This window comes from Pseudomonas sp. QL9, from assembly GCF_041409665.1.
Taxonomy (GTDB): domain Bacteria; phylum Pseudomonadota; class Gammaproteobacteria; order Pseudomonadales; family Pseudomonadaceae; genus Pseudomonas; species Pseudomonas knackmussii.
Map to the genome: position 1 here is coordinate 5715934 of NZ_CP166971.1, position 56482 is coordinate 5772415.

Annotated in this window: 52 protein-coding genes and 1 pseudogene (2 of these 53 running past the window's edge); 17 read left to right on the plus strand and 36 right to left on the minus strand. The window is 64.2% G+C overall.

Annotated elements, in window-relative coordinates; genetic code table 11:
* Positions 1-847: the 5' portion of a DMT family transporter gene (locus tag ACA097_RS26565; protein ID WP_371367180.1), read on the minus strand. The gene continues 41 nt to the left of window position 1, outside the view; 847 of the gene's 888 nt are visible here — the first part of the coding sequence; its start codon is at positions 845-847; its stop codon lies off the left edge, out of view.
* Between the two features lie 93 nt (positions 848-940).
* Between ACA097_RS26565 and ACA097_RS26570 the strand changes: the two genes are divergently transcribed.
* A complete protein-coding gene (locus ACA097_RS26570) occupies positions 941-1753 on the plus strand; it encodes a helix-turn-helix transcriptional regulator (protein WP_371367182.1) in 813 nt (270 codons plus the stop codon).
* On the opposite strand, the gene ACA097_RS26575 is transcribed toward ACA097_RS26570, so the two are convergent.
* Together ACA097_RS26575 and ACA097_RS26580 are read right to left on the minus strand one after the other, a co-directional pair.
* Positions 1737-1943 (minus strand): 4-oxalocrotonate tautomerase family protein, encoded by a 207-nt coding sequence (locus ACA097_RS26575; RefSeq protein ID WP_043252587.1) that lies wholly within the window; start codon positions 1941-1943, stop codon positions 1737-1739. The genes ACA097_RS26570 and ACA097_RS26575 overlap by 17 nt on opposite strands.
* A 59-nt stretch (positions 1944-2002) precedes the next feature.
* Complete coding sequence (locus ACA097_RS26580) at positions 2003-2737, minus strand: SDR family NAD(P)-dependent oxidoreductase (protein WP_371367184.1); 735 nt, start codon at positions 2735-2737, stop codon at positions 2003-2005.
* A 122-nt stretch (positions 2738-2859) separates the two neighbouring features.
* On the opposite strand from ACA097_RS26580, the gene ACA097_RS26585 reads away from it, so the two are divergent.
* The gene (locus tag ACA097_RS26585) at positions 2860-3780 is read left to right on the plus strand and encodes a LysR family transcriptional regulator (protein WP_371367186.1); all 921 of its coding nucleotides are present in this window, start codon (positions 2860-2862) and stop codon (positions 3778-3780) included.
* Positions 3781-4043: 263 nt separating this feature from the next.
* Here ACA097_RS26585 and ACA097_RS26590 read toward each other — a convergent pair whose 3' ends face one another.
* Both ACA097_RS26590 and ACA097_RS26595 read right to left on the minus strand, forming a co-directional pair.
* Entirely contained in the window at positions 4044-4226 is a 183-nt protein-coding gene (locus ACA097_RS26590; protein WP_043252580.1) for a hypothetical protein, read from the minus strand.
* A 146-nt stretch (positions 4227-4372) separates the two neighbouring features.
* On the minus strand, positions 4373-4813 hold the full coding sequence (locus ACA097_RS26595; protein ID WP_371367188.1) for a hypothetical protein: 441 nt from the start codon (positions 4811-4813) through the stop codon (positions 4373-4375).
* 282 nt (positions 4814-5095) lie between these two features.
* On the opposite strand from ACA097_RS26595, the gene ACA097_RS26600 reads away from it, so the two are divergent.
* Entirely contained in the window at positions 5096-6625 is a 1530-nt protein-coding gene (locus ACA097_RS26600) for a GGDEF domain-containing protein (protein ID WP_236658300.1), read from the plus strand.
* On the opposite strand, the gene ACA097_RS26605 is transcribed toward ACA097_RS26600, so the two are convergent.
* Positions 6619-8145, minus strand: a complete 1527-nt coding sequence (locus tag ACA097_RS26605; RefSeq protein WP_160287235.1) for a DHA2 family efflux MFS transporter permease subunit — start codon at positions 8143-8145, stop codon at positions 6619-6621. The two genes, ACA097_RS26600 and ACA097_RS26605, sit on opposite strands and share 7 nt — an antisense overlap.
* 300 nt (positions 8146-8445) lie before the next feature.
* Here ACA097_RS26605 and ACA097_RS26610 point away from each other — a divergent pair, with 300 nt between their 5' ends.
* Entirely contained in the window at positions 8446-8916 is a 471-nt protein-coding gene (locus ACA097_RS26610; RefSeq protein ID WP_043252574.1) for a MarR family winged helix-turn-helix transcriptional regulator, read from the plus strand.
* Positions 8917-9225: 309 nt separating this feature from the next.
* Here the strand turns inward: ACA097_RS26610 and ACA097_RS26615 are convergent, their stop codons facing one another.
* From ACA097_RS26615 to ACA097_RS26625, 3 genes are all read right to left on the minus strand, one after another.
* Positions 9226-10353, minus strand: coding sequence for a glycerophosphodiester phosphodiesterase (locus ACA097_RS26615; protein WP_371367191.1), 1128 nt, complete (start codon positions 10351-10353; stop codon positions 9226-9228).
* A 187-nt stretch (positions 10354-10540) separates the two neighbouring features.
* On the minus strand, positions 10541-12028 hold the full coding sequence (gene arcD, locus ACA097_RS26620; protein WP_371367193.1) for an arginine-ornithine antiporter: 1488 nt from the start codon (positions 12026-12028) through the stop codon (positions 10541-10543).
* A 185-nt stretch (positions 12029-12213) separates the two neighbouring features.
* Positions 12214-13035, minus strand: coding sequence for a CHAD domain-containing protein (locus ACA097_RS26625; RefSeq protein WP_371367195.1), 822 nt, complete (start codon positions 13033-13035; stop codon positions 12214-12216).
* A 146-nt stretch (positions 13036-13181) separates the two neighbouring features.
* On the opposite strand from ACA097_RS26625, the gene ACA097_RS26630 reads away from it, so the two are divergent.
* Both ACA097_RS26630 and ACA097_RS26635 read left to right on the plus strand, forming a co-directional pair.
* Positions 13182-13442 (plus strand): hypothetical protein, encoded by a 261-nt coding sequence (locus tag ACA097_RS26630; RefSeq protein WP_371367197.1) that lies wholly within the window; start codon positions 13182-13184, stop codon positions 13440-13442.
* A 122-nt stretch (positions 13443-13564) separates the two neighbouring features.
* The gene (locus ACA097_RS26635) at positions 13565-14764 is read left to right on the plus strand and encodes an MFS transporter (protein ID WP_043252567.1); all 1200 of its coding nucleotides are present in this window, start codon (positions 13565-13567) and stop codon (positions 14762-14764) included.
* On the opposite strand, the gene ACA097_RS26640 is transcribed toward ACA097_RS26635, so the two are convergent.
* Both ACA097_RS26640 and ACA097_RS26645 read right to left on the minus strand, forming a co-directional pair.
* Positions 14751-16166 carry a sensor histidine kinase gene (locus ACA097_RS26640; protein WP_371367200.1) on the minus strand — a complete coding sequence of 472 codons (1416 nt, stop codon included), beginning with the start codon at positions 16164-16166 and terminating at the stop codon, positions 14751-14753. The genes ACA097_RS26635 and ACA097_RS26640 overlap by 14 nt on opposite strands.
* On the minus strand, positions 16156-16821 hold the full coding sequence (locus tag ACA097_RS26645; protein ID WP_043252562.1) for a response regulator transcription factor: 666 nt from the start codon (positions 16819-16821) through the stop codon (positions 16156-16158). The genes ACA097_RS26640 and ACA097_RS26645 overlap by 11 nt, the downstream gene beginning before the upstream one ends.
* Before the next feature lie 199 nt (positions 16822-17020).
* On the opposite strand from ACA097_RS26645, the gene arnT reads away from it, so the two are divergent.
* On the plus strand, positions 17021-18712 hold the full coding sequence (gene arnT, locus ACA097_RS26650) for a lipid IV(A) 4-amino-4-deoxy-L-arabinosyltransferase (RefSeq protein WP_371367203.1): 1692 nt from the start codon (positions 17021-17023) through the stop codon (positions 18710-18712).
* Positions 18713-18764: 52 nt separating this feature from the next.
* Here arnT and ACA097_RS26655 read toward each other — a convergent pair whose 3' ends face one another.
* Positions 18765-19673, minus strand: coding sequence for a GlxA family transcriptional regulator (locus ACA097_RS26655; RefSeq protein ID WP_371367205.1), 909 nt, complete (start codon positions 19671-19673; stop codon positions 18765-18767).
* Positions 19674-19905: 232 nt separating this feature from the next.
* Between ACA097_RS26655 and ACA097_RS26660 the strand changes: the two are divergent.
* From ACA097_RS26660 to ACA097_RS26675, 4 genes and pseudogenes are all read left to right on the plus strand, one after another.
* Positions 19906-20489: pseudogene (locus tag ACA097_RS26660) on the plus strand (histidine phosphatase family protein).
* Between the two features lie 896 nt (positions 20490-21385).
* Complete coding sequence (locus ACA097_RS26665) at positions 21386-22678, plus strand: site-specific integrase (protein ID WP_197539257.1); 1293 nt, start codon at positions 21386-21388, stop codon at positions 22676-22678.
* 109 nt (positions 22679-22787) lie between these two features.
* Complete coding sequence (locus ACA097_RS26670; protein WP_371367207.1) at positions 22788-23438, plus strand: hypothetical protein; 651 nt, start codon at positions 22788-22790, stop codon at positions 23436-23438.
* A gap of 4 nt (positions 23439-23442) precedes the next feature.
* Positions 23443-24057: a metalloregulator ArsR/SmtB family transcription factor gene (locus ACA097_RS26675; protein ID WP_043252558.1), complete on the plus strand. Its 615-nt coding sequence runs from the start codon at positions 23443-23445 to the stop codon at positions 24055-24057.
* Between the two features lie 232 nt (positions 24058-24289).
* Here ACA097_RS26675 and ACA097_RS26680 read toward each other — a convergent pair whose 3' ends face one another.
* Both ACA097_RS26680 and ACA097_RS26685 read right to left on the minus strand, forming a co-directional pair.
* On the minus strand, positions 24290-25048 hold the full coding sequence (locus ACA097_RS26680) for an SDR family NAD(P)-dependent oxidoreductase (protein ID WP_371367210.1): 759 nt from the start codon (positions 25046-25048) through the stop codon (positions 24290-24292).
* A 14-nt stretch (positions 25049-25062) separates the two neighbouring features.
* Positions 25063-25842, minus strand: coding sequence for an SDR family NAD(P)-dependent oxidoreductase (locus tag ACA097_RS26685; RefSeq protein WP_371367212.1), 780 nt, complete (start codon positions 25840-25842; stop codon positions 25063-25065).
* 92 nt (positions 25843-25934) lie between these two features.
* Between ACA097_RS26685 and ACA097_RS26690 the strand changes: the two genes are divergently transcribed.
* The 6 genes from ACA097_RS26690 to arsJ all read left to right on the plus strand — a co-directional run bounded on the left by ACA097_RS26690 (position 25935) and on the right by arsJ (position 31284).
* Positions 25935-26837 (plus strand): LysR family transcriptional regulator, encoded by a 903-nt coding sequence (locus ACA097_RS26690; RefSeq protein ID WP_371367214.1) that lies wholly within the window; start codon positions 25935-25937, stop codon positions 26835-26837.
* A 161-nt stretch (positions 26838-26998) separates the two neighbouring features.
* A complete protein-coding gene (locus tag ACA097_RS26695) occupies positions 26999-27355 on the plus strand; it encodes a metalloregulator ArsR/SmtB family transcription factor (RefSeq protein ID WP_371367216.1) in 357 nt (118 codons plus the stop codon).
* 19 nt (positions 27356-27374) lie between these two features.
* A complete protein-coding gene (locus tag ACA097_RS26700) occupies positions 27375-27845 on the plus strand; it encodes an arsenate reductase ArsC (protein ID WP_043252546.1) in 471 nt (156 codons plus the stop codon).
* 17 nt (positions 27846-27862) lie between these two features.
* Positions 27863-28924, plus strand: a complete 1062-nt coding sequence (gene arsB, locus ACA097_RS26705; RefSeq protein ID WP_371367218.1) for an ACR3 family arsenite efflux transporter — start codon at positions 27863-27865, stop codon at positions 28922-28924.
* Between the two features lie 105 nt (positions 28925-29029).
* Complete coding sequence (locus tag ACA097_RS26710) at positions 29030-30034, plus strand: ArsJ-associated glyceraldehyde-3-phosphate dehydrogenase (RefSeq protein ID WP_371367220.1); 1005 nt, start codon at positions 29030-29032, stop codon at positions 30032-30034.
* A 17-nt stretch (positions 30035-30051) separates the two neighbouring features.
* Positions 30052-31284 (plus strand): organoarsenical effux MFS transporter ArsJ, encoded by a 1233-nt coding sequence (gene arsJ / locus ACA097_RS26715; protein WP_371367222.1) that lies wholly within the window; start codon positions 30052-30054, stop codon positions 31282-31284.
* A 55-nt stretch (positions 31285-31339) separates the two neighbouring features.
* Here the strand turns inward: arsJ and ACA097_RS26720 are convergent, their stop codons facing one another.
* The 22 genes from ACA097_RS26720 to ACA097_RS26825 form a co-directional block, all read right to left on the minus strand.
* Entirely contained in the window at positions 31340-31729 is a 390-nt protein-coding gene (locus ACA097_RS26720) for a DUF1801 domain-containing protein (RefSeq protein ID WP_371367224.1), read from the minus strand.
* An 81-nt stretch (positions 31730-31810) separates the two neighbouring features.
* Positions 31811-32554 (minus strand): type VI secretion system ImpA family N-terminal domain-containing protein, encoded by a 744-nt coding sequence (locus ACA097_RS26725; RefSeq protein WP_371367226.1) that lies wholly within the window; start codon positions 32552-32554, stop codon positions 31811-31813.
* A 34-nt stretch (positions 32555-32588) separates the two neighbouring features.
* Entirely contained in the window at positions 32589-33026 is a 438-nt protein-coding gene (gene tssE / locus ACA097_RS26730; RefSeq protein WP_043252538.1) for a type VI secretion system baseplate subunit TssE, read from the minus strand.
* A gap of 5 nt (positions 33027-33031) precedes the next feature.
* A complete protein-coding gene (tssJ, locus tag ACA097_RS26735) occupies positions 33032-33571 on the minus strand; it encodes a type VI secretion system lipoprotein TssJ (RefSeq protein ID WP_371367228.1) in 540 nt (179 codons plus the stop codon).
* Positions 33552-34643, minus strand: coding sequence for a type VI secretion system baseplate subunit TssG (gene tssG, locus ACA097_RS26740; RefSeq protein WP_043252536.1), 1092 nt, complete (start codon positions 34641-34643; stop codon positions 33552-33554). Before tssG ends, tssJ begins: the two co-directional genes overlap by 20 nt.
* Positions 34607-36376, minus strand: a complete 1770-nt coding sequence (tssF, locus tag ACA097_RS26745; protein WP_371367230.1) for a type VI secretion system baseplate subunit TssF — start codon at positions 36374-36376, stop codon at positions 34607-34609. The genes tssG and tssF overlap by 37 nt, the downstream gene beginning before the upstream one ends.
* A 26-nt stretch (positions 36377-36402) precedes the next feature.
* On the minus strand, positions 36403-37986 hold the full coding sequence (gene tssA / locus ACA097_RS26750; RefSeq protein ID WP_371367232.1) for a type VI secretion system protein TssA: 1584 nt from the start codon (positions 37984-37986) through the stop codon (positions 36403-36405).
* On the minus strand, positions 37983-41345 hold the full coding sequence (locus ACA097_RS26755) for an ImcF-related family protein (RefSeq protein WP_371367234.1): 3363 nt from the start codon (positions 41343-41345) through the stop codon (positions 37983-37985). Before ACA097_RS26755 ends, tssA begins: the two co-directional genes overlap by 4 nt.
* Complete coding sequence (locus ACA097_RS26760; RefSeq protein WP_371367236.1) at positions 41342-42499, minus strand: hypothetical protein; 1158 nt, start codon at positions 42497-42499, stop codon at positions 41342-41344. The genes ACA097_RS26755 and ACA097_RS26760 overlap by 4 nt, the downstream gene beginning before the upstream one ends.
* A 3-nt stretch (positions 42500-42502) precedes the next feature.
* Positions 42503-42769 (minus strand): PAAR domain-containing protein, encoded by a 267-nt coding sequence (locus ACA097_RS26765; protein ID WP_371367238.1) that lies wholly within the window; start codon positions 42767-42769, stop codon positions 42503-42505.
* A gap of 208 nt (positions 42770-42977) precedes the next feature.
* A complete protein-coding gene (locus ACA097_RS26770; RefSeq protein ID WP_371367240.1) occupies positions 42978-43466 on the minus strand; it encodes a hypothetical protein in 489 nt (162 codons plus the stop codon).
* A 169-nt stretch (positions 43467-43635) separates the two neighbouring features.
* The gene (locus ACA097_RS26775) at positions 43636-44412 is read right to left on the minus strand and encodes a hypothetical protein (RefSeq protein WP_371367242.1); all 777 of its coding nucleotides are present in this window, start codon (positions 44410-44412) and stop codon (positions 43636-43638) included.
* A complete protein-coding gene (locus ACA097_RS26780; RefSeq protein ID WP_371367244.1) occupies positions 44409-45203 on the minus strand; it encodes a hypothetical protein in 795 nt (264 codons plus the stop codon). Before ACA097_RS26780 ends, ACA097_RS26775 begins: the two co-directional genes overlap by 4 nt.
* Positions 45200-45994, minus strand: a complete 795-nt coding sequence (locus ACA097_RS26785; protein ID WP_371367246.1) for a hypothetical protein — start codon at positions 45992-45994, stop codon at positions 45200-45202. The genes ACA097_RS26780 and ACA097_RS26785 overlap by 4 nt, the downstream gene beginning before the upstream one ends.
* A complete protein-coding gene (locus ACA097_RS26790) occupies positions 45991-48147 on the minus strand; it encodes a lipase family protein (protein ID WP_371367248.1) in 2157 nt (718 codons plus the stop codon). Before ACA097_RS26790 ends, ACA097_RS26785 begins: the two co-directional genes overlap by 4 nt.
* A 137-nt stretch (positions 48148-48284) precedes the next feature.
* On the minus strand, positions 48285-48806 hold the full coding sequence (locus tag ACA097_RS26795; protein ID WP_371367250.1) for a hypothetical protein: 522 nt from the start codon (positions 48804-48806) through the stop codon (positions 48285-48287).
* Between the two features lie 354 nt (positions 48807-49160).
* Entirely contained in the window at positions 49161-49526 is a 366-nt protein-coding gene (locus ACA097_RS26800; protein ID WP_371367252.1) for a hypothetical protein, read from the minus strand.
* A 51-nt stretch (positions 49527-49577) separates the two neighbouring features.
* Positions 49578-50351 carry a hypothetical protein gene (locus tag ACA097_RS26805; protein WP_371367254.1) on the minus strand — a complete coding sequence of 258 codons (774 nt, stop codon included), beginning with the start codon at positions 50349-50351 and terminating at the stop codon, positions 49578-49580.
* Positions 50352-50354: 3 nt separating this feature from the next.
* Entirely contained in the window at positions 50355-53084 is a 2730-nt protein-coding gene (locus ACA097_RS26810) for a type VI secretion system Vgr family protein (RefSeq protein ID WP_371367256.1), read from the minus strand.
* 2 nt (positions 53085-53086) lie between these two features.
* Positions 53087-55738 carry a type VI secretion system ATPase TssH gene (gene tssH, locus ACA097_RS26815; protein ID WP_371367258.1) on the minus strand — a complete coding sequence of 884 codons (2652 nt, stop codon included), beginning with the start codon at positions 55736-55738 and terminating at the stop codon, positions 53087-53089.
* Positions 55739-55849: 111 nt separating this feature from the next.
* Positions 55850-56341 (minus strand): Hcp family type VI secretion system effector, encoded by a 492-nt coding sequence (locus ACA097_RS26820; protein WP_160287193.1) that lies wholly within the window; start codon positions 56339-56341, stop codon positions 55850-55852.
* A 15-nt stretch (positions 56342-56356) separates the two neighbouring features.
* Positions 56357-56482, minus strand: partial view of an OmpA family protein gene (locus ACA097_RS26825; protein WP_371367260.1) — the final stretch only. It continues 1611 nt past the right edge of the window; 126 of the gene's 1737 nt are visible here — the last part of the coding sequence; its start codon lies beyond the right edge, outside the window; the stop codon is at positions 56357-56359.

Here is a 56482-nt window from a genome sequence, read left to right on the forward strand (position 1 = left end):
GTTCGGCGATGACCACGCCGGCGATGATCAGCGCGCCGCCGAGCAGGTGGTACATCCCCAGGCGCTCGTCCAATACCAGCGAAGCGATGGCCGCCGTGGCGACCGGCGACAGGTTGACGAACTGCGCCATGCGGTTTGGGCCCATCTCCTGCACGCCGCGCATCCAAGCCAGGGGCGCGGCAATCGAGGCCATCAACCCGGCATAGGCCACCAGCGGCAAGTTGCCGGCGTTCAGGCCCTGGTGCGGCGAAAGCAGGTACAGCGGGAAGAGCGCGATGATCGCCACCAGCACCTGCAGGTAGAGGAATTGCAGGGCTGGCAGGCGGATCTGCCACTTCTTCAGCAGCACGCCATAGAGCGCGTAGGCCAGGGTGGCGACCAGCATCATGCCGTCGCCCAGGCCGACGCCCTGGTGCAGCAGGCTGCGCAGGTCGCCATGGGCGATCACCAGCAGCACGCCGAACAGCGACAGCAGCGAACCAGCCACTGCACCGATATGCAGGCGCTGGCCGAGGAGGGCGCTGGCCAGGCCGATGGACATCAGCGGCATCAGGGCGAGGATCATGCCCATGTTGGTTGCCGTGGTCTTGGACGCGGCGTAGTAGGCCAGGCACTGGTACACGGCCATGCCCAGCAGGCCGAGGACGACGATGCGGCCGACTTGCGGCGCAAGCTCGCGGCGCCGCGCGAGGATCGGCCGCAAGACCAACGGGGTGAGCAGGACGCCGACCAGCGCCCAGCGGAAGAAGCCGATCTCGGCAGGCGCGATCTGGCCCACGGCAAGTTTGTTGACGACGGTGTTGCCGGCCCAGACGAGCACGGCGAAGAGCGGGAAGAAGTAGGGCATGGAAGTCTTTCGGGAATGCGGTGACGGCCATTCTCCCGCAGTCCGTTTCGGCGCTTATACTTCGTTTCGGACAACTTGCCACGCCATCCGGACATGCCTGCGAAAACCTACCTGTCACTTCCGTTGCACGACCTTGAGCAACTACCGGCGCCGCTGTACTTCCGCTACGACGAGTTCGGCGCCGAGACCCATTCGGCGCCCCACAGCCACCCCTGGGGCCAGCTCAACTATGCCGCCCACGGGGTGATGCAACTGGATGTCGGCGGCCAGCGCTTTCTCTCGCCACCGCAGTACGCGGTGTGGATGCCGCCGGGAGTCGTGCACGGTTGCTACAACCGCGAAGCCATCGTCTACCGCTCGCTCTATGTCAGTGCCGAGCTGTCACGGACGCTGCCGGCTACGCCTTGCACGCTGCAGATCAGCGACATTCTCAAGGCGATCCTGTCGGACTTCGCTGCGCGCGAAGTGAACATCCCGCAGACCTCGGCTGACCGGCGTCTCGCGCGGGTCGTGATGGATCAGTTGCAGAGCGCACCGATCCGCGAAGACTACCTGCCGTTCGCCCAGAGCCCGCTGCTGACCGAACTGCTTGCTGCGCTGCATGCCGATCCGGCCGACAACCGCTCCCTGGCGCAATGGGCGTTGCAGGTGCACAGCACCGAGCGAACCCTGGCGCGCTGCTGCCAGCGCGAGCTGGGCATGACCTTCGGCGAATGGCGCCAACGCCTGCGTTTTCTCGCCGCCATCGAAGCGCTAGAAGCCGGCAGGGGCGTGCAGCAGATCGCCTTCGATCTGGGCTATAGCACCCCGTCGGCCTTCATCGCCATGTTCCGTCGCCAGGCCGGCACCACACCGGAGCAATACCGCCTGGCGAACCGCGCCCAGGGTGTCAGCCGGGGTTCTTAGCGCGGTATTCGGTGGTGGTGATCCCGGCGTAGCCCCAGTTGTCGGTATCGACTTCCTCGATGACGATGTGGGTCAGCTCGGGCTTCTTGTTCAGCACGCGTTGCAGGGTCTCGGTGATCTCGCGGATCACTTGGGCCTTCTGCTCGCGGGTAACGCCATCACGGGTAATACGCACATTGACGAAAGGCATGGTCGTTCTCCTTCACGGGTGGGTTGGGGCGGCGGGCTTGGCGCCCGCCGCCTGGGGGATTACCACTTGCCGACGCTCATGCCGCCATCGACCGGCAGTACCGCGCCGGTGGTGAAGTCGGCTTCGCTCAGGTAGATCACGGCCTCGGCGATTTCCTCGATGCGACCGATGCGACCGGCCGGCTGCAAGCCATTGAGGAAAGCACGGCTCGCCGGGTCGTGCATCGGGGTGTCGACGATGCCGGGGGCCACGGCGTTGACCTGGATGTTGTGCGGCGAGAATTCCAGCGCCAGCGCGCGGGTCAGCTGGTTCAGGCCACCCTTGATCACCACCGGCAGCGCAGCCGGCACGCTGATGTTCGGCTGCAGGGCGATGCTCGCGGTGATGTTGACGATGTGCCCGTTGCCCTGCTGGATCATGCGCGCGGCGGCGGCTTGCGACGGGAACAGCGTGCCCTTGAGGTTGGTATCGATCATCGCGTCGACCTCGGCTGGGGTGTACTCGATGAAGGGCTTGGGCAGGAAGAAGCCGGCGTTGTTGACCAGCACGTCGACGCGGCCAAAGCGCTCGATTGCGGCGTCCACCAGGCGCTGTGCGGTCTGTGGGTCGGCGACGTCGCCGGCGACGGTATGCAAGTTGGCCGGCTCGCCCAGTTGGGCGCGTGCCTTGGCCAGGCTTTCCGCGGAGCGGCCGTTGCCGACCACGTTGTAACCGCGGTCCAGGAAGGCCTTGGCCAGGCCCAGGCCGATACCGCTGGAAGCGCCGGTGATGATGACGGTCTTGGTGTTGCTCATGGCTGGAGTCCTCGACTCAGGGACCGGCGGAGTGCCGGTGCTGTGGGAGTGACTTTATTTGTGCGCAGCCATCTGATAAATCAGCCTTCAATCACTTCACTTGATACATGGTGTAATCAATCATGCGCCGTCAGTTCGATGACCTGCAGCTCGGCAGCCTGGAACTCTTCTGCCTGGCCGCCGAATCCGGTGGCTTCAGTGCCGCTGCGCTGGCGGCTGGCGTCACCCCGGCGGCGGTGAGCCGCGCGGTGGCTCGGCTGGAAGAACGCCTGGGCATCCGCCTGTTCGTCCGCACCACGCGCAGCATCCGGCTTACCGAAGGCGGACGCGGCTACTACGAGCAATGCCGCCAGGCCCTGGGCCAATTGGTGGAGGCCGAGCGCGAGGCGATGGGGCAGCAGCTGCAGCCCTCCGGCACCCTGCGCATCAGCATGCCGGTGTCCTACGGCCACCTGCGCATCCTGCCGTTGCTGCCAGCATTCCGGCAGCGCTATCCGCAGGTGCAGGTCGACGTGCACCTGAGCAATCGCAATATCGATTTCGTCGGCGAGGGCTACGACGCAGCCATCCGCGTCCGCGCGCTGCCGGATTCCAGCCTGGTGGCGCGCCCGCTGGAAGACGCCCGCCTGGCCCTGGTAGCCGCGCCGGTCTACCTGGCGCGACAAGGCACGCCGCAGTCCCTGGAGGATCTGCAGCGCCACGAATGCATCCAGTTCCTGTTGCCCAGCAGCGGCCGTGCGATTTCCTGGTTGTTCCGCGTCGATGGCGCGGACCAGGAGGTCTTCACCCAGGGCAACTACAGCTGTTCGGACGATCTCTATGGCGGGGTGGTGTTGGCGAAACAGGGCGCCGGGCTGATCCAGACCTACAGGTACTTGTTCGAGCGGGAACTGGCCGAAGGTTCGTTGGTGGAAGTGCTGCCGCAGTTCGCCGGCTGCTCGCGCCCGCACAGCCTGCTGTATCCCTCGGGACGCCACGTGCCGTTGCGCTTGCGCGCCTTCGTCGACTTCCTCATGGAGCAGCGCAAGCACTGGCCACGCTGAACCCGGCGCGACTCAATCGCCCTGGTCCGAGATCACACCTTCTTGCTTGGCCGCGGACAGGTGCGGCTCCTGCTGGCTGTCGGCTGGATCGAGCTCGACCAGCTCCTCGAGGTTGTCGGCCTCGTTGGTCACCACGGGATCGGGGTGGGGGTATCCATGGGCGTCTTCATGTTGCAGCTCCGCGCGGGCTCGCCTGGCGACGGAACCCATTGTCCTCCCATCGGCGAACTTGCGTCGGATGGGCGACGGACGTGCGCGTCGCCTTACCAGTTCCAGGGCAGGAGAGGGGTCAGATAGAGAATGAGCAGGCGATGCGGATGCCGCACCGGGTAGCACGCCTGCAGCCTTGCATGGGCTTCGGAAGCGGACATCTGCCTGGCGAAAGTGCAGAGAACCGTCTTGCCACGGTACTGATCGTCCTGGAAATGCACGAGAAAAGTGTTCATCGAGTGCGCCGTAGCCGGTGGGCGGAAACAGCAGGACCCGCGCCTTGCTTGCGGTCCGGTTCAGCCAAGCATAGCCGCGCCGAACCGGCCCCAGCGGCCCGTCGGGCAGGCGGCAAGACGAGCGGAAGACGGGCAGGGCGCGGCCATCAACCGTAAGCGCGCCGCGCAGGATGCGCGCTGGCCTGGCCTAGGTGCATGCCGAAGGCTTGCATGAAGAATTCCGCCAGTTGCTTGTCCAGCACGCTGCTGTCGATGGATGCCAGATGGGCCGGCAGGCGCCGGGTATATTCGCCGTGGACGGCGTACTGCTCGTGCACCAGTCCCTGGTTCTCGGTGTCGGCGACTATGCGGTAGCTGCTGTGCCGTTGGCCACCGCCCAGGCGGGCGAGCAGGCAGAGTTCGGGATGACCGTCCGCGTCGGTCAGCAGCTCGACCTGGCAATCCAGGCCGCGGTCGCGGGCGTAGCGGCTGGCTTCCTCGAAGGCCGGCAAGGCCTTCCAGAGGACATGGGTTTCGAACGCGAAGAGGAAGGCTTCCTCGTCTGCGTAGTCGGCGGTAGCGGCGGGGCGTTGGGTCGGGTCGTACATGCCGGCGGCTCCAGAGTGGGGGGGAACGCGCGATCGGACAAGGTTGAAACCGGCGCGTGCCTCCTGGCTCGCCGGACGACAACGCCCATCACACTTGGACGGCCACGGTCTGTCAACGAATTAGCTGGCATATGCAGGGAGCGGCCAATAACCGCCGGTTCCAGAGGCTACAGCCCAGGCTCGGCGGGCGCGGAGCAGGGGATGTCGGTTAACGGCAGCACCATTGCCCGCTGGCACGGCTATAATCGCCCGCTTCGTCGACCTGCCGTAATGGACTTCCGGTTGAAACGCGATCTTCGTCTGGCAACCCTGTTCATCTGGCTGGGTTGCGCTTCCGTGGTGTTGCTGACCGCATGGCAGATCTGGACGATCCGCCAGGAAAGCCTGCGCCATACGGAAATCAACACGCTCAACCTGGCGCGCGCGCTCAACACGCACACCGAGGGCGTCTTCAAGCAGTGCGAACTCCTCCTGCTCGATCTGGGCAACGAGGTCGAGGCCGACGGCACCGGCCCGGCCCAGTTGCAGCACCTGAGCAAGTTGATGGCGCTGCAGAAGGAGGCGCTACCCCAGGTCAATTCGATCGCCCTTTACGACGAGCGCGGCGACTGGCTGCTGTCTTCGCAGGGGCGAGTTCCCGCCGGCACCGAAGGCGCCGATCGCGACTTCTTCAGCTATCACCGCGAACATCCGGGCCGTAGCATCTATATTGGCGAGCCGATCCGCAGCCGCACCACCGGCGACTGGGTGATCTCGGTCAGCCAGCGCCTGGAGCGCCCGGACGGCAGTTTCGCCGGCGTGGTGGCGGTGGGGGTCAGCCTGCAGTACTTCCTCGGTCTGTACCGCGACATCGAGATCGGCAAGACCGGCGCCATCGGCCTGACCACCAGCACGGGGCGCCTGCTGGTGCGCTATCCGTTCGACGAGAAGGATATCGGCCTCGACCTGTCGGGCTCGCCGCTGATCAGCCAGGCCCTGAAGGATGCGCCATACGCCACGGCCAGCTACAGCTCCAAGCGGGACGGCACGCCGCGCATCTATGCCTTCGTCCGCAGCGACCGCTACGCACTGGTCACCGGCGTGGCCATGGGCCGGGATGAAGCCTTGCAGAGCTGGCAGCGCCAGGCCCTCCAGACGATCGTGGTCGTCGCGCTGCTTCTGGCCATCCTCGGCTTGCTCGGTCGCCGCCTGGTCCGCTCGATTCGCCAGCGCATCCGCAGCGAGCGCCAGTTGCGCGACACGCAGGAACGCCTGCTGGAGCTGAACCAGGAACTGGAGGCCCTGGCGAGCCAGGACTCGCTGACCGGCCTGGCCAACCGCCGGCACTTCGACGAGTACCTGGAAAAAGAACTGTTGCGCAGCCGTCGCGATGGGAGCGCACTTTCGTTGCTGCTGGTCGATGTCGATTACTTCAAGGCCTACAACGACCACTACGGCCATCCGGCCGGCGACCGCTGCCTGCAGCAGATCGCCGATATCCTGCGCGGCAGTGCGCGGCGCCCGGCGGACCTCGTGGCGCGCTACGGCGGCGAGGAACTGGCGCTGGTGTTGCCGGAGACCGACGCGGAGGGCGCCCGGCATTTTGCCGAGCAATTGCTGGTACGCCTGCGCCGCGCGCAAATACCCCACGCGGGCAGCCCGTTCCGCATCGTCACCGCGAGTTTCGGTGTGGCCACCGTCCACGCCGACAGCGAGCGGCCAACCAGCCTGCAGCTGATCGACGAAGCGGACCGCTGCCTGTACCAGGCCAAGCAGGACGGGCGCAACCGCTGGGTAATGGCACATGCCCAGGTGTCTGCCAGGACTCAGTGATCGGCTGTGACAGCCGCGCCCTTGCCGGCGAACGGCGGGCGGGTCAGCCAGATCACGCTCATGAGGATCAGGAAGATCCAGCCCAGCACATGGAATAACTCGTTGAAGCCGATCTGGTACGCCTGCTGGGTGATCATCCGGTCCAGCAGGCTGGCGCCCAGTTGCAGGTTGCCCTGGCCGAGCTGTTCCAGGCTGCTGCGGCTGGCCGTGTCATAGACGGTGATGCTCTCGCCGAGCTGGGCGTGGTGCAGCACGGCGCGGCGCTCCCAGAGGAAGGTGGTGAGCGAGGCGGAGAAGCTGCCGCTGAGCGTGCGCAGGAAGGTCGACAGGCCGGAGCCGGCGGCGATCTCGTGGGGCTCCAGGTCCGACAGCAGGATCACCGTGGTCGGCATGAAGAACAGCGCCACGCCGAAGCCCATCAGCAACTGCATCAACGCCACGTGGTGGAAGTCGATGTCGACGGTGAAATTCGAGCGCAGGAAGCAGGTGGTCCCCATCACCACGAAGGACAGCGATGCGACCAGCCGCAGGTCGAAACGCGCGGCATAACGCCCGACCGGCATACTCAGCAACAGCGGCGCGATGCCCAGCGGCGCCGCCGCCAGGCCCGCCCAGGTCGCCGTGTAGCCAAGGTTGCGCTGCAGCCACTGCGGCAGCAGCAGGTTGATCGCGAAGTAGGCCGAGAACGACAGCACCAGGGCGAGGGTGCCGTAGCGGAAGTTGTGGTGACGGAACAGCCGCAGGTCGACCACCGGCTCCTTCTCGGTCAGCTCCCAGATCAGGAACACCGCCAGGCTGATTGACGCGACCACGGCGCAGCCGATGATGAAGGGCGAGCTGAACCAGTCCTCGTCGTTGCCCTTGTCGAGCAGCACCTGCAGCGTGCCGACGCCGACGATCAGGGTGAGCAGGCCAACGTAGTCGACTCGCGTCTTCTGCCGGAGCAGCGGGCGGCCACGCATCTGCCGAGCGACAACGAACGCGGCAAAGGCACCGATCGGCAGGTTGATGAGGAAGATCCAGGGCCAGGAATAGTTGTCGGTGATCCAGCCGCCGAGGATCGGCCCGGCGATGGGCGCAACTACCGCCACCATCGCCAGCAGGGCCAGCGCCGTGCCGCGCTTGTGCGCCGGGTAGATGCCGATCAGCAGGCTCTGGGTGATCGGGTACATGGGCCCGGCGACCGCGCCCTGCAGGGTGCGGAACAGGATCAGCATCGGCATGTCCTGGGCGATGCCGCATAGGAAGGAAGCGAGGATGAACAGCAGCGTGCAACCGATGAACAGCGGCACCTCGCCGAAGCGCTTGGACAGGAAGCCGGTCAGCGGCAGCGAAATCGCCTGGCTCACGGCGAACGAGGTGATTACCCAGGTGCCCTGGTTGGTGCTGGCCGCGAGGTTGCCGGCGATGGTCGGCAGGGCGACGTTGGCAATGGTGCTGTCGAGCACCTGCATGAAGATGGCGAGCGCCAGGCCGAGCGTGGTTAGGGCCAGATTGGGCGGGCGGAAATCGGTGTTCATGGGGCGAACCTGGATCGACTGCGCCCCGGAGCAGGGCAGCGGATTTTCCGCACGCCGCTCTATCGCTGTCAATGCAATCGTTGACTTTGCACAGATATAGTCATCGCCCTTTACCCGTTCCGGAAAACTGCGTAGGAGCGGACCTTGTCCGCGAAATCGCGGGCATGGCCCGCTCCTACAGGGGGACACCAAATCGGGGCATCGCGGATAAGATCCGCTCCTACGGCAACCTCAACGGCCTTTGAGGCCGGAGCATCGCGCCGTATCATCGCCGCCACGCCGCCATCGACCGAAACCGCCATGCCAGACTCTTCACCTGATCTCCTGTTCGCCCTGACCAACTCGCTGCAACCGGCACGCCGCGCCTGGCAGATGCTCGCCAGCCGTGCGCTGGGCGCAAGCGGCCTGTCGCTGGCGGTGGCTACGCCGGTGCTGCTGGTCTCGCGGATGGGCGACGGGGTGCTGCAGAACGTCCTCGCCGAGCGCATCGGCGTGCACCCGGCGGCGCTGGTCCGCACCCTCGACCAGGCCGAGGCCGCCGGACTGCTTGAGCGGCGCATGGTGCCAGGCAACCGCCGGCTGCGGGCGATCCACCTGCTGGACGAGGGGCGCCGCCTGGCGCAGCGGATGGAGAAGGAACTGACGGCGCTACGCGCCGAGGTGTTCGGCGGCATTCCCGGCGCCGATGTCGAGACGGCTATCCGGGTGCTGCAACTGATGGAAGAGCGCGCCCGCGAATTCACCGCGCAATGGCCGGGCGGCGGCGACTGAGGCTTAGCCGACGCCGATCATCCAGGTGATGAAGGCGGCGTGATCACCAGCGCGACTCGCAGCAGGTTGGCCATGTACGTCATCGGCTGCTTGTGTCGGGTGCGCTGCCCCGGGACGCGTGGTCGGCTCTTTCTTCTCGTTCTCCTGGCGGGGGAACTCAGCTCTGGAGTGATTGCGCGCAGTGGCGAAGAGGATTTCCGGCCAGAGCAGGGGCCAGGAAAACCAGGCATCGGAGCGCAGGATGGGAGGCCCGATATCTATCAGCCCCCCAACGCCTTGATAGTCGCCGCCTCGTCGGACCGAGGTGGCTCAGTAGCCGTTTCGCCGCAGAAGCGCGTCAATGCCCACTGGCGATGGCCGATTGTAGAGGCTCAGAAGCAGGTCGGCGCGGTTGGTGAAGAAGCCGTCAACGCCACGCTTGGCCAGCGACTCGAAGTCCTTGGCGGAGTTAACCGTATAGGCATGGATGAACAGCCCACGGTCATGGGTCATGCGGTTCATCCACGGCTTGACCAGGTCCATGTAGCTCTGCGGATCGGGTTCCCGGCTGAGTATCGAGGGGCCGGTGCCCAGCGCTCCGTGGGCCTTGGCCCAGTCAGTCCAGGCGGCGAACTCCGCCTCTGACTTGACCTCCTGGCGCGCGTAGAACGCAGCCTCGTCGGTTTCGCCGGACGCTTCGAAGCTCACTGCAGAACGCATCGCCATGTAGCCATCGCCGAACGACAGCAGAAGGATCTTCGGCACGTCTGGCATGCTTTGTTGCAACAGCTCCAGGCTGCCGCGGGAGAAGGTCTGCAGCACCACGCGGCCTCGGCCACTAGCCACATCGACGGCGCCGGACGGCGCGTGCGGACGCGGATCGAGCCAGCCGCGCCGCTCGAGCACCCGCTGCAAGTCCGTCTCGATGCCGGGGAACAACTCCGGGCGCTTCGTCTCCAGATACAGCCCCGGCCGGTTCACGCCGCCTTCGGCGATATCGATCAGCTCGTCGAGGGTAAGGATCGGCAGCCCGGAGAAGGCCGGGCGGGCGCGCTGGGGATAGGCCTTGTTGAACCATGAGCCGGCGTCCAGGCGCTTGAGCTCTGCCAGGGTGAAGGCACTCAACGGCTCGCGGGCACGATCAGGATAGAGTTCACGGACATTGGTGGTGCGTTCCAGGGTGGTGTCGTGGAAGGCTACCAGCACACCGTCCCGCGTACGCTGGAGGTCCGCCTCCAAATAATCCGCGCCGACATCGCGGGCCAGCCGGAAGGCCGCAGCGGTTTCTTCCGGCGCGTCGTACGAGGCACCACGATGGGCGATGACCGCTGGCCAGGGTATTCCGGCCGCCTCGCTCAATACCCGTCCGGGGGACTGGCCGGCGTGGCTGGACTGGATGAGACAGGTCGCCAGCAGAAAGCCAATGACACGGAAGGTGTTGGATGCTCCTTGGCGCATGGGTGCGCTCCTTCGTTTCAGGGTGAGCGACCACGATGGCAGGTGCGTATGACCAGTTGGCGACAGCTCTATCTCGCGGATTCTGGCGAGGCGGGATGGTCCCGGAGGACCTTCGGGAAGAGGCGAAGCACAGCGCGAAAGAAAGCGGGGCGGGAGCCGATGCGCTCCCGCCCCGCATTGCCAGCATTCAGAGGCTGAGGAAGCCCTTGTACAGACCGACAGCGGCGACCACTGCGCCGATCAGCACGACGGCGAAGATGATCTTCTCGACATTGGTGAACACCGGCTGGCCGAGTTCACGCTTGGCCTTGGCGAAGAGGATCGCCCCCGGTGCGTAGAGCAGCGCGGAAAGCAGCAGGTACTGGATGCCGGCGGCATACACCAGCCATACCGCGTAGAGCACGGCTATTGCCGAGATCACTATGTCCTTGCTGCGTGCGCCAGGATCCTGCTCGTAGGTCTCGCCGCGGAAGCTCAGCAGCAGCGCGTAGGCGGCGGACCAGAAGTAGGGCACCAGGATCATCGAGGTCGCCAGGTACAGCAGGCTCAGGTAGGTCGAGCTGTTGAACAGGGTGATGATCAGGAACAGCTGGATCAGCCCGTTGGATAGCCACAGCGCGTTGGCCGGCACCTGGTTGGCGTTCTCCTTGCGCAGGAACTCCGGCATGGTGTGGTCGCGCGCGCTGGCGAAGAGGATTTCCGCGCAGAGCAGGGTCCAGGACAGCAGCGCACCGGCCAGCGAGACGGTCAAACCGACACTGATGAGCACGGCCCCCCAGTGGCCGACCACGCTTTCCAGTACGCCCGCCATCGAGGGGTTCTTCAGCCCGGCCAGTTCGGCCTGGTGAAGGATGCCCTGGGACAGCACGTTGACCAGCACCAGCAGCAGGAGCACGGCGTAGAAGCCGATCACGGTCGCCTTGCCGACATCGCTGCGTTTCTCGGCGCGTGCCGAGAAGATGCTCGCGCCTTCGATGCCGATGAACACCCAGACGGTGACCAGCATCATCTTGCGCACCTGCTCCATCACGCCGCCCAGCTCAGTGTTGCCGGCCCCCCAGAAGTCACTGGTGAACACGCCCATCTTGAAGGACACCGCGGCGATGGCGATGAACACCGCCAGCGGCACCATCTTGGCGATGGTGGTGATGACGTTGACGAAGGCGGCTTCCTTGATCCCGCGCAGCACCAGGAAGTGCAGCACCCAGAGCAGGGCGGAGGCGCAGAGGATCGACTCCAGGGTGTTGCCCTCGCCGAACACCGGGAAGAAGAAGCCCAGGGTGCTGAACAGCAGCACCATGTAGCTGACGTTGCCGATCCAGGCGCTGATCCAGTAGCCCCAGGCCGAGGAGAAGCCCATGTAGTCGCCGAACCCGGCCTTGGCGTAGGCGTACACCCCGCCGTCGAGCTTGGGCTTGCGGTTGGCCAGGGTCTGGAACACGAAGGCCAGCATGAGCATGCCGACGCCGGTGATCAGCCAGCCGATCAGGGTCGCCCCGGCACTGGCGCTCGCCGCCACGTTCTGCGGCAGCGAGAAGATCCCGCCGCCGACCATGGAGCCGATCACCAGTGCGGTGAGTGCACCCAGTTTGAGTTTGTCGCTGGCCGCGCCCGTCTGCGCGGCGGGCGTCGTCTGGGAGGGATTGGACGGATCGAGCTTGGCGGTGTCGACCATGGGAATCTCCTTGCCTGTCAGGCATTCCGGACCACTTGGGATGGCCGCGAAGGCCTCCGAAAGGAGACGACGCCGTTCGCGTACAGCGTTCTGAAAGTGTAACTGTCTATTTATTGAAGCAGTGTTTCAGCGCCAGGCAATATCAACTGAATTTGTATGGTTAAAGAAAACGCTGTTGGGGGAACCTAGGCGGGTGCGAGGAACGCCCCTGACGCAGGCTCGGCCTCGACGTCCAGCAGGCGCAGGAACAGCGTCAGCTCTCCGGCCAGATCGGTGATGTCCTGCTCGGCCGCGACCAAAGCGCTTTGCTCGGCTTCGCGCCAGGCGCACACCAGTGGCTTGAGATCGTCCTCGCTGACGGCTTTCAGGCACCACTGGTGATGGTCGTGCCAACTGCCCAGGGACGACTGCAGGCGCTTCAGCCGCGCCGCCAGGTCGAACGGCAATGGCAGCAACTGCGGATAGGCCTCCTGGGCATAGCGTGCGCGTTTGACCAGCAGGCGGATGGAGTGACGGTCGTGATCCGGATCGTTCAGCGCCGCATCGAGCCGCTCGAACTGCCGACGCAGGCGCTGCGCAGTGCGCCGCCGCAGATTGCCGGAAGCGCTATCGGCGATGCTTTCGCGGAAGGTTCTCGGCCAATCGTCGAGAGCGGCCACCAGGCGCTCGACCGCAACATGGTCGGCGCTTGCGCGATACCAGACCGACACCGCATCACGCCGGCGCTGCGCGGCCTGGGCGAAGCCGCGCTGCTGCAGTTCCTCGGCCATCACTTCAAGGTCGCGTATCGGGGTCGTGAGCCGGCCGACCTCGGCGGAATTCGCCTCCAGGCCAGCGGCCACCTCGCCGAGCGCCAGGGGCTTGAGCAGGCTGCGCAAGCGCCGAACGCAAATGCGCAGGTCGTGCAGCGCCTCGTTGTCGGACTCCTCGCGCAGGCGCGCGAAGGCATGCACGACCTCTACCTCAAGGCTGACGATCGAAATGACCACTGCATCGGCAAAGCTCATTCGTCTGTTCTCCCCTGGCTGACAAGTCAATGAAATGTAGCTGTAACTTTCACTTGCTAGGACTTTCGTACTGCGACAAATTCACTCGCCGTGGGCAGGACGTCCACCGGCCACCACTCGACAACCGCATCGGAAAGGAACCCGACATGCACCAGACCTTCCTCCAAGCTCAGCAAACCCTCGAATCGGCCCTGCGCGAGTTCGACGCCCGCTGCTTCCTCGACCACCTGGACGGCACATTGGGCGTGCGCATGAAGCTGGCCGACATCGAGGTCAAGGTGCACGGCATCGAGCGCGCCCGCTGGGTCGGGCTGCCGGCCGCGAGCCACCTGGCCGGCGAACTGCGCCAGTACCTCAGCGAACTCGACCTGGCCACCTGCGCAGCCTCGCGCCTTAGCGCCGCCTGAGCCCTCATTCATATGCCGGCTCGCGAGCGCCGGCAGCAGCGGATATCTGCGATTCATCGGCTGCGGCTGGGCTTTTGTCCCGCTGCTGAGAAGAATTCGCTCCGGGCAACGGGAGCGAACGCATGTCTGCCATTTCGACGCTGCATGGCACCTTGCGGCGAATTCCGGGAGGTGTCTGGAAACTGGGCTTCGTCAGCCTGCTGATGGACGTCTCCTCGGAGATGATCCATAGCCTGCTGCCGCTGTTCATGGTCAGCGTATTGGGCGCCAACTTCGTCCAGGTCGGGCTGATCGAGGGCATCGCCGAATCCGTCACCCTGCTGATCAAGGTGTTCTCCGGCGCCTTCAGCGACTACCTCGGGCGGCGCAAGGGCCTGGCAGTGTTCGGCTACGGCCTGTCGGCGTTGGCCAAGCCGCTTTTCGCCCTGGCTGGCGGGCTGGGCATGGTCTTCGCCGCGCGCTGCATCGACCGGGTCGGCAAGGGCATCCGTGGCGCGCCGCGCGACGCCATGCTCGCCGACCTCACCCCGGCGGAGCTGCGTGGCGCCGCCTACGGCCTGCGCCAGGCGCTGGACACCCTCGGCGCCTTCCTCGGTCCGCTGCTGGCGGTAGCGCTGGTGGTGCTGTGGGCCGACGACTTCCGTTCGATCTTCTGGATGGCGGCGATTCCGGCGATGCTTGCCGTATTCCTCCTGCAAGTCGGCATCGAGGAGCAGGGCGCTCCAGCCGCGCTCCGGGCCAATCCGCTCGCTCGCGCAAGGCTGCGCCAGTTGCCGGCGGGTTTCTGGTGGGTGGTGGGAACCGGTGCTCTGTTCACCCTGGCGCGTTTCAGCGAGGCGTTCCTGATCCTGCGGGTGAATCAGTTCGGCCTGCCGCTGAAACTGATTCCCCTCGTTCTGGTGCTGATGAACCTGGTCTACGCACTCAGCGCCTACCCCTTCGGCTGGCTGTCGGATCGCATGGACCACCGGCTGCTGCTCGCCTTGGGCATGGCCGCGCTGATCCTGGCCGACCTGCTGCTCGGCACGGCCAGCCACCTTTCCATCGCGCTGCTCGGCGTGGCCCTGTGGGGCCTGCACATGGGCATGACCCAGGGATTGCTGGCGAGCATGGTCGCGGCCACTTCGCCGGCGAACCTGCGTGGCACGGCGTTCGGCCTGTTCAACCTGGTCAGCGGCGTGGCCATGCTGATCGCCAGCGCCGGCGCGGGCTTCGCCTGGCAGCTCTGGGGCGCGGCGACGGCCTTCTACATCGCCGCCGGCTTCAGCGCGGCGGGGCTGCTGGCGTTGTTGCTCTCGACCCTGCGCGTCAGTCCGCGCTGAGCCGCGGAATCCGCAAGCTGACGCGCGTGCCCCGGCCCTCTGCGCTTTGCACGCCGAGACGGGCCCCGAGCTGCTCGGCGATGCGCTTGGCATGGGCGAAGCCGAGGCCGAAGGAGCTGGATGTCGAGCGCGCGGCATCGGCGCGATAGAACACCTGGCCGAGGTTCGCGACTTGCTCGGCGGACATGCCGATGCCGTGGTCGATCACCTCCAGCAGCACCTCATTCGGGCTGTCCATGCGCAGCGCCAGGCTGACTTCGGCGCCGTCCGGCGAATACTTGATGGCGTTGTCCAGCAGGTTGCCGAGGATCACTTCCCATTGCTCGGCGTCGCCGGCGACCGGGCAGGGGGCTTCGATCTGAAGATCCTTGCGCAAGACGATGCCGCGCGGCATAGCCACGCGTTGCCAGCGCTCGACGGCGGCCTCGGCGGCACCTACCAGTTCGGCGCTGCCGCTGCCATCGACCGTGGCGTCGAGCCGCGCCAGATCGAGCAAGGCGATGGACAGCCGCTTGAGCGTCTGCATTTCGGCGAGCACGTCCTCGCAGGTGGCGACGTAGTCGGCTACCGGGCGCGGCCGCGAGAGCACCACCTGCAGCGCCGAGGTAACGGCGGCGATGGGCGTCTTTAGCTCATGCGAAGCGTTGGCGATAAACAGCCGCTGGCTATCCATCGCCTTGCGGACTTCCTCTTCCATCTGCGTGTAGCTGTCGAACAGCAGCTTCTCCTCCAGGCTGCGCGGTTCCAGGGCCGGGCGGCCAAGAAAGCTCGGCGGCTTGAGCGAGCGCAACTGGTGGGCGAACAGGCGCAGGTTGCGCGTGCTCAGCGAGACGATCATGAAACCGCCCAGCGCGGTCAGCAGCAGCAGTGCGACACCGACCAGGGCGAGCGTGCGCTTGAGCTCCGTCACCGAATTGAGCACCGGCTGCGCGTTGATCGCCACGCGCACATCGACCCGCACGCTGCGCCCGTCGAGATCGCGGTTGATGTGCCCGGACTGCAGTAGCCAGGCGTGCCGGTCGACGCGGATCAGGCGCGCTTCCTCGGGCGTCAGCTGCAGCGTCGAGAGTTGCGTCTGCAAGGCCTGCCGATGCTTCTGCTCGGGGCCTTCGGAGTCGAACAGCAACTTGCCCTGGTCGTCATACACGGCGAAGTAGAGGTCGCGCTCATGCTCCAGCTCGGCGGCGAATTCACCGCTGCGCTGGTAAGCCAGGCGGCCGTTCTCCACCACGATCAGCGACTCGATGACGTCGGACTGGGTGTCCAGGCGTTCGCCCAGCTCGTCCATGCGCGCGCGCTCGATCCAGCCCTCCAGCCAGAACAGGCCGCCACCCAATACCAGCGCCTGCATGAGAAACAGGATCAGGGCGATCTTGATGTTCAGCGGCCACTTAGACGACATGCAGGATGAACCCCTTGCCGCGCACGGTTTCGATCTCGACGCCGGAGCCGGCGAGTTTGCGCCGCAGGCGGGCGAGCAGCACGTCGAGGCTGTTGCTGTCCGGTTCCATGTCGAAGGGGTAGAGCAGGCCGAGCAGTGCGCTGCGGGTCAGCAGCTGTTCCGGCTTGGCGGCCAGCGCGGCGAGCAGGTCGTATTCCTTGCCGGTCAGCTCCAGCGCCTGGCCGTCGCGGGACACGCGGGCAGCGGCGAGATCCAGGCTCAGCTCGCCCAGCTGCAGGGTCGGCGAACCACGGCCGGCGGCACGCCGGTAGAGCGCGTTCACCCGGGCGATCAGCTCGGCCATCTCGAAGGGCTTCACCAGGTAGTCGTCGGCGCCGCGCTCCAGTCCCTCGACACGGTCGGCCAACTCGCCGCGCGCGGTCAGCATCAGCACCGGCAACTCGCTGCCGGTGGCGCGCAGGTGGCGCACCAGGTCCAGCCCGGAGCGCTTGGGTAGCATCCAGTCGAACAGCGCCACGTCGTATTCGCTCGACTGCAGCAGGTACAGCGCTTCCTCTCCGTCGATGGCCAGGTCGACGATCCAGCCGGCCTCCTGCAGCCCGCGTTGCACGCTCTTGCCCAGCAGGGCGTTGTCCTCGACCAGCAGCGCCTTCATACCCACCTCGGCAACGGAAAGTGCGCAGACAGTAGCGCAAGGATCAGCCCCGGCAAAGCGCGAAGGCGATCCTGAACGGCGCGTTCATGAGTCATTCATTCGCACTTCCATAGGCTTGCGCCATCGGAGTTGCGCCTGCCCGGCGAAGCGCTCCATTCGCCTGCCGGCAACCACGCCGGCCAATGAGGAAGTCCTCCCCATGTCTTCGATCACCTCGATCAAAACCGCAGCGGCGGCCAGGCGGCCCGCCACGGTGGCGACCAGCACGCTCCCGGCGTTCGCCTATCCGGCGCTGTTCATCGCCTTCGCGCTGTTCTTCATCCTGCCGCTGGGTTTCCACGGCCTCTGGGTGCCGGACGAAACGCGCTACGCCCAGGCCGCCCAGGAAATGCTCAACAGCGGCAACTGGGTGGCGCCGCACTTCATGGGCCTGCGCTACTTCGAGAAGCCTATCGGCGGTTATTGGCTGATCGCGCTCGGCCAGGCGCTGTTCGGCGACAACCTGTTCGGCGCGCGCATTGCCTCGGCGCTGACCACCGGGGCTACCGTCCTGCTGGTGCATCTGCTGGCCCGTCGGCTGTGGAACGACCCCCTCAAGAGCTGGGCCGCCAGCCTGCTGTACATGACCTTCGGCCTCGCGGCAGGGCAGGCCGGTTACTCCAACATCGACCCGCAACTGGCGCTGTGGACCACCCTCAGCCTGGTCGGCGCCTGGTATGGCCTGGAAGGCCGCAGCCTGCGCGAGCGTGGCTTCGGCTGGCTGGCACTGGGCGTGGCCTGCGCCATCGGCTTCATGACCAAGGGCTTCCTCGCCTGGCTGCTGCCGGTGATCGTGGTCGCACCCTATGCGGTGCTGCAGGGCCGTTGGCGCGAGCTGCTCAAGGGCGGCCCGCTGGCGGTGCTGGTGGCCGTGCTGGTCAGCCTGCCGTGGGTGCTGGCGGTCAACCAGCAGGAGCCGGACTTCTGGAATTTCTTCTTCTGGAACGAGCACATCCGCCGCTTTGCCAGCAGCAATGCGCAACACGCGGCGCCGATCTGGTTCTTCATCCCGATCCTGTTTGCCGGCAGCCTGCCGTGGACCCTGCTGGTGGTGCCCGCGCTCAAGCGCACCTGGGCCGAGCGCCGCGAGCGGCACACCGCGTTCCTCGCGCTCTGGTTCGCCCTGCCGTTCCTGTTCTTCAGCCTGAGCAAAGGCAAGCTGCCGACCTACATCCTGCCGTGCTTCGCGCCGCTCGCCCTGCTGATGGCCAATACCCTGGTGGACAAGCTGCGCCAGCACGACCTGCGCCTGGTGCGCGGCAATGGCCTGCTCAACATGATTCTCGGCGTGCTGTCGCTGCTGGCGTTGATCGGCCTGGAAGTGGCTCACCCGGTGTTCCGCGACCATCCCGCACGCCTGTTCGGGGCGGCTCTGGTCTGCCTGGTCTGGGCGCTGTGCGGCGCCGTCCAGTGGAAGCGCGCAGGTCAGCACTGGTACGCGCCAGCGCTGGCGATCTGGGTGCTGATCGCCGTGCTGCCGGCGTCCATGCCGCAGGTGATCGTCGATAACAAGATGCCGGACCAGTTCATCGCCCAGCACATGGATCAGCTCAAAGGCGCCCACAGCCTGCTGAGCAACGACCTGGGCGCGGCCTCGGCGCTGGCCTGGCGCACCCACCGCAGCGACGTGACCCTGCTCGATGTGGACGGCGAACTGCGCTACGGGCTGAGCTACGCCGACGCCAAGGACCGCAAGATCAATGGCGACCAGCTCACCGCATGGATCGCCGAAAAGCGCAAGGCCGGCCCGGTTGCGCTGGTGCTGCAGGTACCCAAGAACATGCCTTACGAGCTGCCGAAGGACGCCGAGGTGATACGCGAGAACAACATTGTCATGGCGGTACTGAAGTAGGGCTTTCTGGTAGCCAGGTAGTAGAGAAGGGGAGTGACAGGTGCTCGCCCGGTCAGCCCGGCACCCGGCGGGCATCCCGGCGCACCGCCTGCGGGGGCACGCCGAAGCCGCGCATGAAGGCTTCGCGCAGGTGCCGGCGGTCGCGGAAGCCGACTTCGCGGGCCACCACCTCGAGGGAGTGGCGGCTCTGTTCGATCATCAGCCGCGCCGCTTCCAGGCGCAGGCCCTCGATGGCCTTGGCTGGGGATTGCCCGGTTTCGGCGGTGAATACCCGGGTGAACTGGCGCGGGCTCAAATGCACGAAATCCGCCAGCTCCTCGACGCTGATCGGTCGGTTCAGGTGGCTGCGGGCATAGTTCAAGGCGCTCTGGATGCGGTCCGACTTGGGCGCGAGGTCGAGCATTTCCGAGTGCTGCGACTGCCCGCCGGAGCGGTGCTGGTGCATCACCAGCTTGTGCGCCACCGAACGCGCCACGTCGGCGCCCAGGTCCTTCTCCACCATGCCGACCGCGAGGTCGAGCGCGGCGGTCATGCCCGCCGAGGTCCAGATCGAGCCATCGACGATGTAGATGCGGTCGTCTTCCACGGCGATGTCCGCATAGCGCTGCTGCATGTCCTTGGCGTACGCCCAGTGGGTCGTCGCGCGGCGGCCCGCCAGTAGTCCGGCCTCGGCCAGGACGAATCCGCCGGTGCACAGCCCCACGGTGCGCCGCGCCTGGGCGCAGGCCTGGCGCACGAACTCGAGGACATCGGGCGGGGTTTCGGACACCCGCGGGTCGTTGACCCCGATGATGATCCAGGTGTCCGCCAGGCGAGGTGCTTCGAGCGGGCGGGTATCAACCGCAAAGCCCAGCGAAGAACGCACCAGGCCGCCGGCCGGCGAGAAGTTCTCGATGCTGTAGAAGGGCTCCAGAGCGACGAGGTTGGCGTACGAGCCCGCTCGCCAGCGGCTGCTGCCCAATCTGTCGCTGAGCGTGCCGGCTGCTCGCTATCGGAGTTGATTCACTCGGGTTAATCAACGGGGCGAGGGGCCAAGGGGCCCTCGCCTGGTTCGCAGCGCAGCGAACCCGTGGGAAGGAAAAGGAGGAGGGCGGTCCCGTGAAGGACTGGGGCAGGGCATTTAGAGCTCAGGAGACTCACGAGGCCTGACATGACCCGAATCATCCTCGCCCGCCACGGACACGTCGACTGGATTGCCCCGGAACGATTCCGCGGCCGCGCCGAATTCGCCTAGTCTCCGCTCGGTCAGCAGCCAGGCTGCAGCCCTGGCTCGACGAATCGCCGGTAGCTGGCAGCCGCAGGCGATCTACACGAGTCCGCGGTCTCGCTGTGTCGATACCGGTGAGGCCATTGCTAGCGCCACCCAGGCCAATGCTCAGAAGTTGGATGCACTGATGGATATCGACTACGGCCAATGGCAGGGCCTGACGCATGGCGAGGCCGGTGGACGCTGGCCGGCCGAATTGAAGCCTGGCTGGAAACACCGGATCTGGCGGCGATACCCGGCGGCGAAAGCCTGTCCATGGTGCTGGTGCGTGCAACCGACGTACTGCGTACGGTTTTGCAAAGGCATCCGCAACAGACTGTGGTTTTGATCGGCCACTACAGCATCAATCGCGTAATCCTGTTGCATTGCCTGGGCCTGCCATTGGCGAATTACTGGCGACTCAAGCAGGAGCCGTGCTGCATCAACGAGATCGACTTCGACGCGGGCACCAACGGGATTGGAAGGATCAATGAAGTCGGGCACCTGGCAGAAGTCGTCGCCAGCGCCTGACGCAGACGGTCGAGTTGAAACGGCGGAACGGAAGTGGAGCGCAAACGAGAGATTGCCGACGAGACGGCCAAGGGTTCATGCATTACCTAATATAGGATTTAACATAATATACATTATGCGAACTCAAGGGCGATGCGGGCTTGGTCGAGTGCTTCGCATTGCAACGGCTGGAATCCTGCCAAATGCCTTCCTTTATAGATGGCTGCTTTCCAAGCTGCTCGTTTCCTTTTCGGATCAATCCGTTTCGCCCACGGCGGCTTTTGTCTTTCGCCTGATCATCACCATTTTGCTTGTGCTTGCTCCATGGCTTTGCGTTTCGCCAGCGGCAAACGCCTACGCTCGCAGCGCACTCGGCAACCTTGTCAGCGCGTCTCGTTATGCGTGTTGGCTACGTGCGCTGTGTTGAAATCTGTGGAAATGGCTGCACGGATCTACTGCAGATTTCACGTACGCACATTGCGCGCACAGTGAACGCCTGCCATGGAGTCCTTGGGTGCCTTATATAGGGCTGCAACGGATTACGGCCATCCGCACGCCAGATGGCCGGTTCTGGCCGCAGCGGCTAATCAGCGACCGCCAATCGTGGACAAGGTCCGCTTTACGGAAGCCATGGCCTGGCGGCGCTGGACGCCTCGGATGGTGTGACTTTCGCGCATTTGGAACGCCTGCAGCGGACTGGCAGGCCGCCTATCCAGCTACCCCCAAGAAGCAGGTCTTCAGCCACTGAAGCACGGCCTGGATAACGCTGAAACACCCATTCCAGAGCCATCCAAAGTGGTGGTCGCTCCTGGAAGCCCCTCTCGAGAGTCCCCTGGAAACTGATGCAATATCCGATAACAGTCAGACCCGGATATTGCATATACTCCGTTCCCGAATCCCCGTCGCCAGGCTCTAGCATGCCGCTTCAACCGCAACCGCTGTTCGAAACCTTCGAACGCTTCCATGAGCTGAACTTCCTCCAGCTCAATGCCGAACTCCCCGTGGTGCGCGATTACCTGCACGACTTCGCCGAAGACTGCCGCGCCGTCGAGGGCTATTTCGCCATTCGCGGCTTTCTCAAGTCCTACGCCGGCAACGAGGCCACCTACAGCTCCTATCGCACCCATGTCGAACGGCTGCTGCTGTGGGCCCTGCTGATCGCCCGCAAGCCGCTACTCGACCTGCGCCGCAAGGATGCCGAGGCCTTCATGGAGTTCTGCCTCAATCCCCCCGCCGAGTGGATCGGCCCGGTGATCAAGTCGCGCTTCGTGCGTGTCGGCGGGCGCAAGAAACTGGAGTCTGACAGCTATGTCGTGAACCCCGACTGGCGCCCCTTCTCCACCACCCTGGCCAAGCGCGAACGCAAGCTAGCCGCCGAGACGCTGAGCGAGTTGCCCGAGCGCCCTTATCGCATGTCCCAGGGCTCGGTGGCTCAGGTTTTCGCGGTATGTGGCAGCTTCTTCCAGCACGCGATGGACGAAGGCCTGACCGAGGTGAATCCGTTCCGCGCGGTCAAGCAGAAGTCCATCTATAAACAGCGCAACACCTTGGATGTCGCCTCGCGCTCGCTCACCCAGCTGCAATGGAGCTTCGTCATCGAAACCGCAGAACAGATGGCGGCCGAAGATCCACAGCACGAGCGCACGCTGTTCATCGTCGCCACGTTGTTCTCCATGTACCTGCGCATCTCGGACCTGGTCGGCCGCGACAACTGGGAGCCGACCATGGGCGACTTCCGCCGCGATAGCACCGGCAACTGGTGGTTCCACGTGGTCGGCAAGGGCAACAAGGCGGCGAAGATCAGCGTGCGCGACGACTACGTGCAGGACTACCTGGTGCGCTACCGCCGCCACCTGCAGCTGCCTCCCCTGCCCTCGCCCCAGGAAAAGACCGCGCTCATCACCACCCTCAAGGGCCGCGCCGGCCTTTCCGATCGCCATGTCCGATTGCTTCTACAACAGGTCTTCGACCGCTCGCTCAAGCGCATGGCCGACGAAGGCTGGAGCGACGACGAAATCGACCAGCTGCGTTCGGCCTCGCTGCACTGGCTACGCCACACCGCAGCAACCTTCGACGCGCCGCACCGCGACATGAAGGACCTGCAGGCCGACCTGCGCCACAACAGCCTCAGCACCACGCAGAACACCTACTACAACTCGCTCGATGAGCAGCGGGCGCACTCGATCAAGGGGCTCAAGGTGAAGCGCTGAGCTCCTTCTCACGCAAGAAGGCATGGCCTCCTGTCGGGAAAATCAATTACGGCATTTAAATATGCCTTAATTGATTTTGTAGTGTCATCCGCCCCGAGAGGCCACTGCCATGAACATCGGATCATCGATTTTCCTCGCCGTCGTAACCCTCTGCGCCACCAGCATCACCGGCATCCCCTCGGATGCCCAAGCCGCCACACCCTCCGCCGCCGCCTCCGCCCTCGACAACCGCCTGGCCCTTCGTGACCTGTGGCAGGAGCACATCTTCTGGATACGCGACTACGCGCAGGCCAACCAGGCCGGCAACAAGGCCCAGGCCAAAGTGGCCAGCGAACAGGTGGTCGCCAATGCCACCACTATCGCCAACGCCATAGCACCGCTCTACGGACAGCCTGCCGCCGACCAATTGCTCAAGCTGCTGGCCGGGCACTGGGGCGCGGTGAAGCATTACAGTGACGCCAGCGTGGCCAAGGATGCCGCCGGGCGAAAAGCCGCCATCGGCGAGCTGACCAGCAACGCCGGCGCCATTGCCAGATTCCTCGCCGGCGCCAACCCCAACCTCCCCGAGAATGACCTGATCGCGATGCTCAGCACCCACGGTGCGCAGCACATCGCGCAGATCGACCAACTGGCCGCGCATGACTACGCTGGCGAGGCGAAGACCTGGCAAGCGATGAACATGCACATCCAGATGCTCGCCGACGCGCTGAGCGCCGCGCTGGTCAAGCAATTCCCGGACAAGTTCGTAGTCGTGAGGTAGCTGCATGCTGCAAGGATTGGGTCGCACCCAGCAGGACCTGCTCACCGCCCTTCTCTACCAGGCCGGCGGCATGAGCATCGACGAATTGGCCGAACAGTTGGCGGTGACCCGCACCGCCGTACGCCAGCACCTGGCGGCATTGGAACGCGACGCCCTGGTGCTGCGCGGCCCGACCCGTCCCACCGGCCGCCGCCCCGAGCAGCTCTACCTGCTCGGTCCGCGCGGCCGGGAGCTTTTCCCCCGGCAATACCAGGCGCTCGCCGACCTGCTGATCGGCGAGATCGCCGAGATAATCGGCCACCCGGCGCTGGTAGCGCTGATGCGCAAGCTCGGCACCCGCCTTGCCGCCGAACTGGAATCCGCCAGCGTGGACGAGGAGCGCATCGTCCAGCACATGAACGATGCCGGTTACGAAGCGCAGGTGTTCTTCCGCAGTTCCGGCGAGCCGGAAATAGTCGCGCACAACTGCGTGTTCCATCACCTGGCGGGCAGCCACCCGGAAGTCTGCGAACTCGACCTGGCGCTGATCGGCACCCTGGGCGGCGCCGACGTCGAGCATCTCGAATGCATGCTGCGCGGCGGCCAGGTCTGCCGCTTCCACCTGCAGCGGACATCCTGAGTCCGCCGCTGGGCCGTCAGTTGCCGTTCTTGGGCTGCGGCATGTACAGGGAGACGAGATCGAGGCAGGCAGTGAAGACTTTGCCCCCTGTCAGAGCCGGAGAGGGATGGCTTGTCTGGAGCCAAATCGGGCTACGGCGAGTCGATGCAGCGATTTGCTTCCGAGCCCTCGAGACGTGCTGATCGACAGTGCGCGCCCCGGCGATGCCACGCCGAAGCCGGGGCGCGCCCCCTCAGTTCCCCGCCGACAACCCGCAGTCGATGGCCAGGTCCGCTCCGGTGATCGAACCGGCGCCCGGCTGGCAGAGGAAGTAGACCAGCTCGGCCACCTCCGCCGGCTGGATGAAGCGCGCACGTTCGCCCTGCGGGTACTTGGCCAGCAAGTCGGCGTAGTAGCCCTGCGGATCGCCGGCGCCATAGGTATCGGCCTGGTACTTGAGCATCGGCGTTTCGATGTCGCCGGGCGAGACGGCGTTGCAGCGCACACCGGCCGGGGCCAGGTCCAGCGCCAGGGTCTTGCTCAGCAGCGTCACCCCGCCCTTGCTGGCGCAATAGGCCGCGGCGTTGCGGTTGCCCTGGCGGCCGGCGTCGCTGGAGATGTTCACGATGGCGCCCTGGCTGGCCTTCAGGTGCGGGATGGCGGCCGAGCACATGAAGAAGGTGGCCTTGAGGTTGACGTCCAGCACCAGGTCGAAGTCGTCCTCGCTGAACTCTTCCACCGGGCCTTCGCGCCAGACGCCGGCGGCGTTGACCAGCGCATCCAGGCGCCCGCCGGCTTGCAGCGCGGCCTCGACGACCGTGCGGCAGGTCGCGGGTTGGCGAATGTCGCCGGCTCGCTGCCCGGTCAGTGGGAAGTCGGCGGCAAGCTGCGCCAGCCCGGTTTCGTTCAGGTCGGTGGCGAAGACGCGCCAGCCGCCGGCGATGAAGCGTTCCACCAATGCGCGGCCTACGCCGCCGCAGGCGCCGGTGATCAGAACCACGGGAGTGTTCATGTGCGTCTCCTCGCTCAAGGCGCCTTGTTCTCGACCAGGCAGTTGCCGCCATCGACCACCAGCAGCTCGCCGGTGATGTAGCTGGCTTCCGGCGAGGCCAGGAAGGCCACTGCCGCTGCCACTTCTTCCGGTTTGCCGGCGCGGCCGATGGGCGTGTAGCTGGCGGCGTGGGCTTCCTCTTCGGTGGACGAGGCGGTCTCGATCCAGCCCGGCGCCACGCTGTTCACGGTGATGCCCTGCTTGGCCACCTCCAGTGCCAGCCCCATGTTCAGGCCGACCATGCCGGCCTTGGCCGCGCTGTAGGCCGCCTCGCCGGGGTTGCTGCCGCGCGTGCCGGTGGTGGAGCTGATCTGCACGATGCGCCCGTAGCCGCGCGCCTGCATGCCCGGCAGCACCGCGCGGGTCAGCAGGAAGGCGGTGGTGAGGTTGCGCGCCAGCGACAGGTTCCAGGTCGCCAGGTCCATCGTCGCCACCTCGGCGAAGGGCTCGGGGCTGCCCTGCATGGCCATGCCGGCGTTGTTCACCAGCACGTCGATGCGGCCCCAGCGCGCTTCGGCCCAGGCGGTCAGTTCCAGCACCTGCTGCTCGTCGGTCAAGTCGGCGGCGCGGCCCTCGGCCTCGAAGCCTTCGGCGCGCAGCTGGGCCACACGTTCGGCGATGCGCGCGCTGCTGGCGGTGACGATCAGCCGCGCGCCGGCCTGCCCGAGACGCCGGGCGATAGCCATGCCGATGCCGTGCTCGCTGCCGGCGCCGCTGACCAGCGCCACTTGTTCCTGCCATTGCGGTTTGGACACGGGGATTCCCTCTCACTGTTGTTGTGAGGGGCAATCTATGTTCAGCTCGCTGACGATAAAAGACGATCGTCATCAGGTTTACTGACAACGCCATGGCATTCAGCAGCGATTCCCTGACCCTCTTCCTTGCCGTGCTCGACAGCGGCTCCTTCTCGGCCGCCGCGCGCAAGCTCGGCCGCGTGCCCTCGGCGGTGAGCATGGCCATTGCGCAACTTGAAGCCGAACTCGACCTGGTGCTATTCGACCGCGCCTCACGCAAGGCGCTGCCGACGGCCGCCGCGCTGGCCCTGGAGCCGCAGGCGCGGCAGGTGGTCGCCCAACTCAACCTGCTCGACGCCCAGGCCCTGCAACTGCACCAGGGCCTGGAGCGCCGGCTGGTACTGGCGATGGCGCCGGAGCTGCAGACCGGACGCTGGAGCCGGCCGTTGGAAAAGCTCGCCGAGCGCTTCCCGAACCTGCAGATAGAAGTCCGCTCAGCGCCGCAGACTGAGGCGGTACGCATGCTCCACGAAGGCAGCGCGCAATTGGCGCTGGTGTTCGAGCGCCCCGGCATCGACGAGCGCGAATCCTTCCTCGAAGCCGGTAGCCAGTTGCTGATCGCAGTCGCCTCGCCCCGCCATCCGGTGGCCCAGGCCATCGACGAGCCGATGGCCGAGGAAAGGCTGGCCGAACAGCGGCAGATCATGGTGGCCTCGGGCGAGCCGACCGGCTCGGACCCGCGCCTGGTGCTGTCGCGGCGCATCTGGCTGACCGACAGCTACCTCGCGACCCTTGAGCTGGTGCAATCCGGCCTCGGCTGGGCCTACCTACCGCAGCCGTTGGTGCAGCCGCTGCTCGACGCCGGCAGCCTGCGCGAGGTGCGCTTCAGCAACATGGCCAGCCGCCTGCGCCTGTGGGTCGACGTGCTCTGGATCAAGTCACGCCCGCTGGGCCTGGCGGCAAAGCTGTACCTGGACCTGCTGCGCGAGGACAACGCGCACTACGAGTCGCGCTAGATCGGCGGATCGTCGGCCTGGCGACCCCGCCTCAATCACACCCCGGCGCCTGGGCACCGGCGCGAGCTGTCAGCATTTCTTTCTTGCAATACATGCGAAATTCCATATATTCGAAAAATCGAATATCTGCACCTTCCTACGTAATAGGAGCCAGCACAGCCATGCCTGAACAGCTGACGCCCATCCAGGTTTTCAAATGCCTCGCCGACGAGAATCGCCTGCGGATGATGCTGCTGATCGCCCGCGAACAGGAGCTCTGCGTCTGCGAGCTGACCTGCGCCCTCGACGAAAGCCAGCCAAAGGTCTCGCGGCACCTGGCGCAACTGCGCACTTGCGGCCTGCTGGCTGACCGTCGCCAGGGGCAATGGGTTTATTACCGCCTGCATCCGCAGCTGCCGGATTGGGTTCGCCAGGTGCTGCTGACGACGCTGGACGCCGACCGTGCGTGGCTCAGTGCAAGTGCCAAGCGCCTGGAAAACATGGGCGACCGCCCCGCGCGCGTCGCGGCCTGCTGCTGACCGCCGAGGAGACGATTCGATGAAAGTCCTGTTCCTCTGCACGGCCAACAGCTGCCGCAGCATCCTGGCCGAAGCGCTCTTCAATCACCTCGCCCCCGCCGGCATGCGCGCCTACAGCGCCGGCAGCCTGCCCCGTGGCGAAGTGAATCCGCTGAGCCTCGCCGCCCTGCAACGTGCCGGCGTTTCCACCCAGGGGCTCGCCAGCAAGTCGACCGATGCGCATGCAGACCTGGCGCCGGATTTCGTCATCACGGTCTGCGACAAGGCCGCGGGCGAGGCCTGCCCGGTGTTCTTCGGGCCGGCAACGAAAGCCCACTGGGGATTGGCCGACCCTTCCGAGCTGCCGGGCAGCGCGGCCGAACGCGAGGCCGCGTTCGACGCCACGCTCGCGCATATCGAAAGGCGCATCTCGGCTTTTCTGGCGCTGCCGTTCGAGCAACTCGATTGCGACAGGCTGAAGACCGAACTGGCCCGAATCGGAACGCTCTGACGCAACGGGAGACCCGCATGAGCAAGAGTCGCCTCTCCTTCCTGGATCGCTACCTGACGGTCTGGATCTTCCTCGCCATGGGCCTGGGCATCGGCCTGGGCAGCCTGTTCGCCGGGCTGCCCGGCTGGCTGAACGGCCTGTCGGTGGGCACCACCAACCTCCCCATCGCCGTCGGCCTGATCGTGATGATGTATCCGCCGCTGGCGCGGGTGAACTACGAGGAGCTGCCGCAGGTTTTTCAGGACAGGCGCATCCTGGCCCTGTCGCTGATCCAGAACTGGGTCGTCGGCCCGGCGCTGATGTTCGTCCTGGCGGTGGTCTTCCTTTCCGACCGACCGGAATACATGACCGGCCTGATCCTCATTGGCCTGGCCCGCTGCATCGCCATGGTGCTGGTCTGGAACCAGATCGCCGGCGGCAGCAGCCAATACGTCGCCGGGCTCGTGGCCTTCAACAGCCTCTTCCAGATCCTCTTCTTCAGCCTCTACGCCTGGTTTTTCCTGGGCGTTCTGCCGCCGCTGTTCGGCCTGGAAGGCAGCGTCATCCACACCGGTTTCCTCGACATCGCCCAGTCGGTGCTGATCTACCTGGGCATCCCGTTCCTGGCCGGTTTCCTGACCCGCAAGCTGCTGATCAAGCGCAAGGGCGCCCAGTGGTACCAGGAGCGCTTCATCCCGCGGATCAGCCCGCTGACGCTGGTGGCGCTGCTGCTGACCATCGTCGCCATGTTCAGCCTCAAGGGCGACCGGGTGCTGGAACTGCCGCTGGATGTGCTGCGCATCGCGCTCCCGCTGACGATCTACTTCGTGGTGATGTTCTTCATCAGTTTCTGGATGGGCAGGGTGCTGGAGGCGGACTACCCGCGCACCACCGCGCTGGCATTCACCGCCGCAAGCAACAACTTCGAACTGGCCATTGCCGTGGCCATCGCCACCTTCGGCCTCGCCTCGCCGGTCGCCTTCGCCACCGTGATCGGGCCGCTGGTGGAAGTGCCCGTCCTGATCACGCTGGTCGGTGTTGCCGGCTGGCTCAAGCGCCGCTGGTTCGACCCGGCCGCCGGCACGCTTTCGCAGGAATGAAGTCGTGACCGCCAGCATTCCCAGCCAAGCTTCGGCCTTGAAGGCACGCCTCCAACACGACAACCCAATGTCGACCACTCGTTAACCGCATCAGAGAACACGAGCATGACCATCAAAGTAGGTATCAACGGATTCGGACGTATCGGTCGCCTGGCGCTGCGCGCGGCCTGGGACTGGCCGGAACTGGAATTCGTACGGATCAACGACCCGGCCGGCGATGCCGCGACCCACGCCCACCTGATCAACTTCGACTCGGTTCACGGCCGCTGGCACCACGAAGCGAGTGCCGACGGCGACTCCGTGCTCATCGACGGCAAGCGCATCGCGGTCACCGCCAACAAGGCCATCGCCGACACCAACTGGTCGGACTGCGACCTGGTGATCGAGGCCAGCGGCAAGATGAAGACCGTCGCCGTGCTCCAGGCCTACCTGGACCAGGGCGTGAAGCGCGTCGTGGTCAGTGCTCCGGTCAAAGAAAAAGGCGCGCTGAACGTCGTCATGGGGGTAAACCAGCATCTGTTCGATCCGGCGCAGCACCGTATCGTCACCGCAGCCTCCTGTACCACCAACTGCCTGGCGCCGGTGGTCAAGGTCATCCACGAGAACCTCGGCATCCGCCACGGCTCGATCACCACCATCCACGACCTGACCAACACCCAGAGCATCCTCGACCAGCCGCACAAGGACCTGCGCCGCGCCCGGGCCTCGGGCATGAGCCTGATCCCCACCACCACTGGCTCGGCCACCGCCATCGCGGAAATCTTCCCCGAGCTGCGCGGCCGCCTTAACGGCCACGCCGTCCGCGTTCCGCTGGCCAATGCCTCGCTGACCGACTGCGTGTTCGAGGTCGAGCGGGAAACCAGCGTCGAAGAGGTCAACCGCCTGCTCAGGCACGCCGCCGAGAACGAACTGAAGGACATCCTTGGCTACGAGGAACGTCCACTGGTGTCGATCGACTACCGTACCGACCCGCGCTCCTCGATCATCGACGCGCTCTCCACCATGGTCGTCAACGGCACCCAGGTGAAGCTCTACGCCTGGTACGACAACGAATGGGGCTATGCCAATCGCACCGTCGAACTGGCGAAAATGGTCGGCCTGGCCGGTTGAGGGAGCAGGACACGAACATGAAGGCGCTCTCGTCGCTCGCTCCGGAAGTCCGGCAGTACCTTCTGGTGACGGCCAACTACTGGGCATTCACGCTTACCGATGGCGCCTTGCGCATGCTGGTGGTGCTGCACTTCCATTCGCTGGGGTATTCGCCCCTGCAGATCGCCACGCTGTTCGTGTTCTACGAATTCTTCGGCGTCGTCACCAACCTGGTGGGCGGCTATCTCGGCGCGCACATCGGCCTGAACCGCACCATGAACATCGGCCTCGCCATGCAGGTGGTGGCGCTGCTGATGCTCGCGGTTCCGGCGGTCTGGCTGACCATCCCCTGGGTGATGGGCGCACAGGCCCTGTCGGGCATCGCCAAGGACCTCAACAAGATGAGCGCCAAGAGCTCGATCAAGCTCCTGGTGCCCGACGCCCAGCAAGGCAAGCTCTACCAGTGGGTGGCGATCCTCACCGGCTCGAAGAACGCGCTCAAGGGCGTGGGCTTCTTCCTCGGTGGCGCGCTGCTGGCGCTGTTCGACTTCAGGGGCGCGCTCCTGGTGATGGCCCTGGTGTTGGGCCTGGTCTGGGTCGGCAGCCTGCTGTCGCTAAAGAAGGACCTGGGCAAGGCCAAGGCCAAGCCGAAGTTCCGTGACATGCTCTCCAAGAGCCGGGCGATCAACATTCTCTCTGCCGCACGGATGTTCCTGTTCGGTGCGCGGGACATCTGGTTCGTGGTCGCCCTGCCCGTCTACCTGAGCGAAACCTTTGGCTGGAGCTTCTGGCTGGTCGGCGGCTTCCTCGCCGCCTGGGTGATCGGCTACGGCATCGTCCAGTCCTTCGCCCCGGCCCTGACCGGCAAGCGCCGCGGCCATGTCCCCGAAGGCCGCGCCGCCTTCGCCTGGGCGCTGCCGCTGGCCGTGCTACCGGCGGCGATGGCCAGCGGTCTGGCTATACACCCGGCGTCGGAAGGGGTGCTTCTGGGCGGGCTGTTGTTGTTCGGGGCGCTCTTCGCGGTGAACTCCTCGCTGCACAGCTACCTGATCGTCTCCTACGCCAAGGAGGACGGCGTGTCGCTGGACGTGGGCTTCTACTACATGTCCAACGCCATGGGACGGTTGATCGGCACCGTGCTTTCCGGCGCGGTTTTCCAGGCCTATGGCCTGAACGCCTGTCTCTGGATATCGGCAGCTTTCGTCCTGCTGGCCGCGCTCATCTCGACCGCCCTGCCCCGGCACGCGGCGGTTGCCGCGAGTCCGCGCTAAGCGGTGATGGCGCGATACGGAGCCTGCTCAAGGAGCGGGTTTTGCCACCCTCGCCTTAGCTGCCTGAGGTATTGAGCGCCACCGCCGAACGGATCAGCGCCTTGAACGCGGTCTCGTCGAGCGTATCGTCGACGCGAATATCGATGGCGCGGCGGGTATTACCCTCCAGGCTGGCGTTGAACAGGCCCGCAGGGTCTTCGAGCGCCGCGCCCTTGGCGAAGGTCAGCTTCACTACCTGCTTGTAGGTTTCCCCGGTGCACAAGATGCCGCCGTGGGACCACACCGGCACCTGCCACTTCCACTCCTCCACCACCTCGGGATCGGCCTGACGGATGAGCGCGCGGACGTAGGCAAGCCGCTCGCCGCGCCAGTCGGCAAGTTCGGCGATGCGTGCATCGATGTGCCTTGTAGCTTCTTCGGTCGGCGTGAGTTTTTGCGTGGTCACGGCATTTCTCCCAGGAGTGCCCGGCATGACGGCGATGTCCGGGAACACTAGACCATCGGCGCGGACTTGCCCGCGCTTCTGTTAGCCCAGGTACCAATGCAACGCGACAAGCAGCCCTGCGAGAGCCAGCAAGCCGCCGACCTTCACAGGCCTGGCCCAGCGCGGAGCGACCGGCACCGGCTCAGAGGGAACGGGCGCCTGGACCACGTAGACCAGCCGCTGGTAAGCGGCCGGTACATCGGGCTGCCGCTCGCTGATCTCCACGTCAGGCGTTGCAGGTACTGCAGGCGCCTCAAGGCGATCGCGTTCCCGATCCAGGCGAACGACCAGGCGTTCGAGCTGCGCCTGCAACGCCTGGAGCGGGTGCAGCGGCAGCGCCACCTCGCGCTCCAGGACGGCGTCCAGCGCCTGCAGATCGCCCTGTATGCGCTTGAGCGACGACAGATCGGCCTGCGTACCGTCGATCCGCCGCAACCGGGGCTGCAAGTGACTGAACAGCCAGGCGAGGATTTCCAGCCGCGCCGGCAGGGCTGGTGGCCAGAAGCGAGGCCAGTCCGTCTGCAATTGAGCGCGGATCAGCGCCAGCCCCTCCTCCAGTCCGGCCAGGCCATGCAGATGTGTCCGGGCCAAGGCATAGGCGCTCGCCGACTGCAGCTCCACGCCGTTCTCCTTGAACAGCGCCAGGCTCAGCTGCTCGACCTGCGGCCAATCCAGGTCCGGGCGGGCCGGATGGCTCAACTTTCCCAGCTCGGCGCGCAGCGCAATGCAGGCAGCAAGGCCACGCGGATCGCCGCCAAGTTGCAGGTTCGACTCGGGCAGGCTCATGGGCGCCCTCCTTCGCGGGGTGAGATTTGGCGCTTCATTGCGAGAGGTAATTCATGCGCTTCAGGTGACGCAGAAGCACCTTGCCTTCGGGTGCCAGCGTGGTGCCGAAGGTTGCTCGGGCTCCGCCGCGCAGCTCCACATTCAGGGCATATTCAAGATGCCCGGGGCGCTGCTGCGGCAGCAGTTCGATGTGCACCGACGCCAGGCGCGGTTCGTACTTGAGCAGCGTCGTGCGCATGGTTTCGATCAGCCCGTGGGCGGTGCCGGGCAAGCCCTGGAGGATGTGGCTCATGTCCGGCAGGCCAAGGTCGGGCAGATGGGCGAGCGTGCCGGCGCGGCCATTGAGGATGCGCTGCAGGTTGTCCAGCACCGAGAGGATCGGCTGGTCCTCCTCGCGCACGCGGTGCAGGTCCAGCTCGCCGCTGAAGTTCTGCAGCAACAGTTCGTAGAGCGAAGGGTTCTGCTCGCCCATCGGCGTCAATCCTCCTGCATCGGCAAGAGGGTCAGGGCGCTGTCACCGAGTTCGAGCGTCCGCGGAAGGTCAGGGTCCAGTTCCTCGCGGGCGAGGACCAGGCGCCAGTTGCCCTGCGCCGCCTCCGGCGAGCGAAACAGCCCGACCACGGCGACGAACTGCGCTTCGGCGGCCAGCGGCACGTTGAACTGCGCGCCCTCGCCCGGCTTCACCAGCACCGCCTGCTGGTCCAGCAGGTCTTCAGCCAGGACGCCATCGGCATCACGCAGCAGGTCCTGGTAGTCGGCCTTGTCCAGGGCCTTGCGGTCGCGCAACTGGTAGACGCGCAACAGCGTCGATACCGACAGCGCCGACATGTCGCGGGTATCTGTGTTCAACGCGGTGCGAGCGCTGAAGTCCAGGTGCAGGACCTTCACCTGCTTGTAGAACAGGCCATGGGCGAAGGAGCTGGTGCCATCCGCCACGCGCTGCGTCAGTCCGCAGCCGCTCAGCCAAAGGCCGAGCGCGGCCAGGGCCAGCAATGATCTAGAAGCGGTAAGCGACATATTCGGTGTTCCTGGTTCTCGGGTTTTCGGTCAGGCCGCGATAGCAGCCCAGGTTGATCTCTATGCAGGCTTCTTCCGGCGCGGCGCTGTCGTCCGGCCGCAGCACGGCAGTCATGCCCAGCAGCAGCGCCGGCTCGCCCAGCGTGGGGCGTGGCACGCACGACAACGGCAGCGACAGGTGCAGGCTGGCCATGCATCGCCAGCCCAGGTACACGCGCAGCAGCACCAGCAGGTCGCTGTGCAACTGCCCGCCGGGCAGCCAGCCTTGCGCCTCGCGGAAGTCATCGGTGTGCAGTTCGAGGCGAAGCTGGCTGTTGGCATCCGCCCCCAGGGCGCCGAGCGGCGTTCCCTGGGCGAGGCAAACCGGGGTTTCGCGCGACAGACTGGCCGGCTGATCCAGCGGCACCTTGCGCGGCCAATGGGGTTTCACCCGGGCCTGCGTGGCCGGTGCGAGCAGCCTCACCAGCGCCCCTATGCCTTCGGCATTGCGGGTCGGCAGGCGCATCACGCTCAGCAACGCAAGGAAGCGCGACACCGGCGTGGCGATGTGCTCGGCCGTCCCGGGGATGCCCAGGCCGATCAGCCCGAGCAGGCACTGCGAGGTGTCATCCGCCCCGCCCGCCCTGAAGCTCGCCGGGTACGAGTACTTGCGCCAGATGCGGTAGAACTGCGTGAAGATCCGGTGGTTGAACAGGTCGAGGAAGGCTTCCAGCGCCTCGTGCCCTTCCCTGCGCTGGGCGATGTCGTCGAGGTAGGCGGTCGGCATCGGCGAGTCCACGCCGTACAGCCCGAGCAGTTGCGTACGCACTGTCGGCGGGCGCTCCGGATGCTCCTCGTCCCACTCGATGGCCTTCAGCTCTCCGGCCGGGAAACCCATGCCCGGATGCGGACGGAAGCGCACCAGGTCATCGGCAGGGCGACTGGTGCTGCCCAGCGGCGGGTTGTCCGGCGCGGCGGCTTCCAGCAACTGGCAGAAGCGGTACAGGTTGGCTTCGGCGACGCGCCCGCCGAGGGCTTCCAGCAGCCCGCTGGCGTTCAGCCGGGAATCCGCTGGCTGTGGTTCTCGTTCCATCGCAGGCTCTTTCCGGAAGGTTGCAGGATCAGCGTCAGCTGGTTGAACAGGTGGATGTCGGCATACAGCGCGAAGAAGCGGTTGAGCATCTCGCCGAACAGGCAGATGTCGCCTTCACCGGCAAAGCCGTTGGCGTCGAGCGTCACCTCGATGTCCACGCCGCGCAGCAGGAAACCCTTCTCGAAGCGCTGGATCAGGTGGTGGCGTACGTCGACGATCGCCGCCAGCCGCCGCCGGTTGAGTTCGTCGCCGGTCCAGTCGTAGAGCGCCAGGGTGCCGCGCAGCACCTCGGCGTTGTCCAGCATCGGCAGGAAGTTCGAGCCCAGGTGGCTGAGTACCCGCCAATGGAAGCGATCGCGATTGGGCGGGTAGCACGGCAGCGTCGGCGCGCAGAGATTGCGCACCTTCAGGCCGACTTGAGTGGTCTTCACCGGGGTGTCCAGCAGGGTGCTCTGCAGGGCCTTGCGCGGCAGTTGGCCGTTGGTCCCGGTCAGGCGCAGCGACAGGCTCTCGCCGCCGTGCAGGCGATCCTTGTCGAAACCCTCGCCACCGAGGATCAGCCAGGTGTCGTGCATACCGTTGGCGCCACGCTTCATCCGCGTGTGGAAGTAGCGCTCCGGCGCCTCGTCGCGCAGCATGCCGCCCTTGTGGCGGAAGCTGGTGAACGGCACGTAGGCAAGCTGCTTGCCGTTCTTCGAGGAAGTCACGCTGTCCACCGAATAGATTTCGGTATGGCCGTCCTGCAGGCGCATGGGGCGCAGCAGGTAGTCCGTCTGCAGCGGCGCCAGAGGCATCGGGTCTGCCTCCAGTGGGAACAGGTTGATGACCGGCACTGCATGCAGGCGCAGGTGCTCGGCCTCGAGCGCGAGCTCATGCGGCCATTGCCCGGCCAGGACCACTTCCAGCTCGAACCAGTTCATGCCCTGGACCAGGCCAATACGATCCAGGCCACAGAGGGTCACGAACATGAACTTCTCGCGGAAGCTGAAGTACTCCAGCAACAGCTGGTATCCGCTGAAGGCGGCGTCACCTTTCGGCCAAAGACGATCCTCCTCGCCGAAGCCCCTGGCGGCGAAATGGCCGTCCAGCGGCTGGCGATCGGTCTGCCCCGGCGTGCGCACATAGAGCGCCTGCACCTGGCGGGTCAGGGCCTGATGCAAGGCGCAGGCGATCGGCGCGTCGGCGTTGAGGTACAGCGGCAGGCGCGACAGGTCGGCCTGGGCCCAGTCGTACAAGGACCCGCAGCTGAAGCGCAGGCGCAGCACTGAGCGCCCGTCCGGTTCACTGGCCACCTGCAGCGAGTCGAGCTTGAGCGGATGCAGGGTGATCTCCTGCGTGGTGCTGTAGTGGCAGCGGGTACGCTCCGGCCCTATGGGCTGCGAGAGCACCTGGAAGCCGGCGGCGAGGGTTTCGCTGGACTTCATCTCGCGGTAGTCCGGCGCCAACTCGATCACCGACAGGGACGGAATGGTCCGCAGGTAATGCGGCCAGAGCAGGCTGACCAGGCCCTCGGTCAGCTCGGGGAGGTCGTCGTCGAGTTTCTCGCGCAGCCGCCCCATGAGGAACGCAAAGCCCTCGAATAGCCGCTCCACGTAGGGGTCGCGGGCGCCGGCCTTGTCCAGGTTGAGTTGCGCCGCACGGTCCGGGAAGGCCTCGGCGAACTCCTTGCCGGCCTCGCGCAGGTAGCGCATCTCGGCATCGAAATAGCGCAGCGTCAGGTTGTCCATGCTCACAGTGGGAATGTCCTTGAGAAATAAGATCAGCCGCAGAGCACGGCTGCGCGTACCGGATCGACCGCCACCAGCGAGGCCAGCAATCCGTCCATGCGCCGCGCCAGGGCGGCCTTGTCGGCATCGTTGCGCTGGGCCTTCTGCCGCAGCAGCTTGAGCAGCCGCGCCTTGACCTCGAAGCTCAGCTCCGGCTCCCAGTCGCCCAGTCCTTGCTGCTGCGCGATGGCGTCCAGTTCACCCAGCAGGTGCAGCGCCAGGTCGGCCTTGCCGTACTGCTCGGCCACCCGCGCCATCAGCAGGCGCAGCAGCCAGCGCTGACGGCCGGTACGGATGTCCGGGCGCGACGCCAGCCAGGCCAGCGCAGCCTCGACGCCGTCGCTGTCGGCCTGGGCCAAGGCTTCGCTCTCCAGCGACAGCACGTCATCCACCAGAGCGGCCGTCGTTACTGCAGGCAGCCAGGGGGCGGTCGAGTTACCGGTGACCTGCTGGGCGATCCACTCCAGGGTGGTTTCGTCGGCGAATGGCGTGCCATCGCTCCAGCGCAGCTCCTGCAGGCCCGGCAAGCGTTCGAGGAACATGCCCAGGTCGCGCTTGAGAATGTCGGCCCAGGCCTCGTGGGGAATGCCCAGCCGGCCGAGGGCCTGGCAGAGATACCACTGCAGATCCAGCCAGAAGTGATTCACGCCTTCGCCATACATGCGCCCGGCCTGTTCCAGCAGCTCCGTCCAGCTCTGCTGCAGGTACAGGCGCTTTAGCTGCGCGCGGTACTCGGTGCGTGGCGGCGTCAGCCGGGTATTGCCATTGGCCTCCTGCGGTGGCAGCTGATGCACCGTGTCCCAGCGCAATCCGGTGAGCAGCCGGCAAGCGGCCAGCCAGCCCTGCGGCTGGTCGCGCAGGTAGGCGGCCAGGACCTTGCCGTTGTCCAGCAGGTCGCGCCCGGACTTGATTGCCGACAGGCTCGGTTCAGTGACCTGCACCGCCGGGTCGCCGTGCGCGGCGATGTTCTGTGGCACCAGCGCATCCACGCCACCGGACTGCGCCAGGCGCATCGACAGCGCCCCGTAGAGTGCGCCCAGATTCGGGCGCTCTGCTTCCGGCCAGGCGGCGAACTGCTGCTCCAGCCAGGCGAGCGCCGCCACCGTGCGCTGTGCCTCGGCCTTCACCACTTCCGGGTACAGCGACAGGCTGTCCAGCACCTTGCCGCTGGCCAGCCACTCCAGGGCCATCCGCCGGCTGTTCGAGCGAGTCGGCGACATCTGCCCGGCGAAGCGCTCGATCAGCGCTGCCAGCAACGTCAGGCCATCGGCCAACCCTGCCTCGCCATCGCGCTGCAGACGTGCCCACAGGTAGTAGGTGGCCACCCGCAGGTCCTTGCTGCGGCTGGTCAACAGCTTCTCCGCCAACAGCCCGACGCGCTCGACATCCACCCCGGAGAGTTTGTTGACCTCCTCGCGCATGCTCTGGAAATCATCGTCGTAGCCGGGGTCTTCCCCAGTTGGCGATGCCGCGCTGATCGGCTCCAGCCAACCAGCCCAGGCCGCCGCCTGCTCACGGGCCAGGGCCAGCGCATCGCGCCCATCCAGGCAGGTGTCGAGCAATGCCTGCAAACTCATTCGTACTCCTCGTTGATGGCATAGGGATCGGCGCTGTTCGCTTGGGTCGCGAAGATCCGCTCCGGCAGCTTGAAGCCGCGCAGCTGCAGCAGCGCCAGCGGCCCCTGGCCCAGCTCGGTGCGCAGGTGCCAGGTCAGCGGCAGGCCGTCGGCGGCTTTCAGCACCACCTGGAAGCGCGTGTCGCTGTCATCCAGCGGCGTGACCTGGGCCTGCTCCAGCAAGCGGATCAGCCCCCAGGTGCCGGCGTAATCGCCAAACAACCGGGCGCCAGTGCGCACGCTGGTCCAGCTCAGCGAGGCGCCGGGGTGATCGATGCGGCTCGGCCAACTGAAGCTCTGCCAGAACTCCATCTGGTTGAAGTACTCCAGGCGCTCGCCGTCGACGATCAACGTGGTCTGCACCACGTCGCGCACCGGCTTGGCCTGCAGCTGGAAGGTCAGCCCCATGCCGCCGTCGGTGTAGAGCAGGTCGGCCAGGGCGCTGAGCTGGTTGATCGCCTTGAGGAACGCCGGATCGAAGTGCAGCCCCTGGCTGTTGCCGGCGTCCGCCACCCAGCGGTTGCCTTCCTTGCGCAGCACGCCGCCCAACTGGCCGGCGAGGAATTGCTCGATGCGTCCGCTACCGCCGCGGATCATCTGCCCGAGCATGGGCAGCGAGGCGTCGCTGCCGCTGCCAGCGAAGGGATAGCGGCCGTCGAACGCGCGATTCCAGTTGCTGATGATGGAGCGCTGCCACTGCCGATTCAGGCTCTGCGCCGAGGGCTGCAGCACGCCTTCCCAGGCCTGGGCCAGCGGCTGCACGAACAGGCTCTGGCCGAAGCCGCTCCACTCCTCGCCGAGGCTGGCAGCGAGCAGGCTGCCGTAGTCGCGGGTGTCGGTGAGGTCGACGCTCTTGCCCTGGAATACCGTCTGCGCGAGCGCTTGAGTCATCGCCTGCGGATCGGCGGCGTTGATCACCTGCTGCAGCTTCAGGCGCACGCGGGTCACGCGGGTCAGGAAGGCTTGCAGGCTCAGGCTGTCATCGTTGCTGGTGGCGCCCTCCTCCTTGCCGAGCAAGGCCAGCAGCGGGCCGAAGGTGGCGTCCAAGGGACCGTGCAGGCCGAGGGCGCGTTGATCGATCACCGGCTGCTTATCCTTGTCGAGCAGTTGCTGCGCCGACTTCATCAGCGAATCGGCCAGCGCCTGGCCCTGGGCACCGGTGCGGCCCTGGTAGGCCAGGGTGTTCATCAGCGCGATCAGCGGCGATTGGCGCACATCGCTCATCAGGCTGAGCTGGTCGATGACTTCCGGCAGGTTGTCCGCCCGCCGCCAGCGCAGGCTGTTGAGGAAGGCCAGCCAGGAGTCGGCGAACTCCTGGAAGTAACGCTCGGTCAGCTGCTTCTTCAACGCGTCGGGTTGCAGGTCGTCGGCGACCTTGTTCTGCCGGTCACTGAGCACCCAGTCGATCTCCTCGCGGCGCGCCTCGGCGATCTCGTCGATGGCCGCGCGCACATGGCCCTCCCAGGCCTGGCGCGTGAAGGCGCCGGGCACGCTGTTGGGCGTGTCGAACAGCGCCTGCGCATCGGTTTCGCCGACCATCTGCAGCAGGTTCAGGTCCGCATAGTTGGTGCCTGCGCCTTCCAGCATCTTCTCGTACAGGCTGGCCACGCCGTTGCGCTGGCCGAGCTGCCCGAGCAGCACCTGGCGCGCCTGGGCCACCACCTTGGAATCGGTCTGGATGCGCCAGTCGGGATGGCTTTGCAGGTGCTCGGCGTAGAACGCCCAGAGGCTTGGCGACAGGCCCTGCCAGAGGCCGGGTTTGATGCCGGGTCGGTCGGCTTCGAGGCTGTGCAACGCCTTGGTCAGGAAGGCGGCATCGACCTTTTCCGGACGCGCCAGCATCAGGTAGGCCTTGAGTTGGTCATGGCCTTCAACGGCACGCGCGGCGCGCTCGGGGCTGCCCGGGGGCAGCGCGGCCAGGTCGGTCAGTTGGCGTTCGAGATGGGCTTTGGCGCTATCGCGCAGCAAGCGATTGTTGGCCTCCGCGTAAAAAGGCCAGAGCGCGGCCTGCAGCTCGGCATTGTGGTTCAGGCCAAAGCGCAGGAACCAGGGCACGCCCTGTTGGGCCTGGTAATCCAGCCGGCCAAGCTCGCGGGTCAGCTCATGCAAGGCGGTAATCTGGCTATCGAGGTCACCGGGCTGGCGCAGCACACCCAGCGCCGTCTGCGCATCGGCGATCTGGCTGCGGTTGTTGGCGAACGACAGCAACAAGCCCAGGGCCCAAAGGACTGTCAGACCGAGCACCAGGCAATACGCCGCACGCGGCGCCGACCAGCCCAACCGACGACCACGACTCTCGCGGTCATCCAGCACGCCCTGCCAGGCCGCGTCCGGCCACCAGGTATTTTTCAGCACCCCATCAGGCGACTTCTGCGGCAGGCCGAACAGCAGCCCCCGCAGCGGCAGGCGGCGGTAGGAGTCGCCCTGCAAGGGTTGCAGCGCCTCGCGCCACTTGGCGATGCCCTCGCCTTCCAGCTCATGGCCCAGGCGCAGCAGGAAATCATGGGCGGTGTTGGACTGCATTTGCCGCCAGCCGCGCTGGCGCAAGAGATCGAGCAGCCCACGCAGCTTGGCTTCGACATCCGCAACCGTCGCTCGCGACGGGAACAGGCAACCAACCGGCTGCGTCTTGCGCCCTGCCTGTTCCCAGTCACTGGCGCAGACCTGCCAGAGATACAGCGGCGCCTGCCAGCCCAACGTCTTGCCAAGATCACGAAGACGGCGCACGCCCGTGCCCAGCGCTTCCACGTCGTCGCGTTGCGCTTCGCTCAACGCCCAGACGACACCATCCAGCGGCCGCCAACGGCGCAGGCCTTTGACCAGGGCCAGGGTTTGCGCATCCAGATCACCGGCCAGGCTGCCGCCCCGGAGCAGGACGGTGCCCTGGCCTTCGAGCCACTTGTCTTGGCTCAGGCCGGGGGCGATGGCGTCGAGCTCGGCCGACTCGCCGACCACCAGGAACAAGCGGATTTTGAAGGGCCAAAAGAGGCCGTACTGAGTCCGCAATTGCGCGCGTACGGCCGCTGGTGGCTTTATCCCAGCTGTTGGTTTTGGGGGCGCACCTTCAGGGGTCGGGAATACTCCGGACAACTGTCCCTGCTCACGATGATCCTTGCGCTTCAGAAACGCTTTGAGTACCGGTGTCCAATAAATAGCGACACCGAGCAGAGCCGACAGCAAGATGGCGTACACCCTGTCACGCGTCTCCTCCAGCCCGATGTGCGCTCCAAACTGCCAGATGGCCCATCCAAGGAGCACGCCGAGCGCAATGAGCCATACGGCTGCACCTACCCGGCGCCATGATTTGCCATCGAGCTTCATGCCGATACCTCCGCGGCGACCGTTGCTATCCAGCCTTGGGCACCCTCGTCTGCCAGCAGTAGCAGCGGGCGTTGCCGGTGGCGCGCCATTTCAACGCCCAGGGCCATCGTCAGCCAGTGCGTGAAGGGGCCGGGCAATCCACACAGCGCGGATTGCGTCCACAGGTTTTCCGCTTTCAGCTCCCCGCCATGGGTACTCGCGAGGGCCAATAGTGTCCGCACTGTCGGCTGACAGGCATCGCGTTCGGTTAGCACGCCGGCTGCCTGGCGGGCGAGCGATTGCGTTTGCAGGAACATCGAAAGGTCGTCTTCCAGCTTCTCGCGGCCCAACGGCATCGGGCGAAGCACATGGGCTGCCGCGGTGGACGGCGCTTCACCATGGGCATCGGGGCAAAACAGCAGGGCCGCCAAGCCATCGGAGTAGCCATCCTTGCCATGCAACTGGATGATCAGCAACAGCTCCATGGCGGTGTCCGGAGCCTTGAGGCGGGCTTCGATTTCTCCATAGGAAAAGTCGGCGAATACCGAGCATCGAGCAGGCTCGGGGCGCTTCGCGAGCCCTTGCCAGGCCTGCCGCCAAGCCAGCTCCAGGCGCTCGTGATGTTCAGGCTTCGCATCGCTCAGCAGCGTTACCCGCAAGTCCGCCTTGGCCGGTAGCTCGGCCAAGGCGGGCCCCAGCGCCTTGATGAGCATTTGCAAGCCCGCACGCTCGCGCTCCGTCGCATCGGCAGGCAGCCCGGCGATACGTTTGGCAATCGGCGGGCTGGGCGGCAAGCTACCGCGCTGCATCAGGGCCGCAGCTGAAACCTGCTCGGGCAGGACGACGCAGCACGCCTTGATCGACAGATAGCGCTGGGCCCAGTCCGACCAGGCACGCTGAGCGACGTCAGCCTCTTCTTCGAGAAACTGCTGGTCACTCAGCGCCCCGCCATAGGCATAGGCCCGCCCAGCGAACGCAAGCAACCACAGCACAATGGGCGCAAGGCAGAGCAACCAGACGTTCACAGTCTTGAGTTCCGGCACGCGCTCCGATGCGGCCAGGAGAAACAACATTACGCCGATCAGCAGCGCCAATCCCCCGGCACCCAGCCAGCGCGCCAAGGAAAGCGGCGCAGGCGATTCGGCGACCGGAGGCAAGCGACGATTCCACCCCATGGGTCACTCCACCGCCCAATCGGGGGCACTGGAAATTACCTGGCAGCCACAGGCGCAAAGGCAACCGTTGACCACCAGGGCGCGGCCGTTCTCGGACCAATCCGCGCAGCCCTCGACGATCGGATTTACGCCGTGACCGGGAATCGGGCAACTGACCAGATCGCCCACCAGCGCAACCGGCTTACCGCACGTTTGCTGGGTGGAAGACGCGGAAATGACCTGGCCACCGTGGGTGGTCTTGTCGCCCAGTAATACAAAACCTCGAGACATAAACTTCAAATCCTTATGAGAACAAAAGCGCCTAGAAAAAACGGTCTTGCACGCGCAGCCACAGGGGTTGTCGTTGCGGCCGGCGAAAGAGAAGCGGAAAGTTGTTCATGGCATAGTAATTTTGCGTGTTATCCAGGTCGGGTATCCGATAGAAGAAGGCACGCTGCGGCGGCCAAACAAGTCGTTTAGGCATAAAAATACTGCAGGGTCACAGCGCGTCAGGAAACTCAATTAAAATGTCGCAGGGCTTTTCCGTGGTGAAGAGCACCGTATTGCCTCGCGCATCGCTCACCGACGTATACCTATCTTTCTGGTCGCACTGACTGATGATGGTGTACTTGGTAAAAGGACTAGGCTCGCCTTTATCGTCCTTTAGGGCGTACGAGGCGCCATAGATATAGTCGCGATAGGTTGGAATCACTTGATAGTCCTTATCCTTCAAGTCACCCTTGACAACGAATACACCAGTTTCACCATTTTTATTAGCCACTCCCCGTGTAGCATCCTTCCTGCCTGCGGAGAATCTTGCCCCAGGTGCAAGTTTGACGATCTCATGGCCATTGAAGTCGATGAAATATGTATTCTCACTACCTTTTTTGGCGCCAGGATGATGCGCGATACTGCCATTAATATCTGTCGTGCCAGTACAGCCACTCAATACTGAAGCTAAAAACACGAATACAATCTTTTTCCACATTAAAAATCACCTCTTATTGCTTGAAGCAAAAGCTGACGGTCTCCCCGCCCGGTGGCGGCGAAAAATCATGGTTCCGGGTTTGCGCACAACCGCCCAGGCTGATCAGCAGCAACAGACCGCAGACGGTGGAAGGGATAAGGGAACACTGGTTCATGGCATCAATTCCTCGCTACTTACCTACCATCTCCTTAAGCCTTTCGATATTTGGATCAGAGTTTGCAAACTCCCTGGTACCGTCAGGATAAATATTCTCTGCCTTCTCACCCTCACCAAAACTCTTCACACCAATAGTTTTTACAACCATATTCGAATAAAACACTGGCTCAAAAGCAACTTTCCGAGCAGATAGCGACCTGTAAGTTAAAAATTTTTGCGAACCGAGTAACTCTATAATTTCTCGGTGACCATTTAGAAATATCTCGCTCAGCCAGGGAAAGTACTCCTCCCTAACCAGCACATCTCCATCTATATCTACAACCCCATACATACTTTGCTGCTGAGGCATATTCAGATCAAAAATAATAATTACCTCTCCCCCGCCCGCATACTCCACTTTCCGCCCAAACTGCGACGTATTCTCGTAATGCACTCCAAGAGTCACATTGCTCAACTTCCATTGGCAGGCACCGCCGCCATCTCGTGCGAGCCGAGCCTCATATAAGTCACTCTGCCCTTGGCGTTGTGGCACCACTTCGATGGCATGGGCGCCATCGATCTCATAGCGCTCACCGGAACCGTCGGAGCGTTTGAGCGGGCACTTTTCCGAGCGGTACATCACCCGCATGGTGTCGGCAGCCAAGTCCTTGGGGACTTTCACCGTTACGCTAACGGTCTCCCCGCCCGGTGGCGGCGCAAAATCATGGTTCCGGGTTTGCGCACAGCCGCCCAGGCTGACCAGCAGCAACAGACCGCAGACGGTGGAAGGGATAAGGGAACACGGGTTCATGGCGTCAGCTCCTTTGCTTGGTCCGTCTCGACTGACGGGGCCGACTGCCCCCGAGGCCGTGCCCGCATGATCTCGATCGGCACACCAGCTTCCTGCTCCCGGCAGAAACGCTGCAGTGCCTCGGGGCCGCCTTCCATCTCCTGGGTCATGCGCACGGTCATGGGCATCAGCTTCTGCAAGGCAAGGAAGTGCTGGTTGCGCTGCCGCTCCGCCTCGGGAGAGCTTGGGTGATAGGTCTGCTTTTCGAAGCGCTCGCGTTGCGCCTTGCGCTGCAGCGGCCGCGCCGGGTCGCTCAGTTCCAGCAACTGGTTGTGCAAGAACGGCAGATAGTCATCGATCATCGAGTGATCCAGCGGGTTGGTGCGGCTGGTGCTGCGATCAGGGTTCGTGTGCGGCGGGAAGTAGTTGCGCATGCTCTCCTTGTCCAACTTCTTCATCAGCGCCTGTTGCTCTTCCCCGGCGTAGCGGCTTTGCGCGCCGTCCAGACTCGGCACCAGGTAGAGGAAGGCACGCTCGGGCAGCGGCATGCTGATGGTGCTGTAGTAAGGCGCGCCCAGACCCTCCTTGCTCTGGTAGGCCGGGTAGTTCGAGGCGCGCTTCACGCTGTGCTGGTCGGCGCGGTAGTGCATGGCGAGCTTGCCGTGGTGCCAATAGAGGTCGCCAAAGCCCGTCAGCTTGCTGGCTACCAGCTCGGGCAGCGACCAGGCATAGCCCAGGGAGGTCCCCAGGGGGCCGAAGGCCTCGTATAGCGCGTTATCCAGCTCGGCTTCCGGCGGCGAAGACAGCATCATTGACCGCGCCCCAATCGGATAGCCTCCAACTTCTCAAAGCTGGGCTCACTACTGCCATCGGCAATGGCAGTTCCATCGGGGTAGGTAATCTGCGTGTAATTACCGTCTTTTTTAATTTTAGGACCGACTGAATACACCACGCTATTCGTGTGCAAATAGGGCTCAAAGATCACATTCTTCGCATGTATGGCTTTGTAAGTAATAAAAATATCGTCATCGCCAAGCAGCCATGCTCTCTTTTCATGGCGAATAAGAAATTGCTCGTCCACCCAAGGGTAATAATTCTTCCTAATCAACAGATCTCCACTTACCTCCTCAGGATCTTCTAGCAGCGACCTTTGCTGAGGCTGATTGTCATCGAAGATCACAATCACCCCCCCCCCGCCGCCAGGCAGGACGTTTTCGCCAAAGCGCGCAGTGTTCTGGTAATGCACGCCAAAAGTCACATTGCTCAACTTCCACTGGCAGGTGCCGCCACCATCCCGAGGCAACTGGGCCTGGTAGAGATCGCTCTGCCCTTGGCGTTGTGGCACCACTTCGATGGCATGGGCGCCATCGATCTCATAACGTCCACCGGAACCGTCGGAGCGTGTGAGCGGGCACTTTTCCGAGCGGTACATCACCCGCATGGTGTCGGCAGCCAAGTCCTTGGGGACTTTCACCGTCACGCTGACAGTCTCCCCGCCCGGTGGCGGCGAAAAATCATGGTTCCGGGTTTGCGCACAACCGCCCAGGCTGACCAGCAGCAACAGACCGCAGACGGTGGAAGGGATAAGGGAACACGGGTTCATGGCGTCAGCTCCTTTGCTTGGTCCGTCTCGACTGACGGGGCCGCCTGCCCCCGAGGCCGTGCCCGCATGATCTCGATGGGTACGCCGGCCTCCTGCTCCCGGCAGAAACGCTGCAATGCCTCAGGGCCGCCCTCCATCTCCTGGGTCATGCGCACGGTCATGGGCATCAGCTTCTGCAAGGCAAGGAAGTGCTGGTTGCGCTGCCGCTCCGCCTCGGGAGAGCCTGGGTGATAGGTCTGCTTTTCGAAGCGCTCGCGTTGCGCCTTGCGCTCCAGCGGCCGCGCAGGGTCGCTCAGTTCCAGCAACTGGTTGTGCAAGAACGGCAGATAGTCATCGATCATCGAGTGATCCAGAGGGTTGGTGCGGCTGGTGCTGCGATCAGGGTTTGTGTGCGGCGGGAAGTAGTTGCGCATGCTCTCCTTGTCCAACTTCTTCATCAGCGCCCGTTGCTCGTCCCCGGCGTAGCGGCTTTGCGCGTCGTCCAGACTCGGCACCAGGTAGAGGAAGGCACGCTCGGGCAGCGGCATGCTGATGGTGCTGTAGTAAGGCGCGCCGAGGCCCTCCTTGCTCTGGTAGGCCGGGTAGTTCGAGCCGCGCTTCACGCTGTGCTGGTCGGCGCGGTAGTGCATGGCGAGCTTGCCGTGGTGCCAATAGGGGTCGCCGAAGCCCGTCAGCTTGCTGGCCACCAGCTCGGGCAACGACCAGGCATAGCCCAGGGATGTACCCAGGGGGCCGAAGGCCTCGTACAGCGCGTTATCCAGCTCGGCTTCCGGCGGTACGCTGGTGATGGTGTCGGCATCGTTCACATGGCGGAAGTGGGTAACGTCGCCCAGGCTTTCTACGGCCTTCTGGGTGAAGGTGCGGGGCATGCCGTAGGTGTAAAGCACAGGGGTCGAATTCCGTAGCTCTGTGGAATGGATCAACGCCAATGCGCCACCGAGGCTATGACCACAAATAAAGAGCTTCTTGTTCGCTATTTGCTGTTCAATTTTCAGGAATCGCGTTGAAAAAAGCTTCTTCGCGATCTCAAACGCCTGCAAAAAACCGTCATGCACGCTACCCGTTGAGGTCAGGAAGGTGCACTGATTCCCGGGCCGTTTCACGTCGCATCCGGAGCCATCAGCTGGCCTTGGGCGGTACTGAGCATCGGTCAGCCAGTCGAGGGGTTCGTTGGTGCCACGCCAGGCCACCAGCACCTGCTTCTGGTTGCTGGCGTAGAACAGCTGAGTGTTCTCGATGACGAGCAGGGGCGTGTCCGGGGCGCCCTGGGGCGCCGTGGCGTCGAGCGTGTCCAGCATCACCGCGGTGGTGTAGCGCTCGTCGAAGGGCACATCCACCACCACCGCGGGGAATTGCTGCCCCTTGGTGTCGAGCATCTTCGGCGTGCGTGACAGGTCCAGGCACTGGCGCAGGAAGAACTCTTCCACCGCGCCGAATTCCTTTTCCGGATGGACCTTGCGGCCTTGCTTGCGCTTGTCATGCACCACGGTGCTGTAGGAAAGGTTGGCCATCAGCCCCAGGTTGTAGGCGTTGACCATGCTGTAGTCGGTCTGGTGGTGCAGCACCAGTTGCCAGGCGCGCAAGGGGCAGACCTCCAGCACGTGGCGACGATCCAGTTGCTCGGCGGGCACGGTGAAGCCGGAGAAAGTTGGGTCCGGAAAATGGAAGCCGGGCAGTTCTTGCTTGTTCGCCAGCGGCGGATCGAACTTGGGCAGGCGGTCGCACAGCTGGCCGATGCGCAGGTAGTGGTACTGGTGCCCTGCCGCCCGCGCCTCTTTCTCGACGGGCGAAAAACCCGCTGGCGGCGCCTCGTAGGTGTAAGCATAGAGCCGCTCGACTGGCGCCTCGGCCCGCATCGCCCTTAAGTGACGGGTTTGCAGTTCCTTGGCCAGCGGGTCGGCGGTCAGCAGCAAGGTGACAGCGATCGAATGCAAGCCCTCGATTCGAATGACGCCCTTGGCATCGCTCTGGCCCGAGCACTCGGGCGCGCACAGGGCCCGAGTCGCCTCATTCACCGCGTGATAAGGCATGTTTGCCAGCGGATTGCCCAGTTCATCGAGAAGCACGAATTCAATCCAACTCGATTGCTGTTCGCCTCCGCGTACCGTTTTGGTAGAGGTCACGGTATCCGTACGATGTTTTCTGTCGGTCATGTCAGTCCTTTAAAACTTCACCCAACTTCGAACCAGTTTCCAGCCAAGAAATTTGGTTGCCTAGAAAGCAGCAGCCATTAGCGTTATTGCAGAAAAAGAGCCACTCATACCTGGCCAACCGTGCAGCCACTCCACGCTCAAGGGCAAGTAGGCTCGATATCAATGTTCAGATAGAAATACAGATGTTCCAGCAGGCGCCCCCTGCTCTTTTCGTAGAGGTTGATGCCTTCCATTCCGTAGCATTTCTCAAAGGCAATTACCTCGCCCTCTTTAACTGCTGTAATTCTATCGGGCGATACTCCCTTTACCGTATCGGCATTTATAACGGCAATCCCAAACCCCTCAGGCATTTCAAGAGCCGGGCCCTTCAAGTTCGCTTGATACAGAAAGCCGTAGGTACCCGCTTGCGTGCTGACCTTTTGACTCTGGCCTACATACGTAAAAGCATTACTTTCCACCCGCCCACAACACGCTGTTACGCCTGCATCCGTCTGGTACTGAAAGTTCACGGCATCGTTTTTATCAAGCCTTACACTGGAATGCAGGTAGATCTGGCCACCCTGCTCAATGCTCAAAATCTCGAAAAAACCCACCCCAATATCCGCAGCCGCGCACACAGAGGAAAATCCGAAAATAAAAATTATAAATATAACTTTCATAACAATTAAAAACCCAAACCTGAAAAAATAAAATCCAAAAAATCAGGGCCTACGCAATCCTCGACAGGCATCTGACCTCACTTCTCCACCCGCCCTAACAATTTAAGCCACTTAACCTCAGCCCCAGGCACGCAAATCCTGCCCAAAAAAGCCACCGATAAGCACACATAAGAACACCTCATCTAATCGCCGCAAAAGTTATCACACCCACGGCACGAATTAATTGCTCCCGATCAATCGTCTAATAGTTGCATTTTTCGCCAATTCTTCATGGCGCTGTCTCCATTATTGGTAAGCACCGCAACAAAGCCATTCATCCCGCATTAAGTCGCCAGCCAAAAATAACAAACCAACTCACTTAATGAACTTTCCGCAAATGAACAACCCAACAATCAAGGAGCAACTAATAAAAGCAAGGCCGGCCGCACAGCGCATACGCATCAAGATTCTCTCTGGTAGCAAATCAAGCTCCGAAGGCAACATATCCCCCCTGGCGATATGTATGCGCGACCCAAGGACAGCTCCTGAGGCAATCATAAGTACCGTACAGCGCCCTGCAATCGAGCCACCGCCCCAAATTTCATAGTAGGAGGAAATAACCCGACTCTCTCTAAAAATCTCGCCAATCTTTTGCGCATCATAAATTGCCATGTAGACAAGCAGCAGGACGAGAGCCACCACTAGAAAAATAAATAAAAGAATTACTGAAACTGCGCCCATCCCCCACCTCTCAATACACACCCAGTGCCTGAGCCTTGAGCCATCGCCAATTCAATTAACAGCCCACTTTGTATATTCTTCCAACTCATCATCAAAATATTCTGTCGTTGCTGACGCGGCCATACCCCCAGCGACGCTACCTGCAAGCAACAATGCAATCGTGCATACAGGCGCTCCGGGGCCGCATACTAGACTGACCGCCATGCTCGCCAACGCGGCCCCAGCAATTCCTCCGGCTATAGCAGTACCTTGTTCAACTGATTCCTTGGCTTTATTTTCCGCATTTGAAATTTCATACGCGGCATAAGCAATGGTCACTACGATCATTACTTTTCCGGTGACTTTAAGAACCTTATTCATTGTGTTAAATCTTGCATCAGGCCGCGCAGATGATTCGATAAGCTCGTAGTAAACGGAGTTTTTCTGTTCAGCCCCAAGCTTGAGAAATTCTTCTCCATGCAATCTAAGCGACTTCTCGTTTAACAATTGCTCTAGTGGCTTTGATATTTTCTTTCGCCCTTCCGCAATGGCCAGCCCGTGCGCAGAAGTTTTTGCTCGAATTTCGGCCATTATTTTGTTCCGTGCCTCATAGCAGAATTCAGCTGCTTCTTTCACCGAGACCTTCCCTGACTTGACCTGCTCAAGCACCGTCGCCTTAACTCTTTTCACATTCGAATTGTAATTCTCCCTTTGCTTTGCATCACTAATAAAGTCAGAGGAAAACTTCAGCGCCGCTCCTTCGAATGACCCAAGCGCTCGATCCAACGCGTCGTCTGGAATGGGATGTATCTTCTCAGCCAAGTAGTTGCGATAGAATGAATCCATATATTACTCCCCAAGTATCCTAACCATCGCAAGGGCGGCGCTCGGCAGATCTTTCAGCTGTTCGAGATTTTCAACCTCAAGTTGGCTGCAAGCACTGCCTGTAATCGAGTTAAAGCGGACTGTATTGTCGCTCCCAAATTGACCTTCCAGCACAGAGCCGTCATCCATAGTGGCTGTGCACTTTATGCCCTCATAATTCATGCCTTCGGGCCCAGAAAAACCGATCCAGTGCTTCGAGTTAGGGAAGTCAATCTTCAAATCATCCGGCAGCAGCGTATGAACCAGCATGGTCCTGCCGTCTTTGTCCGTTGCGCCGTTAAAGACCTCGCCTGACGCAGTCGTTACCCGGTAGCGGGTAAAGGGCATGGGCGCCTGGCTGTCATCCTTTACTACATAGCGAGCGCTATACCCGCCGGGTAGCTGCGTCACTGGCGTGCTCAGGCTGGCGCTGCCGGACTTCTGCACGTTCGCGGCCTTGAGGTAGATGTTGCCGGGGGCCCCCAGCTCGATATCTCCGCCTTTGATGCGGATGTAGGCACCGCCGCAGTGCAACACGAGTTCTTCGGGCGCACTGATCTCGACCCGACCGGCAGTGCTTTCGATCTTGAGCTCGTTGCTAGCCAAAGCATGGAGGTCTCCATCGCGCGCATGCAGTTCGACCTTGCCGTGGGCCGCCTTGAGTTGCATGCCGGCGGACTGCGCCAGAAGGCTGACCGAGTCTCCCGCCACCACGGTCAGGTCGCGACTTGCGCTGAGGTCCACATTGCGTCCGGCCATGACGCCCACGCTTTCGCTGCTGGACGACAGACAGACACTTTTGGGGCTAAGAACGCCAACACCTTCAGGGGCGTGTACCAGTACACCAGGCTTGGCCAGGCTATTCAGGGCTGCATTCAGTTGAATCTGGCTGTCGAGGTCGCCAGGCTTCACCTGGGCGCTTTGTGCTGCGGCGCGCAGGGAGCGCGCCAGCGATAGGGCGCTGTTCAACTGCTCTATCGCGGCATCCATTCGCAGCATTTCGCCGCTGGCGTGGGTTTGCTTGTCGGCGCTGATAAACACGCCCTTGCCGCTGCGGATGGCCCCCCAACCATCGGTCCTCAGCTCAAAGCCTTCGCCGCGTGGCTCTTGCTGTGCATTTACCAGGTGCCCGAGGTTCAACTGGCTCTTGCCGCTGTGCTCGGTACTGAGCTTGACGTGCTCTTTTCCGCGCTCGTCGTCCATGCGCAGCTTGTTGTTCGCTGGGGTGCGCAGGACGTTGCGCTTGTAGTTGTAGAGGTTGACGTGGTCCGGGTTGCGGCTGTCGTGCAGGGCGTGGGCGATGTAGGGGCGGTCGGGGTCGCCCTGTTCGAAGGCCACCGCCACTTCGGTGCCGGCCAGCAGCGGCAGGTGCAGACCGTGGGTGTCGCCGGCGTAGGGACGGGCCAGGCGCAGCCACATGCTTTCCTGACCGGCGGGCCAGGCGTCGCGGTCGAAGATGAACTGGACCTTGTAGCGACCTTCCTTATCGATGTGGCCGTAGGGGTCGTTCTTGCGCGTGCTGGTCACGCGGGCCGGCACCGTGCCGGCGATGCTCGGCTTCCTGGGCGGCGGCGGGCGGAAGCTGTAGTGGTCGGCGTCGGGGATTGCTTCGAAGGTGACTTCGTAGCTGCTGTCGCGGGCGGCCTTGCAGGTCAGACTGACAATCAGCGCGCCCTTTTCGAAGGCTTGCGGTGCGCCGCCGTCGATCTTCAGCACCTGGCCGGGCAGCAGCATCGCGCTGCTGCTGGTGCCGGAGAGGCGGGTCTGTTGGTTGAGGTAGCGCTCGTGGGCCAGCCGGGCGTGGAAGAAGCTCTCGTCGCTGCTGTGCTCGTGGTCGAAGGCGAACGCATCCCCCGGCTTGGTGTAGGGCTCGGCATAGTGGTAGGCCTCGCCGTAGGTGGATTTCGCGCCGCGGGTCAGGTCGACTTCGGCATCGAGATCGGCCCAGGCCTCGCGGGGGTTGTAGCTGCGGGCGAAGACGCCGGTTTCAACCACCTGGTGGCTGGCCTGCAGGTTCCACACGCTGTCCTGGGCGTTGCTCTGCAGGCCGGACTGCGGGCGCAGCGGCAAGCTGAAGTCACGCTGGTAGTAGCGCTGGGAGTCGTGGAACTCCAAAACGTCGAGCTTGATCCGCTCGTCGAAGCGGATGCAGTACCAGATGCCATGGTCCGCGCAGAGGCGCTGGAGAAAGGCCAGGTCGCTCTCGGCGTACTGCATGATCTGCTCGCGGTCCGGGTAGGTGCGCGAAAGGTCGAGGTGGAACTCGTAGCCTTGGAATCGGTGAAGACGCAGGACTTGCTCGACGATCTCCGGGATGCTCAGGTTCTGATAGATGCGGTACTGCACTCCGTTGCTGAGCAGGGCCAGGCGCGGTTGCAGGCGTACTTCGTAGCGGGCTTCGTCGCGCGAGCCGGACAGGCGCTTGAAGGCGGTGATCACGCCGTTCAGCGTGCGCAGCGGCAACACCGGCTGGGGATTGAAGCTGAATTTCGGCGTCGGGTCGGGCGCCGCGTACAGGCTGAAGCTAGCGGGCTTACCGAGCAGGGCGTCGGCGGCGATATCGCCGGCACTGCTGGTGAACTCAATGCGGTAGCTGAAGAGTTGGCTCAGCCCTTCCTCGCCCTCGAAGGCGAGGACGTCGAGGGGGGCGTGGAGATCGCTGACGCTGAGCTGGTGGCGGCTGTGATCGAAGAACGGGCGGATGCTGTCGAGCATGCTCAGGCCTCCTTGCATGCGTGGCTGTCGGCCTGGGTTTCAGCGTCGTGGAATTGCAGGCCGATCCCCTCCTCTTCGCTGTAGCCGAGAGTCACCGCGCGGCTGACGCACTGGCGAGCCTGGCGTTCCAGCAGCTGCTGGCTGAGCACCGGCAGGATCTGCTGGTTGAGCAGGCTGTCGATGTTGCGGGCGCCGCTGTCCGGCAGTAGGCAGGCCGCCACCAGCGCGTCACTCAGGCCCTCCTCCACTCGGCAGGCAAGGCCGTAGTGACGGAGCAGGCGCTGGGCGACCTGGTCGAGTTTGATGGCGACGATGCGTTTGAGCGCTTGGGCATCCAGCGGCCGATAGATCAGCGTCTGGAAGCGCGCCAGAAGTGCCGGCTGGAAATGATCGCGGAGGATCGGCCGAAGCAGTTCCTGCAACTCGCTGTCGCTGGCCTCAGGGCGTTGTTCCAGCAGCGCCTGCAGGTGATCGCTGCCGAGGTTGGAGGTCATCAGGATGACGGTATTGCGGAAGTCGATCTCGCGCCCTTCACCGTCACGCATGAAGCCGCAGTCGAACACCTGGTAGAACAGATTGAGCACGTCGCGATGGGCTTTTTCCACTTCGTCCAGCAGCACCACGCTGTAGGGGCGCTGGCGCACTGCTTCGGTCAGCACGCCGCCCTCGCCGTAGCCGACATAACCCGGTGGCGAGCCTTTGAGCTGGCTGACGGTGTGGGCTTCCTGGTACTCGGAGAGGTTGATGGTGATCAGCGAGCGCTCGCCACCGAAAAGGCAATCGGCCAGCGCCAGCGCAGTTTCGGTCTTGCCGACGCCGCTGGTGCCAACCAGCAGGAACACACCCTGCGGTGCGTTCTCGGAAGCAAGCCCGGTCCGCGCTGCGCGCAGGCGTTGTGCAAGGGCAGCAAGTGCGCTGTCCTGGCCGATCACCCGCTCGCCCAGTTGTGCTTCCAGTTGCAGCAGATTGGCCTGTTCATCCTTGAGCAGGCTGCCGAGCGGCACGCCGGTCCAGTCGGCAATGACTTCGGCGACGCTGCGGGCGCCCACATCCAGGGAGAGCAACGGCGAGTCGCCCTGGACTTCTTCGAGTCGTGCCTGCAGCTCGGTGCAGGAAGCTGGATCGTGCAGCTCTGCGCGACGCGCTTCGAGCAACTGCAGTGCCGCGGTGCGCTCGCATTGGTACTGCAGCTCCAGCGCCTCGCGCTCTTGCTGAAGCTGAGTCTGATTGGCAGCGATGGCGGCGAGGCGCTCGCCAGCGTCGACGCACGCCAGCTGCGCATCTTCTTGCAGTGCTTGGCGCTCCAGTTCCAGCGCCTCCTGTGCGGCCCTGATTCGCACCAGTTGCTGGGGCTCGCAATCCAGGCTCATGCGCACGCGTGCGCTGGCGGTATCGAGCAGGTCAACGGCCTTGTCTGGCAGTTGGCGACCGGTGAGATAGCGGCGTGACAAGCTCACGGCGGCTTGCACTGCAGCGTCCTGAATGTGTACGCCATGATGGCTGGCGTAGCGTGCCTTGAGCCCGCGCAGCATCAGGCAGGCGTTGGCGTCGTCCGGTTCGTCCACCTTGACCATCTGGAAGCGCCGCTCCAGCGCCGCATCGCGCTCGAAGTACTGCTTGTATTCAGACCAGGTGGTGGCGGCGACGGTGCGCAGCTCGCCACGGGCCAGCGCCGGCTTGAGCAGGTTGGCGGCGTCGGCGCCGCCGGCCTGGTTGCCGGCGCCAATCAGGGTGTGGGCTTCGTCGATGAACAGCAGGATCGGCGTTGGCGATTGCTGCACGGCGTCGATGACGTTCTTCAGGCGCTGCTCGAACTCGCCTTTCACCCCTGCACCGGCCTGTAGCAGGCCGAGGTCGAGCGTGCGCACGCTGACGGCTTTGAGACTGTCCGGCACGTTGCCTTCGGCGATGCGCAGGGCCAGGCCCTCGACTAGAGCCGTCTTACCCACGCCGGGCTCGCCGACCAGGATCGGGTTGTTCTTGCGCCGCCGGCCGAGGATGTCGATGACCTGGCGTATCTCGTCGTCGCGTCCGAAGACCGGATCGATGCGCCCTGCCCTGGCCTTGAGGGTGATGTCCTGGGTGAAGCGGTCCAGTTCGGCGACCAGCGCATCGCTCCCTTTTGCGCTGCCGAGGGCGGCTTGAACCGGCTCGTTCAGCGCGACGCGCTGCTGTATTTCCGGGCGCTCCTGCGACTGCTCGTCGAGCAGCGGCAGCAGGCGTTCGAGCTGTGCTCCGCCGAGGCTTAGCAATGGCCAGGCGGCTTCACAGTCCAGCAGTGCGGGTTTCTCCAGCAGGGCTTCCAACAAGTGAATGGAGCGCAGGTTTTCGCTGTCGCCCTGTAGCGATGCCAGTAGCCAGGCATCACGGATCAGTTGCAGCAGCTTGGCAGACAACTGGGGTTTGCTGCGCACGCTGCGTGGCAGGCCGTCGAGGTGTTCCAGCAAGCCTTGCCAGAGGCCGTCCATGTCCCACTCGTAGCGTCGCGCGATCAGGGTCAGGTCGCCCTCGCCCTGCTCCAGCAACTTGAGCAGCCAATGCTCAATGCTGACGAAGGGATGGGCGCGGGTTTGACAGAGCGATGCCGCCGCGCTGAGCGCTTGTGCGCAGTAGGGGTTGAGGCGGCGGAGCAGTTGGGCTGACGGCTGTGCCATGGGGCGATCCTTGCTGATGTCTGGTGCCTCGCTGCGTGCAAGGCAGAGTTGAAATTCAGTGCGGCCGGAGGCCCGGGGCTGGCGGGAAACCCGCCAGCCCACTGGGCGCTATCAGGCGCTCTGACGCTCGTTCCAGGCGTCGGCGTGGATGATGTTGCCGTCCTTGTAGGTCCAGGTGATCTTCTCGTAGCGCAGCTCGATCTCTTCGAGGTGGTTGTGCTTCTCCTTGGACGGGTCCTTGATGTCGTGCATCTTCGGCGCCACCTTCACGACCTTGACGTTCTCAAGCTTGGTGTTGAAGTACTCGACTTCCTGGCCGGCGTCGTCGATGCGGTACCACTTGAACTCCGCGCTCTGCAGGGTCTGGCCGGTGCTCACGGCCTTGTACAGGTAGGGGCTGGAGGCATCGACTTCCTTGGTGAACTTGAACGGTGTGTGGATGCGGGTGCCGGTCAGCTTGCCGGTGTTGTTGTCGGTGGGGATGTACAGGCTGTGATCCTGTGCAACCACTTCGACGCTGCCTTCTCGGCCCTGCACGTCGACCGAGCCCTTGAGGTCCGCGCCGCCGTCATCTTTCAGCCACAGGTAAACCGGAATAGCCATGTGAAGTTCCTTCTACTAAGGGATGGAGGTCGCTTGCTGTTGCAGCGACCGCTGAGGTCCGCCCGCTGCCTGAGTGGGTAGCACGCAGGCCCCCACTTCCGGCACCAGGCGGATATCGACCCGGCGGTTCGCCGCGCGACC

What these genes read in the sequence shown, in the direction of transcription:
- ACA097_RS26570 (WP_371367182.1), top strand. Translation starts at nt 941, where the DNA reads ATGCCTGCGAAAACCTACCTGTCACTTCCGTTGCACGACCTTGAGCAA.
- ACA097_RS26575 (WP_043252587.1), bottom strand. Translation starts at nt 1,943, where the DNA reads ATGCCTTTCGTCAATGTGCGTATTACCCGTGATGGCGTTACCCGCGAG.
- ACA097_RS26580 (WP_371367184.1), bottom strand. Translation starts at nt 2,737, where the DNA reads ATGAGCAACACCAAGACCGTCATCATCACCGGCGCTTCCAGCGGTATC.
- ACA097_RS26585 (WP_371367186.1), top strand. Translation starts at nt 2,860, where the DNA reads ATGCGCCGTCAGTTCGATGACCTGCAGCTCGGCAGCCTGGAACTCTTC.
- ACA097_RS26590 (WP_043252580.1), bottom strand. Translation starts at nt 4,226, where the DNA reads ATGAACACTTTTCTCGTGCATTTCCAGGACGATCAGTACCGTGGCAAG.
- ACA097_RS26595 (WP_371367188.1), bottom strand. Translation starts at nt 4,813, where the DNA reads ATGTACGACCCGACCCAACGCCCCGCCGCTACCGCCGACTACGCAGAC.
- ACA097_RS26605 (WP_160287235.1), bottom strand. Translation starts at nt 8,145, where the DNA reads ATGAACACCGATTTCCGCCCGCCCAATCTGGCCCTAACCACGCTCGGC.
- ACA097_RS26610 (WP_043252574.1), top strand. Translation starts at nt 8,446, where the DNA reads ATGCCAGACTCTTCACCTGATCTCCTGTTCGCCCTGACCAACTCGCTG.
- ACA097_RS26615 (WP_371367191.1), bottom strand. Translation starts at nt 10,353, where the DNA reads ATGCGCCAAGGAGCATCCAACACCTTCCGTGTCATTGGCTTTCTGCTG.
- arcD (WP_371367193.1), bottom strand. Translation starts at nt 12,028, where the DNA reads ATGGTCGACACCGCCAAGCTCGATCCGTCCAATCCCTCCCAGACGACG.
- ACA097_RS26625 (WP_371367195.1), bottom strand. Translation starts at nt 13,035, where the DNA reads ATGAGCTTTGCCGATGCAGTGGTCATTTCGATCGTCAGCCTTGAGGTA.
- ACA097_RS26630 (WP_371367197.1), top strand. Translation starts at nt 13,182, where the DNA reads ATGCACCAGACCTTCCTCCAAGCTCAGCAAACCCTCGAATCGGCCCTG.
- ACA097_RS26635 (WP_043252567.1), top strand. Translation starts at nt 13,565, where the DNA reads ATGTCTGCCATTTCGACGCTGCATGGCACCTTGCGGCGAATTCCGGGA.
- ACA097_RS26640 (WP_371367200.1), bottom strand. Translation starts at nt 16,166, where the DNA reads ATGTCGTCTAAGTGGCCGCTGAACATCAAGATCGCCCTGATCCTGTTT.
- ACA097_RS26645 (WP_043252562.1), bottom strand. Translation starts at nt 16,821, where the DNA reads ATGAAGGCGCTGCTGGTCGAGGACAACGCCCTGCTGGGCAAGAGCGTG.
- arnT (WP_371367203.1), top strand. Translation starts at nt 17,021, where the DNA reads ATGTCTTCGATCACCTCGATCAAAACCGCAGCGGCGGCCAGGCGGCCC.
- ACA097_RS26665 (WP_197539257.1), top strand. Translation starts at nt 21,386, where the DNA reads ATGCCGCTTCAACCGCAACCGCTGTTCGAAACCTTCGAACGCTTCCAT.
- ACA097_RS26670 (WP_371367207.1), top strand. Translation starts at nt 22,788, where the DNA reads ATGAACATCGGATCATCGATTTTCCTCGCCGTCGTAACCCTCTGCGCC.
- ACA097_RS26675 (WP_043252558.1), top strand. Translation starts at nt 23,443, where the DNA reads ATGCTGCAAGGATTGGGTCGCACCCAGCAGGACCTGCTCACCGCCCTT.
- ACA097_RS26680 (WP_371367210.1), bottom strand. Translation starts at nt 25,048, where the DNA reads ATGAACACTCCCGTGGTTCTGATCACCGGCGCCTGCGGCGGCGTAGGC.
- ACA097_RS26690 (WP_371367214.1), top strand. Translation starts at nt 25,935, where the DNA reads ATGGCATTCAGCAGCGATTCCCTGACCCTCTTCCTTGCCGTGCTCGAC.
- ACA097_RS26695 (WP_371367216.1), top strand. Translation starts at nt 26,999, where the DNA reads ATGCCTGAACAGCTGACGCCCATCCAGGTTTTCAAATGCCTCGCCGAC.
- ACA097_RS26700 (WP_043252546.1), top strand. Translation starts at nt 27,375, where the DNA reads ATGAAAGTCCTGTTCCTCTGCACGGCCAACAGCTGCCGCAGCATCCTG.
- arsB (WP_371367218.1), top strand. Translation starts at nt 27,863, where the DNA reads ATGAGCAAGAGTCGCCTCTCCTTCCTGGATCGCTACCTGACGGTCTGG.
- ACA097_RS26710 (WP_371367220.1), top strand. Translation starts at nt 29,030, where the DNA reads ATGACCATCAAAGTAGGTATCAACGGATTCGGACGTATCGGTCGCCTG.
- arsJ (WP_371367222.1), top strand. Translation starts at nt 30,052, where the DNA reads ATGAAGGCGCTCTCGTCGCTCGCTCCGGAAGTCCGGCAGTACCTTCTG.
- ACA097_RS26725 (WP_371367226.1), bottom strand. Translation starts at nt 32,554, where the DNA reads ATGAGCCTGCCCGAGTCGAACCTGCAACTTGGCGGCGATCCGCGTGGC.
- tssE (WP_043252538.1), bottom strand. Translation starts at nt 33,026, where the DNA reads ATGGGCGAGCAGAACCCTTCGCTCTACGAACTGTTGCTGCAGAACTTC.
- tssJ (WP_371367228.1), bottom strand. Translation starts at nt 33,571, where the DNA reads ATGTCGCTTACCGCTTCTAGATCATTGCTGGCCCTGGCCGCGCTCGGC.
- tssG (WP_043252536.1), bottom strand. Translation starts at nt 34,643, where the DNA reads ATGGAACGAGAACCACAGCCAGCGGATTCCCGGCTGAACGCCAGCGGG.
- tssA (WP_371367232.1), bottom strand. Translation starts at nt 37,986, where the DNA reads ATGAGTTTGCAGGCATTGCTCGACACCTGCCTGGATGGGCGCGATGCG.
- ACA097_RS26755 (WP_371367234.1), bottom strand. Translation starts at nt 41,345, where the DNA reads ATGAAGCTCGATGGCAAATCATGGCGCCGGGTAGGTGCAGCCGTATGG.
- ACA097_RS26760 (WP_371367236.1), bottom strand. Translation starts at nt 42,499, where the DNA reads ATGGGGTGGAATCGTCGCTTGCCTCCGGTCGCCGAATCGCCTGCGCCG.
- ACA097_RS26765 (WP_371367238.1), bottom strand. Translation starts at nt 42,769, where the DNA reads ATGTCTCGAGGTTTTGTATTACTGGGCGACAAGACCACCCACGGTGGC.
- ACA097_RS26770 (WP_371367240.1), bottom strand. Translation starts at nt 43,466, where the DNA reads ATGTGGAAAAAGATTGTATTCGTGTTTTTAGCTTCAGTATTGAGTGGC.
- ACA097_RS26775 (WP_371367242.1), bottom strand. Translation starts at nt 44,412, where the DNA reads ATGAACCCGTGTTCCCTTATCCCTTCCACCGTCTGCGGTCTGTTGCTG.
- ACA097_RS26780 (WP_371367244.1), bottom strand. Translation starts at nt 45,203, where the DNA reads ATGATGCTGTCTTCGCCGCCGGAAGCCGAGCTGGATAACGCGCTATAC.
- ACA097_RS26785 (WP_371367246.1), bottom strand. Translation starts at nt 45,994, where the DNA reads ATGAACCCGTGTTCCCTTATCCCTTCCACCGTCTGCGGTCTGTTGCTG.
- ACA097_RS26790 (WP_371367248.1), bottom strand. Translation starts at nt 48,147, where the DNA reads ATGACCGACAGAAAACATCGTACGGATACCGTGACCTCTACCAAAACG.
- ACA097_RS26795 (WP_371367250.1), bottom strand. Translation starts at nt 48,806, where the DNA reads ATGAAAGTTATATTTATAATTTTTATTTTCGGATTTTCCTCTGTGTGC.
- ACA097_RS26800 (WP_371367252.1), bottom strand. Translation starts at nt 49,526, where the DNA reads ATGGGCGCAGTTTCAGTAATTCTTTTATTTATTTTTCTAGTGGTGGCT.
- ACA097_RS26805 (WP_371367254.1), bottom strand. Translation starts at nt 50,351, where the DNA reads ATGGATTCATTCTATCGCAACTACTTGGCTGAGAAGATACATCCCATT.
- ACA097_RS26810 (WP_371367256.1), bottom strand. Translation starts at nt 53,084, where the DNA reads ATGCTCGACAGCATCCGCCCGTTCTTCGATCACAGCCGCCACCAGCTC.
- tssH (WP_371367258.1), bottom strand. Translation starts at nt 55,738, where the DNA reads ATGGCACAGCCGTCAGCCCAACTGCTCCGCCGCCTCAACCCCTACTGC.
- ACA097_RS26820 (WP_160287193.1), bottom strand. Translation starts at nt 56,341, where the DNA reads ATGGCTATTCCGGTTTACCTGTGGCTGAAAGATGACGGCGGCGCGGAC.